The organism is Cryobacterium sp. TMT4-10, from assembly GCF_004403275.1.
In the GTDB taxonomy this organism is placed as follows: Bacteria; Actinomycetota; Actinomycetes; order Actinomycetales; family Microbacteriaceae; genus Cryobacterium; species Cryobacterium shii.
The window spans coordinates 1-56,361 of sequence record NZ_SOGU01000019.1 but is presented as its reverse complement, the minus strand read 5'-3'; the positions used below and the strand labels follow the sequence as shown (position 1 = coordinate 56,361).

Genomic DNA, 56,361 nt, shown 5'->3' with positions numbered 1-56,361 from the left:
CGTGCCGGTGAACAGCGTCGGGCTGCCACCCGGCCGGGCTTCGGCGTCCGCGTCCAGCGGCATGGCGGAGACGTTGCTCAGGTCGTCGTTGGCGAGACTCTTCCCGTAGACGACCTCGACGGTCACGTCCTCGGGGGTGAGCCCGTTCAGCTGCACATGGGCTCGCAGGTGCAGCTCGTCGCCGACCTGGGGCACCGTTGCGACGCCGCCGGATTCGACGTGCGTCACGGCGACTCCGGGCCAGGCCGACACGATCCGGCCCTTCCAGGCCGCGAGTTCCCGGGCCGCGCGGTAGTTGTTCGCGGCGAGGCGCGCCTCAGCGAGCCCGGCGGGCCGGTACAGCTCCTGCACGTACTGGCGCACCATCCGGCCGGCGTTCAGCTCGGGTGAGAGCTTCGCGAGGGTCTGCCGGATCGACCCCACCCAGCGTTCGGGCACTCCGTCGGCGTTGCGGTCGTAGAACTTCGGGGCGACCTGGTGCTCGATCAGCTCGTAGAGCGCGTCGGCCTCGAGTCGGTCGCGTTCGGCCGCGTCACCGGCGGCATCCGCGGTGGGGATCGCCCAGCCGTTGTTGCCGTCGTAGTATTCGGGCCACCAGCCGTCGAGGATCGAGAGGTTGAGGGCGCCGTTGAGGGCGGCCTTCATGCCCGAGGTGCCGCACGCTTCCAGCGGGCGGAGCGGGTTGTTCAGCCAGACGTCCGTGCCCGGGTACATCAGCTGGGCCATCCCGATGTTGTAATCGGGCAGGAACGCGATCTTGGTGCGCAGGGCGGGGTCGGCGGCGAACTGCACGATCCGCTGGATCAGGCGCTTGCCCTCCTCGTCGGCCGGGTGCGACTTGCCCGCGATCACGATCTGGATCGGGTGCTCCGCGTGCAGCAGGAGCGCACGCAGCCGTTCCGGGTCGTGCAGCATCAGGGTCAGGCGCTTGTACGTCGGCACGCGGCGGGCGAACCCGATCGTGAGCACGTTCGGGTCGAAGACCTTGCCGATCCAGGACGGCACGATGCTGCCCGGGTTCTGGTCCAGCCAGGCGGCGGCGATCCGGCGGCGGGCGTCCTCGACGAACTGCCGGCGCATCTGGCCCCGCACCTGCCAGAGGTCCTCGTCGGACACGGCGGGAGACGCCCAGTCGGCTTCGGAGGTGTCGCTGGTGCCCAGGCGGCTCTGCGCCAGTGCCATCAGGGCCGGGTCGGTCCAGGTCGGTGCGTGCACGCCGTTCGTGATCGAGGCGATCGGCACGTCGACGGCGTCGAAGCCCGGCCACAGTCCCTTGAACATCACCCGGCTGACCTCGCCGTGCAGCTTGGAGACGCCGTTGGCGCGCTGCCCGAGCCGCAGGCCCATCAGGGCCATGTTGAAGACGTCGGGGTTGCCGTCCTGGAAGTTCTCTGCACCAAGGGCGAGCAGGTCGTCGACGGCGACGCCCGGCAGCAGGTCGGTCTCGAAATAGCGCCGCACCAGGCTGCGCTCGAACCGGTCGATGCCGGCCGCGACGGGCGTGTGGGTCGTGAACACGGTACCGGCACGCGCCACCTGCAGCGCCTCGGCAAAGCTGAGGCCCTCGCCGATCAGGCTGGAGATGCGCTCCAGGCCGAGGAATCCGGCGTGGCCCTCATTGGTGTGGAACACCTCGGGGTCGGCCTGGCCGTTGAGGTTGCTCCAAATTTTGACCGCGCGGGCGCCGCCGATGCCGAGCAGCAGTTCCTGCAGCAGCCGGTGTTCGCCTCCGCCGCCGTACAGGCGGTCCGTGACCAGACGCAGGTCGTCGGCGTTCTCGGGGATGTCCGTGTCGAGCATCAGCAGACGGATGCGCCCGACCATTGCCTGCCAGACCCGCGCGTGCAGGGTGCGGTCATCGGGCAGTGCGAGGGAGACCTGCACGGCGGAGCCGTCCGCCCGGCGCAGAACCGAAAGGGGCAGGCCGTCGGGGTCGAGCAGCGGGTAGCTTTCCAGCTGCCAGCCGTCGGGCGAGATGGCCTGGCTGAAGTAGCCGGCCCGGTAGAACAGGCCGACACCGACCAGCGGCACGCCGAGGTCGGACGCGCTCTTCAGGTGATCTCCGGCGAGGATGCCGAGGCCACCCGAGTACTGCGGAAGGGCGGCGGCGATGCCGAACTCCGGCGAAAAGTAAGCGATGGAGGCGGGCTTCTCGCCCTCGAGGCCCTGGTACCAGCGCGGCTCCTGCAGGTAGGAACGCAGCTCGTCCCGGGTGGAGTTCGCCCAGGCGACGTAATCGCTGTCCGCGGCGAGCTGGGCGAGCCGCGCGGTGTCGACGGCGCCCAGAAGGGCGACGGGGTCGGTGCCGGTCTCGCGCCACAACTCCGGGGCGATGTGTTCGAACAGCTGACGGGTCGGCTCGTGCCAGGACCAGCGGAGGTTGCCGGCCAGCTCGTCAAGAGCGCCAAGGGACTCGGGCAGCACGGTACGGACGGTAAATTTGCGGATTGCTTTCACGCTATCCAGCCTAGAGCCGTGATGTGTCGGTTGCGTTAAGGAGGACAGCATTGGGCGGACAAATAGCGATACGGTCATTGGGTGGCTAAGACAGCAAAACGCGCAGGCGCGGCTCCTGAAACTCCTTCAAATCCCGCCCGGATCCCGGACGTCCCCGACGTCCCTTCGGCTCCGCCGACGTCGCGGACGACGGTACCGATGACGCCGAAGTTCGGGCGCATCCCGATCCTCGATCTCTCCCCGCAGGTGAACGACAATCTGTGGCCGGCGAAGGCCTTCGTCGGCGAAGCGGTGCCGTTCAAGGCCACCGCATTCCGTGAGGGCCACGACCTGATCGGCGTTATGCTCCTGCTGACCGCGCCCGACGGCACCCGGTCGCAGCATCCGATGTCCCTGACCGTGCCGGGAACCGACCGCTGGGAGACCACCGTGGGCCTCGGCAGCCAGGGCCGGTGGCAGTACCGGGTGCGGGCCTACGCCGACGACTGGGCCACCTGGCAGCACAACGCGTCCCTGAAGATCCCGGCCGGGGTCGACGTGGAGCTGATGTACCTGATCGGATCCGACCTCCTCCAGCGCGCGGCCGCCGACAAGACCCGGCCCCTGGCCGAGCGGCGTCTGTTCACGGCGGCGGCGAAGACACTCGTCGATCCGGCCAAGTCCCCGGATGCGCGCTTCGCGGTGATCTCCAACGAGAAGCTCAACGCCGCGGCAGCCGTGCGCCCACTCGCCGGGCTGGAAGCCTTCTCCGAGTCCCGCACCGTGCTCGTCGAACGCACCCGCGCGGGCGTCAGCTCCTGGTACGAGTTCTTCCCCCGTTCCGAGGGCGCGGTCAGGCGCGCGGACGGGACGTGGCAGAGCGGAACCTTCCGCACGGCCGCCGGCCGTCTCCCCGGAGTGGCGGCCATGGGCTTCAACGTCGTCTACCTGCCGCCGATCCACCCGATCGGCCGGTCGTTCCGCAAGGGCCCCAACAACACCCTCAACGCCGGGCCGAACGATCCCGGATCGCCCTGGGCGATCGGATCGGCCGCGGGCGGACACGACGCCATCCACCCGGATCTCGGCACCGTGGACGACTTCACCGCGTTCCTCGACGCCGCCCGGGGCAACGGCCTGGAGATCGCGATCGACCTGGCCCTGCAGGCCTCCCCCGACCACCCCTGGGTCACCGAGCACCCGGAATGGTTCACCACGCTTCCCGACGGGTCGATCGCCTACGCCGAGAACCCGCCGAAGAAGTACCAGGACATCTACCCGATCAACTTCGACAACGACCCGGCCGGGATCCGCGCGGAGGTGCTCCGGATCGTGCGGTACTGGATCGGCGTCGGCATCAACATCTTCCGGGTCGACAACCCGCACACCAAGCCGCTCGATTTCTGGGAATGGTTGATCCACGAGATCACGTCCGAGTTCCCGGACGTCGTCTTCCTCGCCGAGGCGTTTACCCGCCCGGCCCTGCTGCAGGGCCTGGGCAAGGTCGGTTTCCAGCAGTCGTACACCTACTTTACCTGGCGCAACTCGAAGCAGGAGTTGTCGGAATTCTTCGACGGCCTGGCCCATGAGACCGCCGACTTTCTGCGGCCGAACCTGTTCGTCAACACCCCGGACATCCTGTCGGAATACCTGCAGTTCGGTGGCCCGGCGGCGTTCAAGATCCGGGCCGCCCTCGCGGCCACGGCGGCGCCGACCTGGGGCGTGTACAGCGGTTTCGACCTCTTCGAGAGCGTGGCCCGTCCCGGCGCCGAGGAGAACATCGACAATGAAAAGTACGAGTACCGTCCGCGCGATTTCGCGGCGGCCGAGGCACGCGGCGCGTCCCTGGCTCCCTACCTCACCCTGCTCAACCGTATCCGGGCCGAGCACCCGGCCCTCGGGCAGTTGCGCAACCTCGACATCCACGGCAGCGAAGACGAGGCCATCCTCGTCTACAGCAAGTTCCTCGACGCCGAATTCACCGGCACCGGCCGGTCCGACGCGCTGATCATCGTGGCCAACGTGGACCCACACTCGGTGCGCCAGACCGTCGTACACCTGGACGTCACCCGCTTCGGCATTCCGCAGGGCGGATCGTTCGAGGTCGAAGACCTGGTCACCGGAGCCGTCTGGAACTGGTCTGCCGACAACTTCGTGCGCCTCGACGCATTCACCGAACCGGTGCACATCCTGCACGTGAAGGGACCGATTACATGAAGCACGCCCATCCCCGTCCCACCGACGGAGCCGACATGCCGGTGATCCCGGCGCACGTCCTGGAAGCCGTCGCGGCGGGCAGCTACTACAACCCACACGAGGTCCTGGGCCAGCACCTGCTCGCCACCGCCGGCGTCAGCGACCCGCTCACCGTCATCCGTGCCCTGCGGCCGCTGGCCACCGAGGTCATCGCGGTGCTGTCGACCGGTGCCCACGTGGAGCTGGCACACCTGAGCCACGGTATCTGGCAGGGTGTCAGCACCCTCGGCCTGCAGGACTACGTCCTGGAGACGCGCTACAGCGACGCCCCCACCTGGATCGTGGACGACCCGTACCGGTATCTGCCCACCCTGGGCGAGCTCGACCTGCACCTGATCGGCGAGGGGCGGCACGAGCGTCTCTGGGACGTGCTCGGCGCGCACTACCGGCCGCGCGTGGGACCGCTCGGCACCGGCTCCGGCACGTCCTTCGCTGTGTGGGCTCCGCACGCGCAGGCGGTCAGGGTGATCGGCGACTTCAACCAGTGGAGCGGCGTGCTGCACTCCATGCGCAACATGGGCAGCACCGGCGTCTGGGAGCTGTTCGTGCCCGGGCTGGCCGCCGGCTCCAACTACAAGTTCGAGCTGCTCGCTCAGTCGGGAGACTGGGTGCGCAAGGCCGACCCGATGGCCCGGTACACCGAGATCCCGCCGAAGACCGCGTCGGTCATCGGCGAGACCAGCTACGAGTGGGGGGATGCCGGCTGGCTGACCGAGCGCTCGGCCTCCGACCCGCACGACCGGGCGATGAGCATCTACGAGATGCACGTCGGCTCCTGGCGGCCGGGCCTCGGCTACCGGGACCTGGCCGACGAGCTGATCGCGTACCTGGACGAGCTGGCCTATACGCACGTCGAATTCATGCCGCTCAGCGAGCATCCGTACGGCGGTTCCTGGGGTTACCAGGTCACCGGTTACTACGCGCCGACGAGTCGTTTCGGCCCCCCGGACGACCTGCGCTACCTGATCGACCGGCTGCACCAGGCCGGCATCGGCGTGATCATGGACTGGGTCCCCGGTCACTTCCCGAAGGACGACTTCGCCCTGGCCCGGTTCGACGGCGAGGCGCTGTACGAGCACCCCGATCCGCGCCGCGGCGAGCAGATGGACTGGGGCACCTACGTCTTCGACTTCGGTCAGAAGCAGGTGCGCAACTTCCTGGTCGCGAACGCACTGTACTGGCTCGAGGAGTTCCACATCGACGGCCTGCGCGTGGACGCCGTCGCCTCGATGCTCTACCTGGACTACTCCCGCGAGGACGGTCAGTGGGAGCCGAACATCCACGGCGGCAACGAGAACCTCGAGGCGATCAGCCTGCTGCAGGAGATCAACGCCACCGCCTACAAGCGCAATCCCGGCGCGGTGATGATCGCCGAGGAGTCCACCAACTGGCCCGGCGTCACGGCCGCCACGTCGGGCGGCGGCCTCGGTTTCGGCATCAAATGGAACATGGGCTGGATGCACGACACGCTCGAGTACATGAGCGTGGACCCGATGTACCGGGCGCACCACCACAGCGAGCTGACCTTCTCGTTCGTCTACGCCTTCAGCGAGAACTTCCTGCTGCCGATCAGCCACGACGAGGTCGTGCACGGCAAGGGTTCCCTCGTCTCCAGGATGCCCGGCGACTCCTGGCAGCAGCTCGCGAACGTGCGCGCGTATCTGTCCTTCATGTGGGCGCACCCCGGCAAGCAGCTCCTGTTCATGGGCCAGGAATTCGGGCAGCGCTCCGAGTGGAGCGAGGCGCACGGCCTCGACTGGTGGACCCTCGACCAGCCGGCCCACCGGGGCCTGTTCAACCTGGTCGGCCAGTTGAACCGGGTCTACCGGGCCAACGCGAGCCTCTGGGCGCGCGACTACGACGCGAGCGGGTTCGAGCTGCTCGACGGAGGCGCGGCCGCGCAGAACGTCGTCTCGTTCCTGCGCTGGGACAACGACGGCAACCCCGTCGCCTGCCTGTTCAACTTCTCCGGTCAACCGCACATCGGTTACCAGGTCGGCCTGCCGTTCGCGGGCGTGTGGGAGGAGATCCTGAACACGGATGCCGAGGAGTTCGGCGGTTCCGGGGTCGGAAATCTGGGCGCCGTGGAAGCCTCGGCTACCCCGTGGGCGGGCCGCCCGGCATCCGTCGTTCTCAGCCTGCCGCCCCTCGCGGGCCTCTGGTTGCGACTGCGCCGCTAACGACGACGCGCTCAGTCCGCGAAAGCGCGAAAAGGCCCCCTCGACGATGCCGAGGGGCCTTTTCGCGGCCTCAGCTGCGTGCGCCCAAGCGTCGCCGCCCGAACGAATTCGACGGAGATTCTGCCGGAATCGGCCCCAAACCCTACCAAACGGCGATTTTAGAGCAGAATCTCCGTCGAATTGGGTCGACGGCGTCGCCTCTGGGTATGGGCTCGGGGCGTCGGTTAGTAGAGCAGCGCGGTGAGGCGCGAGCGGGTGGGCGGCACCCGCGGGTCGTCCTGGCCGACGACCTCGAACAGTTCGAGGATGCGCTCCCGGATCTTGTTCCTGCCGACCGGCTCCTGCGCGGGGAAGAGCTCGAGCAGCCGATCGAAGGCGTCCTCGATGTGGCCGCCCGACAGATCGAGGTCCGCCACCAGGAGTTGCGCATCGAGGTCCCCGGGAGCGGCAGCGGCGGCCGCACGGATTTCGGCCATCGTCTTGCCGTGCAGACGGGCCAGCAGGCTCACCTGCGCCAGGCCGGCCACGGCCATGGTGTCCCTTGGGTCGCGGGCCAGCGCGGTCTTGTAGAGGGCGATCGCTGCCTCGTAGTCCCCACGCTCGATCGCGTCGTAGGCCTCGCGGTGCAGGGGCGGCAGCTCCGGCTCGGCCGGGACCGGCGCCTCGGAGGCGTCTCCGGCGGCTCCCGCACCGACTGCGGGCGCGGCGGCGGTCCCGGTGACTCCGTGCTCCGACGCGAGCTCGAGCACACGCTCGAAGACCTCGCGCACCTGGGCCTCGGGCAGCGCCCCGTTGAACAACGCCACCGGCTGGCCGCCGATGACGGCGGCCACGGTCGGGATCGACTGCGCCTGGAACGCCTGCGTGAGCTGGGGGTTGGTGTCGACATCCACCTTGGCCAGCACGAACCTGCCGGCGTACTCGGCGACGAGCCTCTCGAGCACGGGCGAGAGCTGCTTGCACGGCTCGCACCACTCGGCCCAGAGGTCGACGATGACCGGCACCGTCATGGACAGTTCCAGCACCTCTCCGAAGTTCGCGTCGGTGCCGTCAAGAATCAGGCTCGGCACCGGCACGGGCGCCCCCGCAGGTGCGGCCGGCGCACCGGGGACCGGAGCGGCCGGGCGGTTCACCAGGGACGACAGGTCGACGGCGCCGCGCATGTTCATTCCGGACGGGGGGACAGTGGTCATGGAATCTCCGAGGATGAGATGAGGCCCTGGGCGATGCCAAGGAGGACGATTTTTTCTTTCGAACCGGCTGCCGGAACGTGGAAGAGGAGCTGGTCACCGTAGACGCTCTGGATGCCCTTGGCGGTTTTTTCCACTCCCGAAAGCGCCTTGCTGGCCCCTTCGGTCTGCACCGTGGCGCCGCCATCGAGGATCTTAGCCGTCTCCGTCTCGGTCAGACTCACCGCGACGATGCTGCCGGAGTCGTTGGTGGCCAGGGCCACCGTCGACCCCTTCCCGACGGCGGTCGCGAACTCGAGGGACGCCGTCTTGGAGAGCTTGCCGATCCGGTCGGCCCTGAGGGTGGCCACCTGGGTGCGGAAGGTGTCCCCCTCCGCCTCGAAGAGACCGAAGGAGGGGCTGGCCTCCCCCTGCATCAGGATGTCGGCGTAGGCCGCGGCGACCTCACCCGGCGGCAGGGCCAGGAGTTTGGAGTCGGGCGCGATGATGGGCGCGCCGATGCTCGCCGGCGCCACGTCGGGAACCTTCGCGGCCGGTTCCAGCTGCATCGCGTACTCGACCAGGTAGTCGGCCCGCGGGCTCTCCTGCCGGAGCACCAGCGCCAGCGGGGCCACGGTGGGCGCGGCCTTGTCCTGGATCACGGTCAGGACAACCCGCGGCCAGTTCGAGGACTGCTGCGGCAGCTTCAGCGTGAGCGGTGCGGCCGGAAGGGCCGGCACGGCCTTCAGCGCGGGGTCCACGGCGCGCACCTTGTAGTTGGCCAGCCGTTCCGCGAGGGCAGGACCGGTGAACCGGGTCGCGATGGCCTCCGCATCCAGCTTCGCGTCGGCGTCGGTGGAGAGTCTGGAAATGTCGGAAACAATTCGCTCCAGTTGTGGCACCGAGACGGCGGGCGGCGGCACGTCCTCGGCCGCGGGGAGGTCGGTGGCTCCGGGAGTCGCGGTGACCGACGCCTTCGGGGCGGACGGCGCGCTCGGCCAGAAGTCGGCCGAACACCCGCTCAGCAGGAGGCCGGACACCAGGACCACGGGGACAACCCTGACCATGGAGCGGGTGACCGACCGACGCGAGCCGGTGATCTCGCTGGCCTTGATCGCCTTGGGACGGGGCACCCGCGGGAGCCGGGGCATCCGCGGGCCGCGGGGCAGGTTGCGGCGCGGGCCATGCGAACGGCGCAGGTGCAGCAGGGCCAGCAGATACATGACCAAGCCGAGGAGGGCGACGATCCCGCCGCCCGCGATCAGCGGGCCGGCCCACGGGGTGGAGTTGTCGACGGGCCAGGACAGGGTGACCGTCGTCGGTGCGGGCGCGGTGCCGTCGGACGCGACGATCAGGGAGATGCCCTCCGGAACGTGGACAGTGGTGGTCAGGGTCTTCTTGGCGGTGAATTCCTGGAGCCACATGTCAGACCCCGCCGGGTTGGTGATCGTCTCGGCCACGGGCGCAGCAGTCTCCGATGATGCCGCGTCGGCCGCTTCGGCCGCGGGGGCCTCGACGATTTTGCTGCTGAGCCGGGGAGCGTTCCTGGCCTGGCGGATGTCCGCATACGGGGAGTCCCCGAGCCAGGCCTTCACGTCGCTGGAACGCCCGTAAGCCAGGAAGACGGTGTCGGCACCGGTGACGGTGACGGTCTGGCTGCCGTCGAACGCGGTCAGCGCACTGGACTCGATCACCGCGTACCGGGCCTCGTCCGCGATGGTCGCGCTGAGGCTGGTGGATGCCGGTTCGAGAAAGACCGTCCGCTGGGCGATGCCGAGAACGATCATCCCGGCCGCAAGGACGAATGCCACAATGGCAATAAGAAAACGCACGTAAACCCTCCTGTGTTGCCCGCCGCTCACCACACGCTTGGGGCGGGCACTGCCCGGTTTTGGGCCCGGGGAGCAGCAGACAGGACATTTCACGATACTGGTTGCCCCTGAGAGCTGCCTAATAGTCCTTCAACTGGGACCGGCCGCCCCCTCCCCAACATACTAAAATTGACGAGACTCCCCCCGATGCACCGTGGTCGGGGGTCCGAGTCCCATTTTGAGGAGATAGCGTGGCACTCGACGAAGCTGATTTCACCCAGGTTTTCCGTGGATACGACCGGGAAGAAGTTGACAAGGCCATCCAGGGTCTTCGTCGCGACCTTATTCAGGCCAACAGCCAGGGCACCGAAGCGAACAAGGAGATCAAACGCCTCACCGCCCACATCGAGGACCTGAACGCCGAAATCGAGGAAGTGGGCAGCCCCACCTTCTCCGGACTCGGCACCAAGCTGGAGAACACCCTCCGCGTCGCGGAGGAACAGTCGACCCGCGTCATCGCCCAGGCCGACATCGACGCCGAGCGGCTGCGCGCATCCGCTGCCAGCGAAGTGCAGACCCTGCGCCGTGAGGCGAAAGACCACGCCGACCGCGTTCTTTCGGATGCCGGCGTGAAGGCCGGCCGCATCATGGACGACGCCATCGCCGAGGCCGACGACCTCCTGGCCCGCGCCCACGACGACTCCACGACGCTGACCCAGGACGCCATGCACGACGCGGCCGCCATCCGCGGCGCCGTGGCCACCGAAGCGGCCGAGCTGCGGTCCACGGTGAAGCGGGAGGTCGCCGCGATCCGCTCCGAAGCCGAGCGTGAGGCCGCCGAGGTGCGCGTGGTCGCCCAGCGGGAAGCAACCGAGGCGCAGGAGATCGCGGCCGGCCTGACGACGGAGACGGAGCTGACCCGGGCCGAGGTCGCCCACGAACTCGACCAGCAGCGCGCCGACCTCGCCCGCGAAACCGAGCAGGCCAGAATCGACCTCGCGGCCGAGACCGAGCAGGCGCGCGTCGACCTTGCCCGGGAGACCGAGCAGGCCAGAATCGACCTCGCCCACGAGACCGAGGCCGCGCGCACCGACCTCGCGGCCGAGATCGAGCAGGCCCGCACCGACCTCGACAGGGAACTTGAGCAGGCCCACGCCGACCAGGCGATCGCGGCCGACCAGGCCCAGACCGACCTGGCCAGGGACCTCGATCGCAGGCGGGCGGACCTGGAGCACGAGACCCACAAGGCGCGCGCCGACCTGGCTGCCGAGACCGAGCAGGCCCGGGCAGATCTCGGGCGCGAACACGAACAGGCCAGGGCCGATTTTGCCGCGGACAGCGAGCAGCTGCGCATCGACCTCGAGAATCACCTGACGGCCGCTCGCAAGCGCGGCGAACACGAGGCCGCGAAACTGAAGCGGGAGATCGACCAGACCAGGGCCGACCTGGACATGGAGCTGAAGGCCCGCCGGGACGAAGCAGAGCAGGGGCACCTGACCCGTCACCAGGAGGCCGTCGCCCAGACGCAGAAGTTCATTTCCGACGCGACCCGGCAGCTCACCGAGACCACCCAGCGCACGGCCGAACTTCGCGCCCTGAACGACCAGCTGGACGCTGACGCCCGAGACGAGGCCCGAGCAGTGAAGAAGACCGCGGAGGAATCCGCGGAACGCACGGTGCGGGAGGCCGAGGCCCGCGCGAGCGCTCTGGTGACGGAGGCGGAATCGCGCACACGCGTTCTCGTTGAGGACGCGGAGGAGCGCCTGTCCCAGATTAGGATTGAGCGCGACGCGGTGGCCGGCTACTTCGAGAGCCTGCGCGGCCTGCTCACCCAGGCGGAGAGAGTCACCTCGGACGAGTAGTCCACCAGCAGCAGCAGCAGCACCGACGATGAGAACCGACGCCGAGTCGTCGCCAATGGGGGAGCACGTGAAGATTCAAAATGCATTCCGAGTCGGCCTGATCGGAACCCTCGGCGTCGGCGTCGGACTACTGATCATCTCCTCCGTTGTCACGCTGCAGACGATCATCACCTACATCGGGGCCGCGCTCTTCCTCTCGCTCGGACTCGACCCGGCCGTGTCCTGGCTGGAGAAGAAAAAGTTCCCGCGCCGGTGGGCGATCCTGACGGTTCTGGCCGTCGTACTCAGCGTCCTCACCGGCATGGTCTTCGCCGTCGCCCCGATCATCGTCGACCAGGTGTCCAAGCTCTCCAAAGCCATCCCCGACCTGGTGAAGTCGGTCAACTCCTCGACGTTCCTCACCGACCTGCAGAACCAGTTCCCCGGCCTGGAGGTCTCCAAGATCGTCACCTCGGTGACTGACTTCCTCGGCAAGAACCTGACCTCGATCACGTCCACGGTGATCCAGTCCGGCATCGCCGTGGTGAGCGGCCTGTTCGGCGCTTTGATCATCCTCATTCTCACGCTCTATTTCACGGCCTCCCTGAACGGCATGAAGCACGCGATGTACCAGCTGGTGCCGGCGTCCAAGCGGGAGCGGTTCGCCGACCTCAGCGAGCAGATCACGACCGCCGTCGGCCGTTTCGTGATCGGGCAGGGTGCCCTGGCCCTGTGCAACGGCGTGCTCAGTTTCATCTTCCTGTCCATCATCGGGGCCCCCTTCCCGGCCTTGCTGGCACTGATCGCCTTCCTGTTCTCGCTCGTTCCCCTGATCGGGACCATCACCGGTTCGATCATCATCGTGCTGACCTGCCTGATCCCCGGGATCGGCAGTTCGCCGTTCACGGCCCTGGTCGCAGCGATCTACTACCTCATCTACATGCAGGTCGAGGCGTACCTGCTCAGCCCGAACATCATGAACCGCGCCGTCGCCGTACCAGGGGCGCTCGTCGTCGTGGCCGCCCTCGCCGGCGGAAGCCTGCTCGGCATCCTCGGCGCCCTGATCGCCATCCCCGTCGCCGCGGCCGCCATCATGATCATCAAGCAGGTCGTCGTGCCGAGGCAGAACGAACTCTGACGAATCGGTTCGGCTAGGCGAGCGGGCCGGTCCACTCCGTCGGCAGGGGTGCGGCCGCCGGGTTGACCACGGCGACGATCTCGTCCAGGACCCGGCGCGTCTGGCTCTCCCCGACCCACAGGTGCTTCCCGCCGTCCACGGCGATGAACCGGGTGCCCGGCACGCTGCTGAAGCGCTGACGGGCCTCCTCCGGCCGCAGGTAGTCGTCGTGCTCCGGGATGATGGCGACGAGGGCCCGCTCATTCCCCGCCCACCTGGCCAGATCCGCATCCGACGCCCGGTGCAGGGGTGGCGACAGCAGGATGGCGCCCCGGATCGGGTGCTCGAGACCGTACTTGATCGCCAGTTCGGTGCCGAAGGACCAGCCGACCAGCCAGGGGTTCGGCAGGCCCCGTTGGGCGACGAAGGCCATGGCCGCCGCGAGGTCCTCGCGCTCGGCGTCCCCGCCGTCGAAACTGCCCCCGCTGGTGCCGCGCGGGGAGGTCGTACCGCGGGTGTTGAACCGCAGGACGGCCAGATCGGCGAGGGCCGGCAGCCGGCCGGCTGCCTTGCGGAGGAGGTGGGAGTCCATGAAGCCGCCGTGCGTGGGCAAGGGATGCAGGGTGACGAGAGTGGCCACCGGGGGGCGGCCCACCGGTGTCGCGAGCTCCCCCACCAGGGTCAGGCCATCGCCGGTGTGCAACTCGATCTGCTCGCGCACCGCCGGCAGTTCGACTCCCCCGCGAATCTCGACCACGCTCGAACTCACGGTTTCTCCTTCTCGGACGCCCGCTGCGGCATCCCTATCTGATCTTCCAGCAGTGCGTGTGCCAGTGCCGGCGGGCCGCCAGGTCGGCGGCCTCGCCCATCAGGCCGTCGTTTCGCCACGCGACGACATGGGCGAGTCCGGGCGCGATGTGCAGGCTGCAGCCCGGGCAGACATAGGCCTTGACGGCCTGCGCACCGGTCACCGGTTGAACGGTCCAGAGGCCGTCGCGCCCGGATTCCGTGCGGCGCCAGCCGGCCCGCAGACGGGACAGGCCGTCATCCGGCTCGCCCGACCCGGCCGGCTTGCGGCCACGAGGTCGGTTGCTGCGGGCCATGGGCACAGTCTACGTCGGGGCGGCCGGCTTGCGGCCACGGGGCCGGTGGGGGCGTGCGGCGCGTTAGTACCAGCCGACGTCGCCGGAGTGCGCCCAGGCACCGCACGGCGTTCCGTAGCGGCCGCTGATATAGCCGAGGCCCCAGTCGATCTGCGTCGCGGCGTTGGTCTGCCAGTCGTCGCCGGAGGTGGCCATCTTGGAGCCCGGCAGCGCCTGAGGGATGCCGTACGCGCCGCTCGAGGAGTTCTCGGCGTTGACGCGCCAGCCGGACTCCTTCTTCCACAGCGAGACGAGGCAGTTGAACTGGTCGTCGCCCCAGCCGCGGTCAGCCACCATCCCGGACGCGATGGCCTGGGCGGAGCCGGGATCGGGAACGGCGGCCGTCGGCGCCGTAGACGACGATGACTTCGACGCTACGGGGGCCGCGACGGGCACCGGAACGGGAATGGGCTTCTCGTTCACGGTGAAGCTGTCTCGGGTCACGGTGTTCGCGTAGCCGGCGGCGACCTGGATCTCCTGGGCGGGACCAGACGGCCGGCTCACGCCGACGACCTGGAAGTACGGTGACGCGGTGGCGCCGGAATACGGGTCCACGACGGTGACCAGCACGAAGGCCGCAGCAGCCGTGAAGGCGAAAAGGAAGAGCGACGCCTGACCTCTGGACCGGGGCCTTCTCATTGCGGGCCTGACGGGTATGGCGGCGTGCTCGGACTCGATGATGCTCATATGTCTACCCACGATGTCCTGAGCCTAACCCAGATCACGCATAACAGCGAGATAACGGCGTGCGTGTTAGCGAACCGCCAGCATCACGTCGATCACGCCGTCCAGGACGACGTCGACCTGGGCTTCGCGATAGCCGCCGCGCTGGGGCCGGAATACCGCGCACCGCACGTCCTCGATCGTGACCGGGAAGCCGTCTTCGAAGTACCGCACCAGCCGGGACGCGAACCGGTCGACGTCTACCCGGCTGTAGCCGACCGTAAGGATGCTGACGCGGGAGAAACGGTGGTGGTCGGCGCGACCGAGCCGGTTGACCAGGACCTGGGCCAGATCGTGTGCCTCTTCCAGCCAGGCCTCCTTGCCCTGTGCACGCGTGGCCCGGTCACGGTCGCGGGTGGCGAAGGCATCCTCGAGCCGTTCGAGGGCCGCGTCCACGTGGGCGGGAGAATAGCCGCCCTTGTGCAGGCTGAACGCGGTGTGACGGATGGTTTCGGCCGTGAGCGGAGCGCCCTCGCCTCCGTCATCGGTGGCGTCGTACGCCTTACGAGCCGCTGCGAGGAATGACTCGACCTGCGCCGTGTTGTAACCCAGCGTCTTTTTGGGGGTGCGCGGGAAGGTCGTGGTCACTGCGTCATGCTGCCTCACAGCATCTCCTCTGTTTCGAGCGTCAACTGTTAGGCGAAGATCAGGTACAGGGCGTACGCGGCTGCGGCCGACGGAAGGATCGAGTCCAGCCGGTCGAGGAATCCGCCGTGGCCCGGCAGCCAGGAGCTCATGTCCTTGATCCCGAGGTCCCGCTTGATCAGTGACTCCGCCAGGTCGCCGAAGGTCGCGCTGAGCAGGATGACGACCCCAAAGATGAGGCCGAACCACCAGGGCTCGTGGAGCATCAGGACGGACAGGAGCACGCCGATCCCCAGGCAGGCGGCACCGGCACCCGCGAAACCTTCCCAGGTCTTCTTGGGGCTGATACTGGGCACCATCTTGTGCTTGCCGAAGCTGAGCCCCGTGGCGTAGGCGGCGGTGTCCGCCGAGATGACGATCAGCAGGAACGCGAGCGTCCACCACTGCCCCTCGGGCAGCGCCACCAGAAGCACGGAGAAACTGCCCAGGAAGACGACGTAGGACTGGATCAGCAGGCCGCCACCGACATCCGCCAGCACGCTGCTCGCATCGGCGCGGTGGCTCTTCCAGGCGAGCAGAACGACCCGCCAGAGACCGATCAGCAGGATGCCGCCGAGCGTGGCCAGCCACTGGCCGGTCGCTCCGAAGTAGAACGCGGCCGGCACCACGGACACGGCAGCCAGTACGACCGGGATGCGGGGCACGTTCCGCCCGGAGTGGCGAAGCGCCTGGGCCAGCTCGAAGGCGGTGAGGCCGACGAACGCGGCCGCGCAGACCATGAACAGGTCCTTGACCACGATGAGGCTGAACAGCATGAACAGTCCCAGCGCCAGCCCGATCAGGGTGGCGAGGATCAGGTTGCGGCCCGTGCGAGCCTGGATACGCACCTGCGTCGCGTCCAGCTGCGCCCGGGTGGCCTGCATCTGACGTTCGATGTCAGCCCTGGTGGACTGGACCTGGGCCCGGAACTCGGCACGGCTGACGCCATGCGCGCGCTTGGGCGGCAGGTCTTTTTTCGAATCGTCCGTCATGGTGCTGAACTCCCTAGATCTCGAGGAGTTCGGCTTCTTTGCGCTTGAGGGCATCGTCGATGGCATCGACGTGGGCCTTGGTGATCTGTTCCAGTTCCTTCTCACCGCGGGCCACGTCGTCGTCACCGACCTCGGTCTTGAGGGCCTCGAGTTCGTCCTTGGCCTTGCGCCGGAGGTTGCGCACGGACACCTTCGCGTCCTCGGCCTTGGTGCGGACGATCTTGACGTACTCCTTGCGGCGGTCCGCCGTCAGCTCGGGCAGAGTGGCGCGGATGACGTTGCCGTCATTGCCCAGGTTCGCCCCGAGGTTCGGGGTGTCGCGAATGGCCTGCTCGATATCGCGCAGGGCGCCCTTGTCATACGGGCCGATCAACAGCGTGCGGGCTTCCTGGTTCTGGAGGGAGGCGATCTGCTCCAGCGGCGTCGCCGTGCCGTAGTAATTGACCAGGATCTTCGCGAACATCTGCGGGTTCGCGCGGCCGGTTCGCACGGTCGCGAAATCGTCCTTCGCGGCTTCGACAGCCTTGTGCATGCGTGCGGTGGCATCGGACAGAACATCCGTGATCACGGTGACTCCTTCTTCGGTGGCGTTGACAAGCTTAGTTGGAGACGAGGGTTCCCAGATCGGCCCCGAGAATGGCGGCCGTCACGTTGCCGTGCGGAGCCATCCCGAAGACCTGCATGGGCATGCCGTTGTCCATGCAGAGGCTGAACGCGGTCGAGTCGACGACCTTGAGCCCGCGCTGCAGGGCCTCCTGATAGGTGATGCGGTCGATCTTGTGCGCGTCCGGGTTGGTGCGCGGGTCATCGGAGTAGACGCCGTCCACGCCGTTCTTGGCGACGAGCACGATCTCGGCGTCGATCTCGAGGGCACGCTGCGCCGCGACGGTGTCGGTCGAGAAGTAGGGCAGTCCGGCACCGGCGCCGAAAATGACGACGCGGCCCTTTTCCAGGTGGCGCTCCGCGCGGCGGGGGATGTACGGCTCGGCCACCTGGGTCATCGCGATGGCGGACTGGACCCGAGTCTCAGCGCCCGCCTGCTCCAGGAAGTCCTGCAGCGCCAGCGCGTTCATGACGGTGCCGAGCATCCCCATGTAGTCGGCCCGGCCACGGTCCATGCCGCGCTGTGACAACTCGGCTCCACGGAAGAAGTTGCCGCCGCCGACGACGATCGCGATTTCGACCTGCTTGGCCGCTTCGGCGATCTCGCGGGCGAGGGCGCTGATGACGTCGGGGTTCACGCCGAGGCTTCCCGCCCCGAATGCTTCCCCAGAAAGCTTGAGGAGGACCCTGCGCTTTTTGACCGAATCTGACATGCTGTGCGCGTCCTTCCGTTGTACCTGTCTTAAAACTACTGGGTGAGCTACTGGGCGCGCACACAGAGAAGGAGACCGGATTGCGAATGCAACCCGGTCTCCATCGTTACTCAATTTCTCGTTACGCGCCGACCTTGAACCGGGCGAAGCCCGAGACGGTCAGTCCGGCGTCCGCGAGAACCTTGCTGACGGACAACTTGTTGTCCTTGGCGTAGTCCTGCTCGAGGAGTGCGACCTGCTTGAAGTAAGCCGTGACGCGACCCTCGACGATCTTGGGCAGAGCCGCTTCGGGCTTGCCCTCGTTCTTCGAGATCTCGGTCACAATGCGGCGCTCGGCCTCGACGGCGTCGACGGGAACGTCTTCGCGCGCGAGGTACTCGGGATTCGCGAAGGAGATGTGCTGGGCCACGCTGCGCGCGGTCTCTGCGTCGTCTCCGGAGTAGCCGAGAACAACACCGACCTGCGGGGGCAGGTCCTTGCTGGTCTTGTGCAGGTAGATCGCGAACTTCTCACCCGTGACGGATGCGACGCGGCGCAGTTCGAACTTCTCGCCGATGATCGCGGCTTCGCCGTCGATGAGCTGGCCGACGGTCTGGGCGTCGACCGGAGCGGCCAGGCCTTCCTCGACGGTGGTGGCGCCGGCAGCGGCGACCGCGTCCAGGACCTTCTCGGCCAGTGCGACGAACTTGACGCCCTTGGCGACGAAGTCGGTCTCGCAGGCGAGTTCGATCATGGTGGCGGTGTTGCCGATTTCCTTGGCCGCGACGAGTCCCTCCGAAGTGGAGCGGTCGGCGCGCTTGGCGTTGCCCTTGGCACCCTTCATCCGGAGGAGTTCGACGGCCTTTTCCATGTCGCCGTCGGCTTCAACGAGGGCGTTCTTGGTGTCGACCATGCCAGTGCCGAGGCGCTCGCGCAGAGCCTTGACGTCTGCGAGGCTGATGCTTGCCATACCGGGACCCCTTACTTGGTTTCTTCGGCGGGAGCGTCGACCGCGGCGGCTGCTACGGCTTCGTCAGCTGCGGCTTCTTCCGCGGGGGCGGCGGCAACCTCTTCGGTGGCAACCGGCTCGGCGACGACGGCCTCGGTGGCGACAGTCTCGTCAGCAACCGGGGTGGTCTCGGCCGGAGCGGCCAGCAGTTCGGCTTCCCACGCGGCGAGGGGCTCGATTTCGGCCTCCGGCTTGGCGTGGCGCTGAATGAGGCCCTCGGCTGCAGCGTCCGCGATGATGCGGGTCAGCAGGCCGACGGAACGGATGGCGTCGTCGTTGCCCGGGATCGGGTACTGGACGTCGTCCGGGTCGCAGTTCGTGTCGAGGATCGCGATGACGGGGATGCCGAGCTTGCGGGCTTCGTCAATGGCGAGGTGCTCCTTGTTGGTGTCCACAACCCACAGCGCCGACGGCGTCTTCGTGAGGTTGCGGATTCCGCCGAGGCTCTTGTGAAGCTTGACGAGCTCGCGCTTCTTGATGAGCATTTCCTTCTTCGTGAAACCGCTCTTGGCGGTGTCCTCGAAGTCGAGCTCTTCGAGCTCCTTCATGCGGGCCAGACGCTTGGAAACGGTCTGGAAGTTGGTGAGGAGGCCACCGAGCCAGCGCTGGTTGACGTAGGGCTGGCCCACGCGGATCGCCTGTTCGGCGATCGATTCCTGCGCCTGCTTCTTCGTTCCGACGAAGAGGATGGTGCCGCCGTGGGCAACCGTCTCCTTGACGAAGTCATAGGCCTTGTCAACGAACCCGAGCGACTGCTGCAGGTCGATGATGTAGATGCCGGAGCGCTCGGTGAAGATGAAACGCTTCATTTTCGGGTTCCAACGGCGGGTCTGGTGCCCGAAGTGCACGCCGCTGTCGAGCAGCTGGCGAATGGTTACGACGGCCATGAGCCGTTCTCCTTATCTGGCGCGCTGCGAGGCAGCAAAACGCCAATCGGTTTGTGTCGTGATCGGATGATCACTACTCCTGGTGCCCGGCACACATCCGCCCCGCTTCGAGAAGCAAGGACCGAGTGGACGTGGAGGCCGAATGGGCACGCGTAGTCAGCGCACGAAGCGCTGCTTGGACGAGTTTAGCACCCACCGGCACCGCGTCTGGTGCACCGCACCCCGCCCGCGCCCTTCCCCCGGCTCCTCCACAGCCAGACCCCCCGGGGTGCGCAGCACGGATGCCGCGGATACCGGCCGGCCGCATCGCCCCTGAGGCACGGTGGTCGCATGAACCTCTCCCGTTTACTCTCCGCGGCACTGCTGGTGCCGCTGGCCGGCGTGCTGCTGCCGGCGCCGCCCGGCACGCCATCGACTGCGACGAGTGTGGCGGGGACCTGGTCCTGGCCACTGGTGCCGCCGCATCCGGTGGTCGAGGGATTCAGAGCCCCTGCCAGCGAGTATGCGGACGGTCATCGCGGCCTGGACCTGCAGGCGATCCCCGGCACGGCCGTGTTCGCACCGTACGACGGTGTCGTCTCCTTCGCCGGCGTGGTGGTGGATCGCCCTGTGCTGTCGCTCGCTCACGCGGGCGACGTGGTGTCGACGGTGGAACCGGTGGCGGCCATCGTGGGCGCGGGCGAGCGCGTCGCTGCGGGGCAGCTCCTCGGGCACGTTGCCGCCGGGGGCCACTGCGCCGACCGCTGCCTCCACCTCGGGCTGAGGCAGCACGGCCGTTACGTCTCTCCCCTGCTCTACCTGGGCGGGGTCCCACGGGCGGTCCTGCTGCCGGCGCGGTAGCCGTGCCGAGTCAGGCGCGGGGGTGCGCGCTCCGGTAGCTCTGCTGGAGCCGTTCCGCGGAGACGTGCGTGTAGATCTGGGTGGTGCCCAGGCTGGCGTGGCCGAGGAGTTCCTGCACGGCGCGCAGGTCGGCGCCTCCGTCGAGCAGGTGGGTCGCTGCGGTGTGGCGCAGCGCGTGCGGGCCCGCCGGTTCGTTTCCCGGGATGCCGGCCAGCAGGGTGGCGACGAGCCGGTACACGGCCCGCACGCCCAGCCGCTGCCGCCGGGCTCCCAGGAACAGCGCGTTCTGCACCGCCGCTTTCTGCACCCCCGTTTCCTGCACCCCGCCCGCCGCCAGCACGGGCCTGGCCCGGCCGAGGTAGGCGAGGATCGCGGTCTGGGCGGGAACGCCGAACGGCACCACCCGCTCCTTCGCGCCCTTGCCCGTGACCCGAACCGTCAACCGGTGCAGGTCGACGTCGGCCACGTCGAGGCCGACGAGTTCGGAGACCCGCAGGCCCGACGCGTAGAGCAGTTCGACGATCGCGAGTTCGCGGAGCGCTGCCGGGTCATTCGTGCGGGCGCGGAGTTCGAGGTGAGTGAGCAGGTCCTGCATCTGCGCCCGGTTGATCACGCGCGGGAGCGGGCGGCCGGGCTTCGGTGAGCGCAGCCTTACCGCGGGGTCGGCGGAACTGCCGCCGGTGCGGGCCAGCCAGGCCGTGAAGCTGCGGGCGGATGCCGAACGCCTCGCGATCGTCGCCCGCGCGAGCCCCGCCTGGGTGGCGACCCAGAGCCAGTCGCGGAGCAGGTCGAGGCTCAACCCTTCCGTGTCGGTGACGCCGCGAGTCTCCGCATAGGCGACGAGCCCGGCCAGATCGGTGCGGTAGGCCCGGACGGTGTGCACGGAGAAGCCACGCTCGGCCGCAAGGTAGATGACGAAGTCGTCGACATGGGCAGCGAGGAGGCGTGCGGGCGCAGCCGTCACCCTGATTCGACCTGCCTGGAGAAGGCCTCGGTGCGCTGTTCGGGAGTGAGCGCCTCCATCCGGGCGAGGAAGGAGGCATCGAAGCCGGTTGCCGCCTCGAACTCCCCGAGGGCCACGTGGGAGTGCACGATCTGGTCGAAGTAGACGTGCACGAGGTTGATCGACTGGCCGCCCTGCAGGCCGCTGAGTTCGCCGCGCGGCGCGGTCGGATCGATGGTGTAGCAGGTCGCGGCGGCGACCGACACGGGGATTCCGGCGAAGAGTCCGGTCGTCGCGTAGTGCAGGTGCCCGCCCAGGATCGCCCGGATGTCGCTGCCGGCAACCACCTCGGCCAGTCTCGCCTGCCCCCGCAGCTCAAGGATGGCCATCAGGGGCAGCATCGTCGGCACGGGCGGATGGTGCAGCGTCAGAAGACTGCCGTGGGGAGCCGGCTCGCGCAGCACGTCCGTCAGCCAGGCCAGCTGCGCCTCGGACAGGTCGCCGTGGTGATAGCCCGGGACACTCGTGTCCAGGGCGATGATGCGCACTCCCCCAATGTCGTGCACCCGGTCGACGGGTGCCATCGACCCGGCCTCGCGCAGCAACTCGGTGCGGAAAGCCTCCCGCTTGTCGTGGTTGCCCATCACCCAGATGACGGGGGCGCCCATCCGTTCGGCCGCGGCCTCGACGATGTCGCGCACCCGGCGATACGCATCGGCCTCACCCCGGTCGGCGATGTCGCCGGTGAACACGAGCGCGTCCGGCCGGAGGCCGGACCGCTCCAGCTGCGCCATCGCCTGGTACACCGTGGTGTCGGTGTCGACCGCACCATAGAGTGCCCGGCTGCCGCCGAGGAAATGGGTGTCACTGATGTGCGCGATCAGGTGGGACGCGGGCGGGTACTGGCCCAGTTGCACGGCTGACATGACTCACCTTTCTCGGTGCCGCCCAGACTACGGCCTGCCTCCGATCATGGTGTCATTCGGAACAGGCGGCGCACCACCTGACCGTCGGCGAGCGCGTCCAGACCCTCGTTGAGTTCGGCGATCGGCCTGGTGTCCGTGTGCAGCAACTCGACCGGCAGCCGGCCATCGCGCCAGAGCTGCAGGTATGCGGCGATGTCCCGGGTCGGGACGGAGTCGCCCATGTAGGAGCCCAGCAGTCGAACGCCGGTGCCGGCGAACTGCAGGGCCTGCACGGAGAGCTGCTGCTCCGGGTTCGGCAAGCCGACCGAGACCAGGGCGCCTCCCCGTGTCAGCAGACCCAGGCAAGCCTCCATCACCCGGGCGCTACCGACCGCTTCGATGGCGACGTCCACGCCGTCCCCGGTGTGCTCGGCCACCAGGGCGGCAGCCTGCTCGGGGGACCCGGCGACATCCGCGCCGCATTTGAGGGCCAGCGCCTGCTTCTCCGGCAGCGGATCGATGGCGATCACGGTGGTTCCGGCGACCTGCGCGGCCGCCATGACGGACATCAGCCCCACCGCTCCCAACCCGAACACGATGATGGACTGGCCGGGTACCAGCCGGGCCGTGTTGAGCACGGCGCCGATCCCGGTCAGGGCGGCGCAGCCGAACATGGCGGCCACGTCGAACGGAACGTCGTCGTCGATGACGACGACGGACTCCCGGGCGACGAGCGCGAACTCCGAGAAGGCGGAGACACCCAGGTGGTGGTTGATGCGTTCACCGTCGGCCGAGGCGAGGACGGCGTCGCCGTGCAGGAGATCGCCGGTGCCGTTGGCCGCGGCGCCGCGGTGGCAGAGCGCCGGGCGCCCCGCCGTGCAGGCACGGCACCGGCCGCAACTGGGCACGAAGACGAGCACGACCCGGTCGCCGACCCGGACATCCGTGACGCCGGAGCCGAGCGCGGCCACAATGCCGGCCGCCTCGTGGCCGAGGGCCATGGGGAGCGGCCGCACCCTTGACCCGTTGATCACGGACAGGTCGGAGTAGCACAGGCTGGCCCGTTCGATCTTCACCAGGACCTCGCCGGCTCGCGGCCGGGGAACGGCCAGCTCTTCCTGCACCAGCGGCGCGCTGACCGAGTACGGGCGGGACGCCCCGGACTCACGGAGGATCGAACTGAGCATCGTGGCGGGCATCGTTGCGGGCTGCATGGCTCTCAACCTAGCCCGGGCGGGCGGCACCGCCCGCTAGCCCGCGCGCACCCACCCGGTTTCCCGCTCGCGCACCGCCCCCTCCAGATCGAGGGCCCCGAGGGAGCCCTGCACGGCCGCCGCCGACAGGCCCGCGCGGCGGGCGATGTCGTTCACGGTGCGCGGCGACCGGGAACTGAGGGCGTCGAACACCCGGATCTGCTCGCTGGTGCGGCCCCCGAACCCGGCCGTGCCACCCTCGTCCGCCGGAAGGTCGAGGGTGAGCTGCAGCATCCGTTCGCCCACGAGTTCGGCCATCTCGGCGGCGTTGGTCACGCAGACGGCGTCGTATTCGCGGATCAGCCGGTGACAGCCGGCGGACGTGGGCGAGGTGACCGGTCCGGGGACGGCGCCGAGCGGCCGGCCCAATGCCGAGGCGTGGCCGGCGGTGTTGAGCGAGCCGGACCGCCATCCGGCCTCCAGCACCACGGTGGCCGCGCTCGAGGCGGCGATCAACCGGTTGCGCTGGAGGAAACGCCATTTCGTCGGTGCCGAACCGCACGGGAGCTCGGAGATGACGGCTCCCTGGGTCGCGATCCGGCCGAGCAGTTCGTCGTGGCCGCTCGGGTAGTACCGGTCGGCTCCCCCGGCCAGGAAGGCCACCGTCACCCCCGAACTGGCCAGCGCGGCCCGGTGGGCCATGCCGTCGATGCCGTACGCGGCGCCGGAGACGATGGCGAAACCGCGGTCCACCAGGCCCGCCGACGCCTCCATGGCCACATGCTCGCCGTAACCGGATGCGGCCCGGGCGCCGACCAGGGCGATCGAGTTCGACAGGGCCAGCAGCGCTCCGGGGATGCCTCGCCACCACAGGGCCAGCGGGGCGTGAAGCCCCAGGTCGTCCACTCCGACCGGCCAGAGCACGTCACCGGGCAGGAGGAGCCGGGTGGATGCGCGCGCGGCCTGGTGCAGGGAGCGGATCACCTCGCCGGAAGACAACCGGGGCCGCCACCGTTGCAGACCCTGATCCAGCAGGGCTGCGAGGTCGTCGGCACCCTCTGCTCGGGCCTCGTCGACGGCCCCGGACTCCGCGACGACCGCCGCCAGACGGGCCGGGGTCCACAGGTCGAGCACGGCCGTGAGCGCGGGCGCGGCGCCGAGCGCCTGCACCAGCAGCCCCGCCGCTCCGTCGCCGGGCTCGGCGATGCCGGTCCAGGCGGCGCGGGCGAAGACGTCGGCGGCCTCGGTCGCATCCGCGACGGCGTGTGCTGCGGCCGCCTGCGCTGCGCCATCCTCCGGAACGTGCGCTGCGGCATCCGTTGGCGCATCCGTCGCGGCAGTCGGCCAGGACATCGGGGAGGAACGCACCGCGCCCGCCAGCTCGATGACCGTGGCCTCCGCCAGCCCGAAAATCGTCATGATGAGATTCCTTTCCGCAGGTAGAGCGCCTGCCCGACCTGTTCGATGCCCGGCCTGGAAACGCCCTCGAGATCCGAGATGGACCAGGCCACCCGAAGCACCCGGTCGTATCCGCGCATGGTGATTCCGCCGCGTTCGAGCGCACGGTCGAGGCCGGCCGTGGCGCTGCGGTCTAGCCGGGCCTGGGGGCCGCGCAGCCAGGGCCCGGGCACGTCGGAGTTCACCGACCACGGGGTGCCCGAGAGCCGGGCGGCTGCCGCGGAACGTGCCGCGACGACCCGCTCTCGGGCGACGGCGCTCACCAGGCGCGGCGTGTCCGCGGCCAGACGCAGCTGGGTGGCGGTGACGCGCTGCACCTTCAGCTGGATGTCGATGCGATCCAGCAGCGGCCCGGAGATGCGCGCCAGGTACCGGCGCCGGGCGTTCGGCGGGCAGGCGCAGTCCAGGTCGGGGGCTCCGTATTGGCCGCAGGCACACGGATTCGCGGCCATCACGAGCTGGAACCGGGCCGGAAAATGGGCGACCACATTGGCGCGGTGGATGATGATCACCCCCGATTCCAGCGGCTGCCGGAGCGCGTCGAGCACCGCCGACGCGAACTCGGGCGCCTCGTCGAGGAAGAGGACCCCGTGGGAGGCCCGGGCTGCCGCGCCCGGTCGGATCTGGCCGCTGCCCCCGCCCACCATCGCCGCGGCCGTGGCCGTGTGATGTGGCGCTTCGAGGGGCGGACGGGTGATCAGGGACCGCCCGACGCCGCGGCCGCTGAGCGAGCGCATGGAGCTGACCTCGAGCGAGGCTGCGGCATCGAGATCAGGCAGCAGCCCGGGCAGCCGGGCCGCGAGCATGGTCTTGCCGGCGCCGGGCGGCCCCACCATGAACACGTGGTGCCCGCCGGCCGCCGCGATCTGCAGCGCCAGGATCGCGTCGTCGTTGCCGATGACGTCCGCCAGGTCCGGCTCGGCGGCCTGCGGCCCGGCGTCGACGGGCAAGAGGATGGGGGTGACCGGGATCGGCTCGAGTTCGGCCCCATGCCAGATCGCGGCGTCCCGCAGGGAGGCCACGCCGATCACCCTCACCCCGGGCACGAGGGAGGCCTCGTCGACGTTGCCGGCGGGCACCATGACCGTGTCGTGGCCGAGCCGGGAGGCGGCGATCACCGCCGGCAGCATGCCGGGCGTCGGCCGCAGCCGGCCGTCGAGGGCGAGCTCGCCGATGTGCAACACCCGGCCGACCGAGTCGGCCGAAACCAGCCGGTCGGCGCCGAGGCACGCCAGGGCGATGGCCAGGTCGAACCCCGATCCGTGCTTGGGCAGCGATGCCGGGGAGAGGTTGATCGTGAGCTTGTTGCGGGTCAGGGGGCAGCCGGAGTTCTTGGCCGCCGCCCGCACCCGCTCGGTCGCCTCCGAGAGCGCAGCGTCGGGCAGCCCGATCAGGATGATGCCCGGCAGCTGGCCGGAGATGTCGGCCTCGACCTCCACGAGCGCCCCGGTCAGCCCGATCAGGGCCACCGCGTGGGTGCGGGCCAGCCCCATCAGAACACCCCCGGCAGATGCTCGATCACCGGGTCGGCGCCGGGACGGATGATCACGGCGATGGCGTCGATGCGGATGCACCGGGGCCGGAGCGTCGACTGGTCGCACCAGGCCGCGGCGAGACGGCGCAGGCGGGCGAGCTTGGCGACCGTGATGGCTTCGAACGGATGCCCGAACCGCGTGCCCGAACGCGTCTTCACCTCGACAAAGGCGACCTCTCCCCCGTTCTCGACGATCAGGTCGACCTCGCCCTGATCGCAGCGCCAGTTGCGGGCCACCAGCCGGTAGCCCGCCGCCGCCAGGAAGATCGCGGCGCAGTCCTCGCCCTGCCTGCCCAGTTCGTCTTTGCGTGCCACGAGCACCTCCGCCGCCAGCCTGCCGGGCAGGCGTGGCAGACGCCGGTGCGGCTCGGAAGCTGTGTGCTGCGCGGCGCGCCTGCCGTTGGGGAGGAACGGGCCGGCGAGCCGACGGCATCCGGCGGTTACAGGCCGAGGGTGGCCAGCGCGGCGTCCATCCGGTTGGCGATCGCCTGATAGCCCTCGTCGTTGGGGTGGAGGCCGTCGACGGCCATCCACTCCGGGTGCCCGTCGAGCCAGTGCGACGCGCCGGGGATGTAGTCGGCGCCGATCCCGGCCGCCGCAGCCTGGACCCAGCCGTTGATCCGGTCCACCGATTCCGGTCGCTCCTCGGTGTACCAGAACGGCTCCACGATGATGAAGAGGGCCTCCGGCAGGGCTGCCTTCAGCTTCGTGAAGTCGCGGGTGATCGCGGCCTTGATCTCGTCGGCGCGGGCGGGCATCGAGAAGTTGTCGTTGAGGCCCATGGTGCTGATCACGATGTCGGGGTGGTCGGCGATCACCTGGTCGACCAGGTCCGCCCCGCCCATCGCGCCCCGGTTGTTCACGAAGCCGAGGCCGTTCCGACTCGGGTTGAACTCGGTCCAGCCGCGCTCGGCCGAGATGATGCTCGACCACCGCTTGTCCGGCGCCGACGCCATGGTGCCGCGGGTGTACGAGTCCCCGTAGAAGGCGACGACGGTCTCGCCCGCGCGCGTTCCGTCCACCGGGCCGGAACCGGTGTCCCCGGCGCCGCGACTCATGAGCACCGCGACGACGGCGATGGCGCTGGTGATGGCGACCACAGAAAGAAGCCCGGACACAATCCGGAAGGTGGTTCGTCGTCGTGTGCTCATGACACCCGTTCGGAGCGGCACCCCGTGCGGCTTGGTCGCGTAGGTGCGGCCCGCGTCATCAACGCACGAGCCGGGGCACCGAGCCACCGGATGCCGCGTCCCCGGCCGCCGCGAACGCGGCATCCGTCTCGCGGAGCACCCGCAGCACGTTGGCCCCGGCCAGTGCGGCCAGGTCGGCGGCAGGCCAGCCGCGCCGGGCCAGCTCGGCCAGCAGCGCGGGGTAGCCGTCGACGCCCTCGAGGCCGACGGGGAACTCGTCGGTGCCGTCGTAGTCGCCGCCGAGGCCGATGTGACGGATGCCGGCGACGTCACGGGCGTGCTCGACGTGGTCGGCGACATCCGTCAGCGTCACCGTCGGGCCCGGCCCGGCCTGACCGCCCTCGAACCACGTGGAGTAGTCCGCGGACAGGAATTGCGGCACGAAGGTGAGCATCAGCACCCCGCCGTTGACCGCGAGGCGGCGCAGCACGTCGTCGGGCACGTTGCGCGGGTGGTCGCTGAGCGCGCGGCAGGAGCTGTGGCTGAAGATGACGGGCGAGTCGGACGCGTCCAGCGCCGCGTGCGCCGTGGCCGGGGAGACATGGGAGAGGTCGACCAGCATGCCAAGCCGGTTCAGCTCCCGGATGTACTCGACGCCGCGCGCGCTGAGGCCGCCGTGCACGGGATCGTCGGTGCCCGAATCGGCCCACTCGGTGTTGTGCACGTGGGTGAGGGTGAGGTAGCGAACGCCCAACCGGGCGAACATGCGCAGCACGGCCGGGGAATCGTTGAGGCAGTGGGCGCCCTCGGCGCCGAGGAGGGACGCGATGCGCCCGGCGGCGCGGGCGGCCTCCACGTCGGCCGCGCTGCGTGCGATGCCGAAGTCCGACGGATAACGGGCCGCGAGGCGGTAGACCCAGTCGATCTGCTCGAGTGTCCCCTGCACGGCGTCCGCGCCCAGGTGGTCGTCACTGACGTAGACCGACCAGAACTGTCCCCCGACCCGGCCTGCCCGCAGCCGCGCAATGTCGGTGTCGGTGGAGAGGCCGCGCTCGAGTCCTTCGACCGAGTAGTCCCGGTTCAACCGGCACTCCCAGGCCCAGTCGTTGTGACCGTCGATCAGCGGCGCCAACTGGATGGCCTGATCCACGACCGTGGCGACGTCGTCGGGCCGAAGGGACGGGTCACTGGTGGCGTGCGCGCTCATGCCTCCACGCTAGCCAGCGGGGATCGGAACTCGCCTACGATTGGAACGGCCCGGAGCCTCACCCACGCTCCCGCCGGCATCCGTCACCCGGCTCTGCGCCGGCTTGCGCGGCCCGGTCCGCCAGCACCAGTTAGGACGCACTCTCATGATGGGTGGACACCATGCCATGACCGGCGCCGCCGCCTGGATCGCCGTCACGGCGACCGCCGGGCACGGTCTCGGCCTCTTCCCGGTCACGCCGGTCGGCACGATCGCCGGTGCGCTGCTCTGCGCCGGGGCTGCCCTGCTGGCCGACGCGGACCACAATGCGGCCACGATCTCCCAGTCGGTGCCGGTGCTGGGCCGGCTCGTCACCACGGGGATCTCCCGCGCCTCCGGCGGTCACCGGCACGGCCTGCACAGCCTGCTGGCTCTGGTCTGCGCCTGGCTGCTCGCCAGCAGCATCGGCTTCGTGCTCTGGCAGCCGCCCGGCGCGGGCCAGCCCGTGAGCATCGGCCCGGCCCTGATGAGTGCCGCTGCGATCGCCTTCGCGGCGAAGGCCCTGGGCCTGGCCCGCGACTCGTGGTGGCTGGCCTGGTTGATCGGGTTCGCCGTGGCGGCGTTCATCGCCCTCTTCGCCCCGGAGCAGCAGTCCTGGTTCGTCGTGTGCTTCACCCTCGGTTACGGCGTGCACCTGCTCGGCGACCTGCTCACCACGGGCGGCATGCCGATTTTCTGGCCGTGGATCCCGAAACCGCCGAGATGGTGGCGCCGGGTGCCGCTGCTCGAGAGCCTCTGGTCGTCGGGCGGCTACCTGGCCCTGCCCCTGCTCGGCAATGCGGGGTCGCTGCGGGAGTGGCTCCTGCTCATCCCCGTCACCCTTTACGCCGGTTACGGCGTCGCGTTCGCCCTGCTCGAACTGGCCGGGGTCAACCTGCAATCGGTGCTGCTCGCGATCGCCGCCGCACTGCCCCTCTGACTCGCTGCTCCGCGCCCCGCTGCCCCGCCGACCCCGCCCTACCCACCCCGCCGCGAACGAATTCGACGGAAGTTTTGGCCGTATCGGGCCCAAACGGGCCCGAAACGGCCCGAAACCGGCCTCTTGCAAATTAATCTCCGTCGAATTGGTTCGACGCCGGGCGAGGCGCCGCCGCCTCCTAGGCTGGAGTTATGGGAATGCGCAACCGGCTGGTGGATCTGCAAATGAAGACGATGAGCGCGCTGCACCTGGCGGTGCTGCGGGCCACCGGCGGGCGGGTTCTCTCCTCGATCGGATCGATGCCCGCGGTCGAACTGCACACGATCGGCCGTTCGAGCGGCAAACGCCGCACGACCATGCTCACGGCCCCCGTGCACGGGCACCAGCGGTTCGTGCTGATCGCATCCAAGGGCGGCGACGACCGGCATCCGCAGTGGTACCTCAACCTCGTCGCGAACCCGGACGTGGAGTTGACGGTGCACGGCAGCACCCTGAAGTTGCGCGCGCGCACCGCCACGACCGAGGAGAAAGCGGAGCTGTGGCCGCAGATCGTCGCCGCCTACCGCGGTTACGACGGCTACCAGCAGAAGACGTCGCGGGACATCCCGGTCGTCATCTGCGAGCCCCGGTCGCGCTGACCGGGACTCGCGCACTCACAACGCGACTCAGAACGCGGCGACCGGTTCCGCGTTGCGCACCTTCGGGAAGACGGGCGGGTGGACCCCGGCCATCTCCTCCAACACCCGGATGACCTGGCAGCTGTAGCCGAACTCGTTGTCGTACCAGACGTAGAGCACGGCCTTGTTGTCCGTGCAGATGGTCGCGAGGCCGTCGACGATCCCGGCGCGCCGCGACCCGAGGAAGTCGCTGGACACGACCTCGGGCGAGTCGATGTAGTCGATCTGCTTGTGCAGTTCCGAGTGCAGCGACATGGTGCGCAGGTAGGTGTTGAGCTCGTCCCGGGTGGTGCCGTTCGCCAGGGTGAGGTTGAGGATCGCCATCGACACGTCCGGCGTGGGAACACGGATGGCGTTGCCGGTGAGCTTGCCGGCCAGCTCCGGCAGGGCCTTGGCGACAGCCTTCGCCGCACCGGTCTCGGTCAGCACCATGTTCAGGGCGGCGCTGCGCCCGCGGCGGTCCCCGGAGTGGAAGTTGTCGATCAGGTTCTGGTCGTTCGTGAACGAGTGCACCGTTTCGACGTGGCCGTCCACGATGCCGAAGCGGTCGTTCACGGCCTTGAGCACCGGCGTGATCGCGTTGGTGGTGCAGGATGCCGCGGTGACGATGGTGTCGCTCAGGTCGATGTCGGCGTGGTTGATGCCGTGCACGATGTTCTTCAGCGCACCCTTCCCCGGCGCGGTGAGCAGCACCCGGGACACGCCCGGGCAGGCCAGGTGCTGGGACAGCCCCTCGGCGTCGCGCCAGCGGCCCGTGTTGTCGACCACGATGGCGTCGTGGATGCCGAACTTCGTGTAGTCGACGGAGGCCGGGTCGGAGGAGTAGATCACCTGGATGAGCGTGCCGTTGGCCAGGATCGTGTTGTTGACCGTGTCGACGGTGATGGTGCCCTCGAAGGGACCGTGCACCGAGTCGCGGCGCAGCAGGCTGGCCCGCTTGATCAGGTCGTTCTCCGAGCCGCGACGCACCACGACGGCGCGCAGGCGCAGTCCCTGGCCGCCGCCGGCGTGCGAGATCAGGATGCGGGCGAGCAGGCGCCCGATCCGGCCGAAGCCGTAGAGCACGACATCCGTGCCGGTCTGCTCGTCGATGCCCTGACGCTCCACGACGTCCGCGAGCTGTTCGCGGAGGAAGCCGTCGAGGCTCTGCCCCGCGCCCTCCAGCTTGTAGGCCATGGCGAGGCGGGCCACGTCGATGGAGGCGGCCCCGAGCCGCAGGGTGCTCAGCGCCTGCAGCAGCGGCAGGGTCTCCCCGAGGGGCAGCTCGGCGTCGTCGATGTGGCGGGCGAAACGGTGCGCCTTCAGCAGCCCGACCACGGACTGGTTGACCAGCCCGCGCCCGTGCACGCTCGTCACGACGTTGTTTTCGCGGTACAGCCGGCCGATCAGCGGGATCATCGCCTCAGCGAGGGCCTCCCGGTCGATCCACGTGGCGCGTGCGAGGTCCGATTCCTGAAGCAAAAGAAATACCCTTCTCTCTCGACCGCATCGTTGCGCCGAGTTGTGCAGGCTGGTGCAGCCTGAGCCCCCATCCGGCCGACGGTGGCCTGACGGAGGAGAATCCCCCACGGTAGAACTCACGAACTCGGACCGCTCACGCGGTCCGGCTGAGCGGTGTCACTCGTCGAGCGCGAGCTCCTTGGGCAGCTCGAACTCCTTGGATGCGAGCTCTTCCACGTTGACGTCCTTGAACGTGAGCACCCGAACCGACTTCACGAACCGGTCAGACCGGTACACGTCCCACACCCAGACGTCTTTCATCGTCAGTTCGAAGTAGAAGTCGTGCTCCGTGTCCCGGCGAACCAACTCCACCTCGTTCGCGAGATAGAAGCGTCGCTCGGTCTCGACCACGTATTGGAACTGCCCAACGACGTCTCGATACTCTCGGTACAGGGCCAACTCGACCTCGCGGTCGTAGTCCTCGAACTCTTCTTCTTCCATGGTGACTCAATCTTACGCTGTGATTTTGAGCCAGGATCTGCGGTGCAGCACGGTCGGGCCGAGCAGCGCGATCGCGCCCATGTGGGCGGCACTGCCGTAACCCTTGTTCCCGGCCCACTCATAACCGGGGGTAACGGCATCCGCTTCGATCATGAGAGCGTCCCGGTGCACCTTGGCGATCACGGATGCCGCCGCCACCGACGCGCAGTCCTGGTCGGCCCGGATGCGCGTGACGACGTTGAGCGGGGTGACCATTGCCTTGTTCAGCCAGTCGTCGTTGCCGTCCAGGAGCACGACGCCGCCGGTGATGTCGACCCCGGCCGCGTGGAGCCGCGAGAGGGCCCTCTTGCCGGCGAGGCCGAGGGCGGCGATGATGCCCAGCTCGTCGACCTCCTGCGCCGAGGCGAGCCCGACGGCCGAGTGCAGGGCCCAGGCGACGGCCAGCGGGGCGAGGAGCTCGCGCCGCGGCTGGCTGAGCATCTTGGAGTCGCGTAAGCCGGCCGGGAACGGCGTGGCGGAGGCGTCGACGACGGCGACGCCGACGCCGACGGGGCCGGCCAGGGCGCCGCGGCCCACCTCGTCACAGCCGATCACGCAGGTCGCTCCGGCTGCCAGCAGGGCCAGCTCGACATCCAGGGTCGGATCCATGACAGCCACCTAGTCGGTCCCCGAGGGGATTCCTCGGAAAACCTCCGGGTAGTCGTCGAGCCAGGACCAACGGGCCAGCGGCCAGCTGATCACGAGGGCGCGGCCGACGACGTTGTCCTCGGGCACGTACCCCTTGCCCGGAGTGTCGCCGTTGTAGCGGGAGTCCTTGGAGTTGTACCGGTTGTCGCCCATCACCCAGAGCGAACCGTCCGGCACCACGATGTCAAAGTCGTCCTTGGACACCCGGGTCTCCCCGACCGGCAGCGTCACGTACGGTTCGTCGAGGGGGACGTCGTTGACGCTCATCTGTCCGAGGGCGTTGCAGCAGACGACGTGGTCGCCCGGCAGCCCGATGACGCGCTTGATCAGGTGGTCGTTGCTGTCCGGCGCGGACAGGCCCACGACGGAGAGGACCCACTCCGCCCCGGCGACGATGGGATTCTGCTCGATCGGCGCCTGCGGCAGGAGCCAGCCGCCCGGATCCCGGAAGACGACGACGTCGCCACGCTCGATCGGCATCAGTTTCGGCTCGAGCTGGTTGACGATGATGCGGTCGTTGACCAGCAACGTGGTCTCCATCGACCCGGAGGGGATGTAGAAGGACCGGATCAGGAACGTCTTGATCAGGAACGAGATGAGCAGGGCCACCACGAAGATGACCAGGAGGTCACGAAAAAAGAGTGCAACGCCGCGCTTCGTGCGCTTCGTTTCTGAATCCAGGCGATGAGACCGCGTGGGCAGAGAATTGTCCGTCATTAAACCACCTGAGCTCCTGACCCAGTGTACGGGTGAGGAGCTCAGGGTCAATCCAGCAGCAGCTGCGAGTCGGTCGTAACCGTTAGTCGCGCTTCTCTTTGATCTTGGCCTTCTTGCCACGCAGGTCGCGCAGGTAGTACAGCTTCGCGCGACGCACGTCACCACGGGTGACGACCTCGATGTGGTCGATCACCGGGGAGTGCACCGGGAAGGTACGCTCGACGCCGACCTGGAAGCTGACCTTGCGAACGCAGAACGTTTCGCGCACGCCTTCGCCGGAGCGGCCGATGACGACTCCCTGGAAGACCTGCACACGAGAGCGGGCGCCCTCAACGATGTTGACGTGGACCTTGACGGTATCGCCGGCGCGGAACGCCGGGATGTCCTTGCGGAGGGATGGTGCATCCACCTGGTCGAGAATATGCATATTGGTTCGCTCTCTGTATCCGCCACAGGACGACTACGGCTTATGCGGGCCCGCACGCGAACGTGTTCGGGTCAGCAAATGAATGAGTGTGTTTCGTGCCGATACGTTGCAGCTCCCCTGTGGCAGAGGCTTGCCACGGCACAAGCATTGAGTATGTCACGAAACCGCGGACTCCCACAAAGAAGAGGCCGAGCCGGCGGTCAGGATTCCGGCGGCTTCTCCCGCACGATGATCACGGGCGGCAACTCGGTGGGCGGCAGATCGCCGGGGACGAGGCCCCCACGCGCCGTCTCGTCGACGAGGATCATCATGGCCTGCACGCTCTTGCGGGCAGCGGCGACGAGCTCCCAGATGGCGAACCAGAAAACGCCGATTCCGACCAGGATGACCAGCGCGGCCAGCCCCGGAGCCCAGGTGTAGGAGAACCCCATGGCCACGATCAGGCCGTGCCAGAGGGTGAGGAATCCGACATCCGCCCAGGACACGGCGCGGGTCGTGCGCACCTCTTTGCGGGCGTAGAAGAGCAGGCTCACGGCCAGCAGGCCGAGCCCGATGAAGAGGCCGCTGAAGAAGCTGCCGACGACGTCCCAGCCGCCGGTCCCGTAGATCGAAGCACCGATCATCAGCCACGCCGGTAGCGCGAGCACGGCGATGAACTGCCAGTAGAAGAAGACCCTGCGTACGAACACGCAATCAGACTACCCGGGCGGTTCGGGCGTGTGCCCTCAGTTCGCTGGAGGCAGAAGGTCAGGGCGCACTCGGGCCGTACGTTCCAGCTGCTGCTCGCGTCGCCACGCGGCGATGGCGCCGTGGTTGCCGCTGAGCAGCACGGGCGGCACCTCGAGTTCCCGCCAGGCGGCCGGCTTGGTGTAGCTCGGGTACTCGAGCAGGCCGTCCTCGTGGGACTCTTCGACGAGGCTCTCCGGGTTGCCGACCACCCCGGGGATGAGACGCCCGACCGCCTCGATCATGGCCATGACGGCCACCTCTCCCCCGTTGAGCACGTAGTCGCCGAGGCTGACCAGCCGCACCCGGCCCGTGCGGGCGAAGTGGTCGAAGACTCGCTGGTCGATGCCCTCGTAACGGCCGCAGCCGAAGATCAGGTTGCGCTCCTGGGCCAATTCCCGGGCCATCGCCTGGGTGAAGAGCTCACCGGCCGGTGACGGGAAAATCAGCACCGGCCCGTCGTCGGCCACGTCGCCGAGGATCTCGTCGATGGCCTCGCCCCACGGCTCCGGCTTCATCACCATTCCGGCACCACCGCCGTACGGAGTGTCGTCGACGGTTCGGTGCCGGTCGTGGGTGTGGTCCCGCAGGTTGTGCACGCGCAGGTCGATCAGGCCGGACTGCCGGGCCTTGCCGACCAGGGAGACGTCGAGGACGGAGAAGAACTCCGGGAAGATCGTGATGATGTCGATGCGCACGGGAGAAGTCTACGAGCGAACGAGTACGGGTGAAGCGGATGCGGCGTCCAGGGTCACGGCCCGGTTCCCCCGTGTGCGATGGGAGAAGTAGACCGGCAGCGCGGTGAAGGCGATGGCGCCGAGGAGGTTGCCGAGGAGCACGGGGGCCTGGTTCCAGAGCCACCACTCGCCCATGCTGATGTCGGCGCCGAGCATCATTCCGGCGGGGATCACGAACATGTTGACGATCGCGTGCTCGAGGCCGAGGCTGAAGAAGATCGTGACCGGGAGCCACATCGCCAGGATCTTCCCGCCGGTCGACTTCGAGGTGTAGAACATGATCGTTCCAATGGCCACCATCCAGTTACAGAGCATCGCCTTGACGATGGCGACGAGGATGCCGCCGGCACCGGCGGCCTGGTAGGGCAGCACCTTGTGCTCGGCCAGGTGGATGATCGCCTGCACCATGGGGTCGCTCGAGTCGGTGCCGGCGTAGGTGATCGCGAACGTGTACAGGGCTGCGTACAGTCCGGCCCCGAGGAGGTGCGCGAGGATGACGACTACGAAGTTCTTGACGCACTTCCGGATGGTCGTCCGGCCTTCCAGGACGGCGAGCGGAATAAGGGCGAAGCTTCCCGTGACGAGTTCCAGGCCGAGCAGCAGAATAATGGCGAAGCCGACGGGGAAGAGGACCGCCCCCACGATCGGGAGCCCGGTCTGGGCCGCCGCGGTGAGGGCCACGGTCGTCGCCGCACCGAGGATGGCACCCGAAAGGGTGCCACGCACGAACATCTGCTTAGTGGTCAGGTTCGATTTATGTTCACCCGAGTGGATGATGTCATCGATGAGTTGGTCGGGTTTGACGTACGACATGCGCGGTTACTCCTAGAACGGATCTGCCGCGTCGTAACGAGCCGGGAAGTCGGACGGGCGCGGCGCGCCTCTCCCCTGGGGGTGGACGGGTCGCGTCTATGCGCCGTCGGTGTCGGTGGGTGCGGGCACGTCGGAGGGCTTCTCGGCCGCTTCCTCGTCCGCTGCGGGGGCCTCGTCGGCCGCGAGGGCCTCGTCGGATTCCTCGGGTTCCTCGGGGAGTTCCTCGAGAAGGCCGGGGGGCGGGGTGATCGTGACGATGCCCCGCTTGATGTCCACGGAGGGCACGATGGCCTTCACGAACGGGATCATCACGTCGCCGGCCGGGGTCTTCACGATCAGGAGGTCCTGGGCGGGAAGGTGCTCGAGCCGGGAGATGGTGCCGATCTGCACGTCGTCGCGCACGACGGCCAGGCCGATCAGCTGGTGGTCGTACCAGGCGTCTTCTTCGTCGGACTGCTCCGCGTCATCCTGGTCGATCCAGAGGATGGCCTTCGCCAGGGCCTCGGCCGCTTCGCGGTCGGGCACGTCCTTGAAGAAACCGACGGCGTGCTGGTTGTACCAGCGCAGTTCGACGAGTTCGATCTTTTTGCCGTGCCAGGGCGAACCCGTGGGCACCTGCAGGGTGAACACGGCGCCCGGGACGAAACGACGTCCCGGGTCATCCGTGAACAGCTCGAGCTTGATCGCGCCTTTGAGGCCGTGCGCCTTGGTCAGGCGCCCCACCCTCAACTGGCTGCGCGGAGTCGTGCTGTCGTTCACCGAACTCATATCCAACTACTCATTTACCAGTTCAGAAATCGGTGTCGACGACGTCAACGCGTACGCGCTTGCCGTCGGCCAGCGCGGCCACGAGGGTGCGCAGTGCCTTGGCGGTGCGCCCGGAGCGACCGATCACGCGACCGAGGTCTTCGGGGTTCACACGAACCTCGATAACCTCGCCGCGAGGGGAAGTCTGGGCTGCAACGTGCACGTCGTCCGGGTGATCAACGATTCCCTTGACGAGGTGCTCAAGCGCGGGAGCAAGCAAAATTACGCCTTGTCCTCTTCGGTTGCCTCGGCGGCAGCTTCGGATTCCTTGGGCGCTTCTTCCTTGACGACGGGCTTGTCAGCCTTCGGCTTCAGAACCGGCTTCTTCTTCTCGTCGGCGACGAAGGGAACCTTCGGCTCCTTGAACTTCACGGTGCTGACGGCGTTCTTGTCGCCCTTGAAGATGCCCCAGTCGCCGGTCAGCTTGAGGAGAGCCTCAACCTGCTCGGTCGGCTGTGCGCCAACGCTCAGCCAGTACTGCGCACGCTCGGACTTGACCTCGATGACGGAGGGCTCCTGCGTGGGGTGATAGATGCCGATCTCTTCGATGACGCGACCGTCGCGCTTGGTGCGCGAGTCGGCGACAACGATGCGGTAGTACGGTGCACGGATCTTGCCCATGCGCTTCAAACGAATTTTGACAGCCACAATTCTCCTGTGTATTTGATTTTTGGCGAACTGACGGCCGTGAGCGTGGGGGCACACTCGGCACAAGCTCAAATAAGGTTTCTTCCTGCGCCTGAGTAGAGGGTCGGACGCAAGAGAACTCGACTAACCATTCTGTCAGACATCACCCTCTTTGTGATAATCGGATGCCGATGCCACCGGCCCCGAGCCCCGCCCGTGGCACCGACGCGCGAATAGCTGTCAGGATTGGGTCTGAACACACCCGTTCGGGTGCGCCAGACCGGGAGGACCGGACGTGGGAATCGAATTTGCCCGCTCATCGCGGTCGACCATCGGCATCGAGTGGGAGCTCGCGCTCGTCGACCGGGAGTCGGGAGACCTGGTCTGCCTGGCCGACGAGGTGCTCGCCGCGCTGCGTGGGACCGACGGCGCGCCGCACCTGCACATCACCGGCGAGTTGCTGCTCAACACGGTCGAGCTGGTGTCCGGGGTGCACCACACGGTGGGCGGCGCGGTCGCGGACGTGGCGGCGCAGGTCGAGGAGGTGCGGGCGATCACGGATCCACGGGGCGTCGACCTGATCTGCAGCGGATCGCATCCGTTCGGCCAGTGGTTCGACCAGGAGGTCACCGACAAGGCCCGCTACCACCGCCTGATCGAGCGCACCCAGTGGTGGGGCCGCAACATGATGATCTGGGGCATCCACGTGCACGTAGGGATCGAGGACAAGGCCAAGGTCATCCCCATCCTGAACGGCCTCCTCGGCTACCTGCCGCACCTGCAGGCCCTGTCCGCGTCGAGCCCGTACTGGGCCGGGGTGAACACCGGCTACGCCTCCAACCGGGCGCTGATGTTCCAGCAGCTGCCCACCGCCGGCCTGCCCTGGATCCTGGAGGACTGGGAGGCCTGGGAACACTATGTGGAGGACATGACCGCCACCGGCGTGATCGAGGACGTGACCGAGGTGCGCTGGGACATCCGCCCGTCGCCGCGCTGGGGAACGATCGAGGTGCGCGCCTGCGACGGCGTGTCCACGACCGAGGAGCTCGGGGCCATAGCCGCGTTCATCCAGTGCCTGGTCGAGTGGATGTCCACCCGGCTCGACGACGGCGAGGAGGTGCCGTCGATGCAGCCCTGGTTCGTGCGCGAGAACAAGTGGCGGGCAGCCCGCTACGGACTGGACGCCCAGATCATCATGGATGCCGCCGGGCAGGAATGCCCGGTCGTCGACGACGTGCACCGGCTGATCGGCGCCCTCTCCCCCGTCGCCGAGCGCCTGGGCTGCCTGGACGAGCTGCTGGGGCTGGGCCGGATCATCTCCGGGGGCGCGAGTTACCAGCGCCAGCTCCGGATCGCCGACGACAACGACGGCGACCTGCCAGCCGTCGTCAAGGCGCTCAGCCGGGAACTGCGCACCGGCCTGTCCGGCGATCGCTGACCCGTCTCGCGGTACCCCGCCAGCGCAGACCCGCTGCTTCACCGTGCGCACAGGCATCGCGGCCGCGATCCGGCCCGGACCTCGCCGAGACCTCGCCGAACCGTGAGTTGCGACCCTTTCCGGGCGAGAAAGAGGGGCGGAACTCACGGCTCGGCGGATGTCTGAAGCGCGTTTTTGCATTCGCGCCAGGCTAGCCAGTCGGTTACGGGTCGCGGCCCCGGGCCTGGGCCTGGCCGTCTGACCGCCTTTGGCACGACTATTCCGCTGAACCCGTGACTCGCGGATGCCCGCGGGCTGCGGTTCGGGTTTTCGTGGCGCGGGCGCGGCCGGCACCGCTGGCCCGCTGTGCGAGGTGGTCCTGACCCGGCACCCAACCCCGGGCCGCGTCATGGCAGACCGGTGCCATCACCTCGGGTTTGCCCCGCACCATGCGGATCAGCCACCCCGACGTCTCGATGCTGTGGTCGTTGCTCGTGGCACTCAATGGCTGGCGACGCGTCGAATGCGCGGGCCCGGAACGGCGCCGAGCCGTGAGTTGCGACCCTCCGCAGACGAAAAAGAGGGTCTAAACTCACGGCTCGGCGGAAGGGCTGTTACGCGTTTTTGCTGTCGCGCCAGGCCAGCCAGTCGGTGAGCGGGGCCAGGTCGTAGCGGGGGCCGGAGAGCCCGAGGGTGAACAGGCGCGCGCCGAGGTCGTAGAGCTGGTCGGCCTCCTCGACCGTGCGGGCGCGCAGCTCGGTGGAGATCTCGATCTCGGCCAGGTCGCGGCCGACCGTGTCGCACCAGCCCGCCAGCACCCCGAGCTTGTGCTCGAGCACCGCGGGGGTGGAGAACGAGTGCCAGATGTCGGCGTGCCTGGCCACGATCCGCAGGGTCTTCTTTTCCCCGCCGCCGCCGATCAGCACCGGGATGTCGCGCACGGGCGGCGGGTTGAGTTTCGCCCAACGGGCCTCGATCCGCGGCAGGTCCGCTTCGAGGGCGTCCAGGCGGCCGCCGACGGTGCCGAACTCGAAGCCGTACTCGTCATAGTCGCGCTCGAACCAGCCGGAGCCGGTGCCGAAGATGAACCGGCCGCCGCTGATGTGGTCGATGGTGCGCGCCATGTCGGCCTGGAGGTCGGGGTTGCGGTAGCTGTTGCAATTGACCAGGGCGCCCAGTTCGATCGTGCTGGTCTGCTCGGCCCAGGCCGCGAGGATGGTCCAGGATTCGAAGTGCAGGCCGTCTTTGTCGCCGGAGAGCGGGAAGAAGTGGTCCCAGTTGAAGGCCACGTCCGTGCCCAGGGCCTCGACCTCGGCCACCGTCTCCCGGATCTTCGCGTAGGTGGCGTGCTGGGGCGCGATTTGCGCGCCGATGCGCACCCGGCCGGCCGTGGACGAGGGCAGGGGGGACGGCGTGGAGGAGGTCATGGGCTCATCCTAAACCGGCCACCGGGGCGCCCGGCGGCGCTGCCGAAGGTGTCACCGGCGGCGCTGCCGTGGGCGCTACCGGCCGAGCATCTTCTGCAAAGCGGCCATCTCGTCTTCGGTGGGGCCGCCGGCCTTCTTCGAGCCCCCGCTCGCGCCGGCACCGAGGCCGAAGCCCGTGCCGCCGCTCACGCCGGCGCCGAGGGCCGGCTTCTCGCCGGACGCGATCGCCAGGTTCTCCGCCGCGCGTTTGGCCGGGTTGCCCGACTTGGACCCCTTCTTCTTGGGCTGCGGTTTGCCGCGCCCGCCGCCGCCGCCCATTCCACCGGGGACCGGCCCCATGCCGGGGATGTTGGGCATGCCGCCCTTGGCGACCGTCTTCATCATCTTCGAGGCCTGCTCGAATCGCTGCACGAGCTGGTTCACCTCGGTCACGGTCGAGCCGGCACCGCGGGCGATGCGCAGCCGGCGGGAGCCGTTGAGCAGTTTCGGGGTGGTGCGCTCGGCCTTGGTCATCGACTGGATGATGGCCTCGGTGCGCACGATCTCGCGCTCGTCGAAGTTGTCGAGCTGCGCCTTCATGGCGCCGGCGCCGGGGAGCATGCTCATCATCTTCTTGATCGAGCCCATGTTGCGCAGCTGCTGCATCTGGCCGAGGAAGTCGTCCAGCGTGAAGCTGTCGGTGGAGAACTTCTCCGCCATCTTGCGCGCTTCGTCTTCGTCGAACGCGCCCTGCGCCTGCTCGATCAGGGTGAGGATGTCACCGAGGTCCAGGATGCGGGACGCCATCCGGTCGGGGTGGAACGGCTCGAAGTCGTCGAGGCTCTCACCGGTCGACGCGAACATGATCGGCCGGCCCGTGATCGAGGCCACGGACAGGGCCGCACCACCGCGCGCGTCGCCGTCGAGCTTGGAGAGTACGACGCCGGTGAAGTCGACGCCGTCCTGGAAGGCCCTGGCGGTGGCCACGGCGTCCTGGCCGATCATGGCGTCGATGACGAAGAGGACCTCGTCCGGGTCGATGGCCTTACGGATGTCCGCGGCCTGCTTCATCATCTCGGCGTCGACGCCGAGGCGTCCGGCGGTGTCGACGATGACCACGTCGTGCATCTTCTGCTGGGCGTACTTCACGCCGTCGCGGGCGACCGTGACCGGGTTCCCGACGCCGTTGCCCGGCTGCGGCGCGTACACGGGCACGCCGGCCTGGGCCCCGACGACCTCGAGCTGCGTGACGGCGTTGGGGCGCTGCAGGTCGGCGGCGACGAGGATCGGGGTGTGGCCGTCTTTGGCGAGCCACTTCGCGAGCTTGCCGGCGAGCGTGGTCTTGCCGGCACCCTGGAGACCCGCGAGCATGATGATGGTCGGCGGCTTCTTGGCGAACTCGAGCCGGCGCTGCTGCCCGCCGAGGATCTCGACGAGTTCCTCGTTGACGATCTTCACGACCTGCTGGGCCGGGTTCAGCGCCTTGCTGACCTCGTCCCCGAGGGCGCGCTCACGCACCTTGCCGGTGAAGTCCTTGACGACCTCGAGGGCGACGTCGGCGTCGAGGAGGGCGCGCCGGATCTCGCGGACGGTGCCGTCGACATCCGCCGCACTGAGCTTGCCCTTGGTGCGGAGATTCTTGAACGTCTCGGCCAGGCGATCTGAGAGGTTTCCAAAAGTAGCCATTATGCGTTTAGTTTAACCGGTCCGCAGGCCTGTCGCGTGCCGAGGTCGCGTTTGCCCTACTGCTCGACCGCGATGAGCACGGGGTCGCCGTGCACGTCGATCGTGACCACGAGCAGCGCGTCGGTCTCATCCGGGCTGATCGAATACTCGAGCACGGCGAAGTGCTCCTCGCTGCGGTGGTGGTGGGGGTGGAAGCCCACCCGCTGCAGCTGGATGGAGCGCAGGAAGTCGATCTGCTTGTCACCGGAATCCCAGATCAGGGCGTCCTCGAGGGCCTCGGGATCCATCTCCTCCAGTTCGGATTCGATGTAGGCGCTGGTCACCGAGGCCTCCTTGCTGAGGTCGGCCACGAGCGACTCGCGGGCCTCGGAGTCGAGGTCCTCGAGCGCGTTCACCATGGCCGCGGCGATGTCGAGCGCCTCCGCCGAGACCGAGGCCTCGTCCGGCGAGCTGAGGTCGATCTGCACGTCCTCGTCGCCCAATTCGGCGAAGTCCGACCAGTACACCTCACCCTCGTCGTCGCTGCCGAGAATGCCGAAGAAATCGTGTTCGATGGTCATGACTGTCCTATCCGACGAGCTTTTGCGCGAATACGTGAGGCGTGAAACCGGTGAGGTCGTTGATGCCCTCGCCCTGACCCACGAGTTTGATGGGGATGCCGGTCTTCTCCTGAACGGCCAGGACGAATCCGCCCTTCGCGGAGCCGTCGAGCTTGGTGAGCACGAGGCCGGTCACGCCGGCGTGCTCGATGAAGGCCTCGGCCTGAGTGAGCCCGTTCTGGCCCGTCGTCGCGTCGAGCACGAGCAGGACCTCCGCGATGGGAGTCTGCTTCTCGACCACCTTGCGAATCTTGGTCAGTTCGTCCATCAGGCCGCCCTTGGTCTGCAACCGGCCGGCGGTGTCGATGATCACGATCTCGGTGCCCGTTTCGAGGGCCCGCTGCACGGTCTGGAATGCGACGGATGCCGGGTCCTGGCCGTGCGCCTGCGGCCGCACGATCTCGGCGCCGGCCCGCTCGGCCCAGGTGGCCAGCTGCTCAACGGCCGCGGCGCGGAACGTGTCCGCCGCACCGATCAGCACGCTGCGGTCGTAGGTGCGGAGGAACTTCGCGAACTTGCCGATCGTGGTGGTCTTGCCGACGCCGTTCACCCCGACGACGAGCACGACGGCCGGCCGGGCGCTGAGGTTGAGGGTGGAATCGAGCTTGGAGAGTCGTTCCTCGAGGCCTTCGCGCAGCATCCGATGCAGGTCGGTCGGGTCGGTCGTGTTGTACCGGGCGACCTTGGCCCGCAGGTCGGCCACGATCTCCTCCGTGATGCTCGGACCGAAATCGGCCTGGATGAGCGCGTCTTCGAGGTCGTCCCACGTTTCATCGTCGATGAGCTTCTTCGCGAACATGCCGCGCAGTGCGCCGGAGAGAGACCAGGGGGTGCGTTCAGCCATACGCCTAGCCTACGGCGCGCCCGATGCCCCAGGGGTTGGTCTCCGGCGTGCCTCGGTCGATAATCGGTGGGCACGCACCGAGCCGCAGTCGGTTTCTTACGGAGAAAGGAACGCCAGTGCCACACACCAACGAGTTGGATCCCCACCTTCGCACCCTCGCCGCGGCACTGGACGGGCGGCTGGTCCTTCCGGGCGACGCCGACTAGGACCAGGCGAGGTCACCCTGGAACCGGGCCGTCGAACAACGTCCCGCCGCGGTCGCCATTCCCGCAGGCGCCGACGATGTGCGACTCATTATCGACGCCGCCCGTGCCGGTGGCTACGAAATCGCGGTGCAGCCGAACGGACACGGGGCGAACAGTGACCTGCGCAACTGCATCCTGGTGCGTACTTCCGCCTTTGACGAGGTGACCATCAAGGTCGAAGAGCGCTTCACCCGGATCGGCTCCGGCGCCAAATGGGGCGCCGTGCTCCCCCGCCTCGAGGGAACCGGCCTCATCGCCCTGGCCGGTACCAACCCGGACGTGACCTGCGCCGGGTACCTGCTCTCGGGCGGGCACTCCTGGTTCAGCCGGTGTAAGGGGCTCGCCGCCCACTCCATCCGCGCGGTCGAGCTTGTCGACGCGCACGGTCGGCAGCGACGCGTGGTCGCGGACAGCACTGCCGAGGGCGACGCCGAGCTGCTCTGGGGGCTGCGCGGCGCGGCCGGTCTGCTCGGCATCGTGACGGCCATCGAGATCGACCTCTACCCCGCCCCCGCGCTCTTCGGAGGCAAGATCGTGTTCCCGCTCGAGTCAGCGGGAGTCGTGTTCGAGCGGTTCGCCGCGATCATGGCGACGGCACCCGACGAGCTGACCATCTTCGCCGGGCTGATCAACATGCCCGATCTGGAGGTGGTGCCGGAGCTCATGCGCGGCCACGGTTTCGCGACCATGGATGTCGTCTTCGTCGGCGACGCCGACGCCGCCCGCACGCTGATCGCCCCGCTGCTGGCCACGGCGCCCGTCATCGCCGACATGACCGCACCGTTCGAAATCGGGCACCTCGGCGAGGTTTCGGCCGAACCAGGCGACCCTCTCCCGTTCCTCGACTGGACCGCGGCCATCAGCGAACTCGGCGACGACGGGTTCGGCCCGCTGATCGAGGCGTTCACCGCAACGACCCCCGCCGGCATCAGCATGCTCGAGCTGCGGCCGCTCGGGGGCGCGATTTCCGATCCGGCCCCGGATGCCACGGGCATCGTCGGGCATCTCGAATCGCAGTACCTCGTCTACGCGGGAGCGGTCCTGCTGGACCCGAGTCGCCGAATCGATCGGGGCAGTGTCTTCGGGCCCTTCGAGAACGCGGTCCGGGAGATCGCGGTCCGGGAGATCGCGGACCCCGCATTGTGCCGACGTTCCTCGTCCCCGGGCAGGACCTGTCCGCGGCGTTGCCGCCGGAGAGCCTCGCCCGGCTGGGGCGGATCAAGCTCGCCGTCGACCCGGACGGCCTGTTCCGCAGCAACCGGCAGCTCCCGAGCTGAAACCAGTAGGCCCTGTCCGGCTGGGGAAGGACCGCGGCTAGGGAAGGACCGGGCCCACCGAGACCATCAGGCACAGCGCCAGGATGATCACCAGCGAGAAACGGAACATGCGGCGTGCCCACGGCGCGGGGTCGCCGGTGCGCAGGCCCACGATGCCGAGCCAGATCCAGTAGGCGCCGAGCACGCCCATCACGGTCGTGTACACGTACCCCACGTAGCCGAACACCGGCAGCAGCAGCGTCGACACGACGAAGGCGACCGTGTACACGAAGATCTGGATCGTGGTGTTGCGGATGCCCCGCACCACCGAGATGACCGGCACGCCGGCGCTGGCGTACTCGTCGTGGCGGTAGATGGCGATCGAGTAGAACTCCGGCATCTGCCAGAGGAAGACCGCCAGGAAGGCGAGGACCGCACCGATGTCGATGGCCCCGGAGACGGCGACGTAGCCGGCCAGGATCGGTGCGGCACCGGACACGCTGCCGACCAGGGTGCCGTGGATCGACAGGCGCTTGGACAGCATCCCGTAGAGCACGACGTAGACGAGGAAGCCGGCCAGGCCGACGACGACGACGAGCCAGTTCGTCCAGGCGGCGAGCATGCCCATGCCGAAGACGAAGAGCAGGATCGAGAAGATGACCGCGTTCCGCACCCCCACGCGCCCCGTGACGGTGGCCCGCTTCTTCGTGCGTTCCATCACCATGTCGATGTCGCGGTCGAGCACGTTGTTGAGCACGGTCGCGGAGGCGATCACGAGCGTGGTGCCGACGCAGAGCACCACGAACAGGAACAGGTCGACCTGGCCCCGGGCGGCGAGGAGGAAGCCGGCGGCGGCGGTGAGCGCATTGCCGTAGAGCACGCCGGGCTTGGTCAGCGAGTAGTAGCTGGTGAGCGTGTCGCGGAAGGACGTTCCGCTTCCGCGGGCGGCGAGGGCCCCATCGGTGCCGTCGACCCGGTCACGTGCTGAAAACGGGGCTCGCGCGGTCATACGGAAGGTGTTCCCATCGGGTAGGCGGTATACCTCAATCATAAGCGCCGGGGTCACAGGAGAAGGACGAACCGGCAGAATGGTGGGGTGACGATCCAACGCTCCCCCGCCCTCGTCGGCATCGCCCACGGCACCTCGTCCCCCGCGGGCCAGGCCGCGGTCGCCGGGTTGATGCGCGCGGTCGCCAAGGCGCATCCCGACCTGACCGTCACCCTCGGCTTCGTCGACGTGCAGCATCCGGACACGCCGGAAACCCTGGCCGCGCTGCCGGCCGGCCTGCCCGCCGTCGTGGTCCCGCTGCTGCTGTCGGCCGGGTACCACGTGCACGTGGACCTCACGGAGGCCGTCGACGCCGGTCCGAGCGTCAGGTGACGCTCGGACCGGCGCTCGGCCCCGACGACCGGCTGATCGCCCTGCTCCGGCACCGGCTCGAGGAAGCGGGCCTGGCGGAGGAGGACGTGGCGGAGGAGGACGTGGCGGTGCTCGCGGTCGCCGGCTCCAGCGACCCCCGCGCGGTCTCGGCCTGCCGGGTCGTCGCCGCGGGGCTCACCGCGGCATCCGGTCGGGAGGTCACCCTCGGTTTCCTCTCCGCCGCCACCCCGCGGCTGGCCTGCGCGGTCACGACGGCGCGGATCGAGAACCCGGGTCGCCGCATCGTCGTGAGCAGCTACCTGCTCGCGCCGGGATACTTCCAGGGGCTGGTCGAGCGGGCGGGGGCGGATGTCGTGACGCGCCCGCTCCTGGTGCCGAACGAGCCGGCCCCCGGGCTGCTCGTCGAGCTCGTGACCGGCCGCTACCGCAGCGCGCTCTGAGGCCGATCCGCCCCGGAAGGCGCCGGGCACCGTAGCCCCCGGCGACCTCGTCCGCGACTGTGTGACGCACCGCTACGGCGCGTGACCGGCCGTTACGGCTCCGGTGTCGCCCACCCCCCATCCTCGGTACGTTTTCTCCCACGCACCCGGCGCATCCGTTTTCGCCGCACGTCGCGTCCCAGAGGAGGAAACCATCGTGTCACCGAGCCAGACCGAGACGGCACAACCCGTGCGTCGCCCCCGCCCCTCCTCCCGGCCGAACGGCCAATGGAAGGTCGACGGCACGCCCCGTTACTTTCTTCGTAGCCCTTGATCGTGTAGTTATGTGAGGGTGTTAGCCTGTCAGGCCCGGCATGGTTCTTGCCCCCAGTCGCCCCTGATCCGGGGGGTGTTGTCACCGGGCCTGACTGGCATCAGGTGATCGCTGATAGGGGCTGGACCGGGACTCGTCCCAGGCCGTTCGTAACGTGGATGCCGAGACTTGATGCCGCGGTTCAGGCCGACTTTTGGAACCTGAGACGGAGGATTCATGATCGAGAACTACGACAGCGTCGACGTCTTCATCGGCGTGGACGTCGGCAAAGGAGAACACCACGCGGTCGCCCTCGACCGGACCGGCAAACAACTCTTCGACAAGGCACTGCCCAATGACGAAGCGAAGCTCCGCGAGCTGATCGGGCAGCTGAAACGACACGGCCAGGTCTTGTTCGTCGTCGATCAGCCCGCGACCATCGGCGCCCTGCCGATCGCCGTCGCCCAGGCCGAAGACGTGCTCGTGGGCTACCTGCCGGGGCTGGCAATGAGGCGCATCGCGGACCTGCACGCGGGCGAAGCCAAGACCGACGCCCGCGATGCCGCGATCATCGCCCAAGCCGCGAGGAGCCTCCCGCACGCGCTGCGGTCACTGCAACTGGCCGATGAGCAGGTCGCTGAGCTCTCGATGCTTTGCGGTTTCGACGACGATGTCGTCGGCCAGATCACGGCCACGAGCAACCGTATCCGGGGCCTGCTCACCCAGATCCACCCTGCGTTGGAGCGGGTCCTGGGCCCGCACCTGGACCATCCGGCGGTGCTGGATCTGCTGCAGCGCTACCCAACGCCAGCGACGATGAAGGCCGCTGGCCCAACCCGACTCGGTAACCGGCTGCTGAAGTTGGCACCGCGAATGGGCCGGCGCCTCGCGGACGAGATTACCCAGGCGCTGGCCGAGCAGACCGTCGTGGTCACCGGCACGAACGCGACCAGCATCGTGCTCCCCAAGCTTGCCGAACAGCTCGCCGCGCTCCGCCGGCAACGGGACGAGATCGCCGTCGAAGTCGAGCGGCTCGTGGAGGCTCACCCTCTTCACCCCGTCCTGATCAGCATGCCCGGAGTCGGGATCAGGACCGCAGCCAGACTCCTCACCGAAGTCTCCGGCAAGGACTTCGCCTCCGCCGGCCACCTCGCCGCCTACGCTGGCCTGGCCCCCGTGACCAGGCGCTCCGGCAGCTCCATCCGCGGTGAACATCCCTCCCGGCGAGGCAACAAGATCCTCAAACGGGCGCTATTCCTCTCGGCCTTCGCCGCCCTCGCGACCCGGTCTCACGGGCCTACTACGACCGCAAGATCGCCCAAGGCAAGCGCCACAACCAAGCCCTCATCGCCCTCGCCCGACNCGCTGCGACGTCCTCTACGCCATGCTCCGCGACGGCACCCTCTATCAAACCGACCATCAACTCGCCGCTTGACAAAAACATAGGGGCACCCCCCCCCCGACAAGCGCGGGGCCCGGGTCTACTGTGTTGGCATGGTGACGAGCACATGGCCGGAGGAGTCCGTGCGCACCGGGATCAACCGGTGCGTCGAGGCCTGTGTCGCGCTCGTGCAGGTGAGCGAGGACTGCGCCGCCGCCTGCCTCGCCCTCGAGGGCAACGGTGAGATCACCCACTGCTTCCTGGCCGACCTTGACTGCATCGAGGTGTGCTCCGCGACCAGCCGGCTGCTGTCCTGGCATGTGCACAGCGACGGAGCGACCGCGATCGCCATGCTGGAGACGTGCCGCGAGTCCTGCTCGGCCTCGGTCGAGGCCTGCGAGCGGATGGCGGAGCTGTACCCGTCGTGGCTCACCTGCACCATGGCCTGCCGGCGCGTCATGGACGCCTGCGGCACGCTGCTCGCCGCGCTCTAGCCCGGGAGGCGGTGTGACCCTGGCCGCGGTGTAGTCCGCGCCGCGGTGTAGCCCGCGCCGCGCCGCGGCCGTCGCCGGTCAGACGAGCTGCGCCTCGTCCTTCACCACGCGCTGACCGACGACGGCCGAGACCCCGTCCTGCCGCATCGAAACGCCGTAGAGGGCATCCGCGATCTCCATCGTGCGCTTCTGGTGGGTGATGATGATGAGCTGGCTGGCGGCGCGCAGGTCCTCGAAGATGGTCAGGAGACGGCCGAGGTTGGCGTCGTCGAGCGCGGCCTCGACCTCGTCCATGATGTAGAACGGGCTCGGGCGGGCCTTGAAGATCGCGATCAGCAGGGCCACGGCCGCCAGCGAGCGCTCGCCGCCGGACAACAGCGACAGGCGTTCGATCTTTTTGCCGGCCGGTTTGACGGAGACCTCGATGCCGGTCGTGAGCAGGTTATCGGGGTCGGTCAGACGGATGCTGCCGCTTCCGCCCGGAAACAGCACCGGGAAGACCTCGGCGAACGCCGCCTGGGTGTCCTCGAAGGCGGCGCCGAAGATGGCGCCCATCTTCTCGTCGATCTCCTCGATGATCGTGAGCAGGTCCCGCCGGGTGTTGGTGAGGTCGGTGAGTTGCTCGGTCAGGAACCGGTGCCGCTGTTCCAGCGCCGCGAACTCCTCCAGAGCGAGCGGGTTGATGCGGCCGAGCTGGGCGAACCTGCGTTCGGCCACGGCGAGGCGCCGCTGTTGTTCCTCACGGTCGAAGCTCGAGGCCTCTCCGTTGGGGTCGTCCGCCGGGACTGGCTGGTCGGGGCCGTACTCGGCGACGAGCACCTCTTCCACCAGGCCGAGCTCGCTGCCGGCGCGTTCCAGCAGTCCGGAGAGGTGCAGTTTCTTCTCGTAGATCGCCAGTTCGAGCCCGTGCACCGTCTCGGTGACCGACTGCAGGCGGGTGCGCAGCGCGTTGTCGTCCCGGCGCAGCGCCGCCAGCTCCTCGTTCTGGCTGCTGCGCTCGTGCTCGGCGCCCGCCAGACGCACCCGGGCCTCGGCCACCGAGGCATCAACGGCGGCGAGCACCCGGGGCAGCGCCTGGGCGACATCCGTGGCCGCGGCCACCTGCCGGCGACGGATGACGGCGCGGCGAGCTGCCTCCTCGGCCGCGGCCCGCTCGGTCTCGCGCCGGCGGGCGAGGGCGTCCGCCCGGGCCTGGGCGGCCCGCACCCGTTCGCGGGCCGTCTCCACCTGCAGCCGGGACTCGACCTCGGTCTCGCGGGCGGCCTCGAGCGCGGCGTAGAGCAGGTCGCGGGAACCCGAGTCGAGGACCGGGCGCGGCCGGGCCCGCATCGAATCGAGTTCGGTCCGGGCCGCCTCGCTCGCCGCCTCGGCTCCGGCCACGGCCTCGCCGGCTAGGCGGAGGGCGGCGGAGAGCCGGTTGCGTTCGGCGGTGGCCGCCTCGACCTGCACGGTGGCACGGTTGGTCTTGTCGGCCTGGGCGGCCAGGCGGGAATCGTAGGCGCGGAGCCGGGCGAGGGCGCCCTGGGCCTGTTCCTTGCCGGTGCGGAGCAGGGCTCGCGCGTCGCCGAGGTCCTGGCCGACCACCTCAATGCGGGACGTCACCTCGCCGAGGGCTGCGGCTGCGGCATCGCGGTCGGCGACCAGCTCGAGCTTGCTGCGTTTGGCGCCGGAGCCGCCGCGCAGCACGTACTCGCTGAGCACGTCTCCCGTTCGGGTGATGATGGTGAGCGGTGGGCCCGCGGCCTCGCGGTTTAGGCCGCCGATGGTCCCGGCGGCGGCTGTGGCTGTGGCTGTTGCTCGGGCCGCGGCTCGTGCGGCGTCGAGGTCGTCCGCGATCACGGTGTGTTCGAGCAGGCCACGCACGCCGGCGGGCGCATCAATCACCGAGCAGGCCCAGACCAGGCCGTCAGGGAGGTCCTGTGGCTCCGCGCCACGCCCGGCGACCGGACCGGCACCCGCCTCGGCAATCGTCTCGGCAGCCGGCCCGGCGCCCGGCTCGGTACCCGCGTCGGCCACGACGAGCTCCACCCGGCCGAGGTCGTCGGCCCGGGCGCGCAGCACGGCATCGAAGGCCGCATCGAGGGTCTCGGCGAGCACGGCGTCGGCGAGCGACCCGAGGGCGGCGGCGATCGCGGCCTCGTAGCCCGGGTGCACCCGCACGTGATCGGCCACCAGCCCACGGATGCCCGTCAGCGCCGCGGCGACCAACGCCGACGAGCCGTCCTTCTGGTCCAGGGCGAGGGACAACGCCCCCGCGCGGGCCGCGAGCGCGTCCCGTTCCCGCTCGAGCAGGTGCAGCTCGTCGCGGCCGCGTTCGACCTCGCCCTCCGCGTCGACGACGGCGGCCCGGCATTGCTCGAGGGTGTCGGCCGGCGCGCCCTCGCCGAGGTCGGCGTCGGCTTCTTCAGCAGCCCCCTGCAGCGCGGCGAGCTGCGCCTCGGCGGCGGTGACCCGGCCGGTGGCTGCGTCGAGGGAGTTCTGCTGGCGCAGCACCTCACCGCGCACGGAAGCCAGCCGGGACGCCGCCGTCTCCGCCTGGCCGGTCAGCTCGGAGATCCGGAGGTCGTGCCTTGAGACCAGCACCGCCTGGGCGGAGATCTCCTCGTCGAGGGCGTCGAGCTCGCTGCGGGCCGCGGCGGTCGACGCACGCGCCGCCGCCCAGGCGGCCTCTGCCTCTGTGATGCGGTCGCCGAGGGCCGCAACCTCGGCGGCGGCATCCGTCAGCATGGTCGCGGACACGCTCGGGCCGGCGTCAGCGGGTTCGGCCTGGGCGCCCAGCAGGGCGAGGCGCTGGTTGGCCAGGGTGTACAGCCCCCGCAGGCGCTCCTGCACGGATTCGAGGCCGAAGCCGGTGCGCCGGGCCTGGTCGACGGCGTCGCCGATCTGCGCCTGTTCGAGCCGTTCCAGACGCAGTTGTTTCTGCTCGAGCTGCTCGGTCAGCACCAGTCGTTCGGCGTGCCGTTCGCTCTCGGTGCGCCCGTGGGCGTCCAGGGCCGTGCGGAGGGCGACGACGTCGTCGGCGAGTAGCCGGGCCCGCGCATCGCGGGCGACGGACGCGATCGTCTGCGCCTCCCGGGCGATCTCGGCCTGCCGGCCGAGGGGTTTGAGCTGACGGCGGATCTCCCCGGCCAGGTCGCTCAGCCGGGTGAGGTTGGCCTGCATGGCGTCGAGCTTGCGGAGGGTTTTCTCCTTGCGCCGACGGTGTTTGAGGATGCCGGCGGCCTCCTCGATGAACCCGCGCCGGTCCTCCGGGCTGGCGCGCAGCACGGCGTCCAGCTGGCCCTGCCCGACGATCACGTGCATCTCGCGGCCGAGGCCGGAGTCGCTGAGCAGTTCCTGCACGTCGAGCAGCCGGCAGGTCTGCCCGTTGATCGCGTACTCGCTGGCCCCGTTGCGGAACAGGGTGCGGGAGATGGTGACCTCGGTGTAATCGATCGGCAGCGCACCATCCGTGTTGTCGATGGTCAGCGTCACGGCCGCCCGCCCGAGCGGACCCTTGGTGGACGTGCCGGCGAAGATCACGTCTTCCATCTTGCCGCCGCGGAGCGTTTTCGCGCCCTGCTCGCCCATCACCCAGGCGAGCGCGTCGACGACGTTGGACTTGCCGGAGCCGTTGGGGCCGACCACGCAGGTCACGCCCGGTTCGAACGCGAACGTGGTCGGGTGGGCGAAGGACTTGAACCCCTTGAGGGTGAGGCTCTTCAGATACACGGCCCACCCTTTCCGTTTCGCTCGAGGCTCCGTTGCGCGTGCTGCCGGCCGCGGCCTTCTCGGCCAACTGCAGCGAGCTCTGCCAGCCACAGGCTCCGCCCGCTTTGCCAACCGCGACCGCCGCCCTGTCCCACGGTACCGGACTCACCCCGCCCGCCCCGTTAGGCGCGGTCCCTAACGAATTCGACGGAGATTTTGCCCGATCTGGGCTGAAACGGATGTTTTGGGCCCCGTTGGAGCAAAATCTCCGTCGAATTGGTTCAGAGGGCCGGGGAGAGCCGGCACTTGCTCACGGTCAACGAGGCGATCGGCTTCGTGCCAGTGGTCGCTGGGGAGACTGGCGCCGGGACGCCCGGTCACGCGCGGCCCCGCCCCTAACGAATTCGACGGAGATTCTGCCCGATCTGGGCTGAAACGGGCGTTTTGGGCATGTGGGGAGCAAAATCTCCGTCGAATTGGTTCTAGGGCAGCGGGGTCTAGGGCGGAGAGTTCTAGGGCGGAGAGTTCTAGGGCGGCGGGCTTTAGCGCAGGCGCTGGCAGCGGGGGCAGAGGTGCGACGAGCGGTTCATGAACTGCTCGCGCACGAGCGGGGTGCCACAGACCGGGCAGGGTTTTCCCTGCCGGCCGTAGACGGACAGGCTGTGCGAGAAGTACCCGGACTGGCCGTTCACGTTCACGTACTGAGCGTCGAAGCTGGTGCCGCCCTCGGCGAGGGCGCGGTTCAGGATGCTGCGCACGGCGGCCAGCAAAACGCGGGCCTTCGCCGGCGAGAGCGACGCGGCCGGCTGCTCGTAGTGGAGGCGGGCGGCGAAGAGGGCCTCGTCAGCGTAGATGTTGCCGATCCCGCTGATCAGGGTCTGGTCGAGCAGCGCTCGCTTGATGCCCGTCTTCTTACGGGCCAGGGCCGCCAGGAACGACGAAGCGGAGAAGGAGACGTCGAGCGGGTCGCGGGCGATGTGCGCGACCTGCGAGGGGATCAGCCCCGACCACGCTCCGCCGGCCCGGCCGGAGAAGCCGGCGGGCAGTCCGTCCCTGGTGGGCGCCATGGTGTCGACGGCCATGCTCCCGAAGATGCGCTGGTCGACGAAGTTGAGCCAGATCTCGCCGTGGTCCGGGTGATCGAGGGCGAGACGGATGCGAAGCTGCGCGTCGGCATCCGTGCCCGGGCTGCGCAGCAGCACCTGGCCGCTCATGCCCAGGTGCACGACCAGTGCCCGCCCGGTATCCAGCGGCAGCCAGAGGAACTTGCCCCGGCGCACGGCGGCGAGGACACGGTGGCCCTGCAGCAGCTCGCCGAAGGGGCCCAGGGCGCGGTCGTGACGGCGCAGCGAGCGGTCCTCGAAGACCTCGACGCCGGCGATCACCGCTCCGGTGACGGCCGGTTCGACGCCGGCGCGGACGACCTCGACCTCGGGCAGTTCGGGCATGCGCGCGGTTCAGCCGGCCGGCGTCAGGGGGTGCTGAGCCGGGTCCAGGCGTCGAGCGCGGCAGCCATCTCGGCGTGCTTCTTGCTCGTGCCTTCGCCGGTGGCGGTGACGATGCCCACGGTGACCGTGGCGATGAAGACCTTGGAGTGGTCCGGGCCGCTCTCGGAGATGAGGTAGACCGGAGCCCCGGAGCCCAGCCGCGCCGCGGCCTCCTGCAGGCTCGTTTTCGGGTCCATGGAGACGCCGAAGTGTCCCGGGTCGTTCAGGAGCGGCTCGATCAGGCGCAGCACGAACGCGGTCGCGACCTCACCGCCGGAATCGAGGTAGACCGCCCCGATCAGCGCCTCGACGGTGTCGGCGAGGATCGACGACTTGTCGCGGCCGCCGGTGAGGATCTCGCCGCGGCCGAGCCGCACGTAGCCGCCCAGCCCGATCCCGCGCGCGATGCCCGCGAGGGCGACGCTCGACACTAGGCTGGCCCGGCGCTTGGCGAGGTCACCCTCGTCGAGCCGCGGGTACGCCCGGTAGAGCATGACCGTCACGGCCTGCCCCAGGATCGAGTCGCCGAGGAATTCCAGGCGCTCGTTCGTGGGCACGCCGCCGTGCTCGTACGCGTACGAGCGGTGGGTCAGGGCCAGCTCCAGCAGTTCCGGATCGATCTGCACGCCGAGCGTCGCCAGCAGGGCCGACATCTCGGGAGCGACGCTCACGAGTGACCGCCGAGAACACTGATGCCGCGACTCCACGGGCCGGAACCCGCAATGGGGTCCCCCGGCATCCGTCGGCGCGGCATCAGAGAATCGAGCACAACCGACTTAAACGTCGGCGACTTTGCGGCCCTTGTATTCCATGAACAGCGCCGTGCCGGCGGCGTCGGTGACGACCTTGGCGCGGTGCGGCAGGCTGTAGACGACTTTGCCGTTTTCCATGGTCTTGACCAGGGTGGGAGCCTCGGCCTTCCAGCAGGAACGACGTGAGCGGGTGTTGGAGCGTGATTGCTTGCGCTTCGGGACTGCCATGACTACTTCTCTTCTCTATCCGTTTCAGCCTGGATGTCTTCATCCGTGCCGCTGCTTTCGGAAGCTTGGAATTCCATCAGCGCGGCCCACCGGGGATCGCGCTTTTCTTCGGGTACGAATTCAGGGGCCTCGGCAAGCCGTTCACCGGTCTCGGGGTCGAGACCTGGGCAATCCGGCCGGCAAACCGGCTGGAACGGCAGTGACAAAACCACCGCATCCCTGATCAGAGGTTCAAGATCCACGTGGTCATCTTGAACTTCACTTTCATAAGCTTCGTCTAGAGAGTACGCGAAAAGCTCGTGAAACTCGACTTGGACCGGCAACTCGACGTCGATCAGGCATCGGCCGCACTCTCCGGCGGCGATTCCGGACACCTGGGCGGAGACGAGAATGCCTTCGTGCAGGGTCTCGAGACGCAGATTGGCGACGAGGGTCGAGCCGGCTTTCACGGCCACGAGGCTTTCGCCGAGGTCTTCCGGGACGGCGATTTCGAGGTGGCGCTCGTGCATGGTTCCCGGGCGGTTGATCAGGTCTCGCACATCGACCTTGTACGGGGTCTTCTTGAACTTAGTCACGGGGAATCATTCTACGCGTTCGCGGCTGGGTGTTCGCGTTGTCGCCCGGCTGCGGGCCGCCACAGCGACGCGGGCAGCAGCCGCGACCTCAGACGGATGCCCCGGGCCGACCCTTCGTGGACGGCGCGCCCGACCAGGTCGAGGTCCCCGACCAGCGCCGATGCCTGCGTGGCTGCCCGTTCCGCGGCCTGGTCATCGCCCGCACCGGTGCCGGTGCGAAGTTCAGGGCGAGGTTCAGTGCGAGGGGCAGTGCCCGCCCGCGAGAACCGGTCCCGTTCCGTGGCGAGGAGAAGCCGGTCGAGGGCCGCGGCGGCCCCGGGGCCGGGCGCGCCGGGCGGCGCGCGCTGCGGCTCCCCCGACGGCTCCCCCGGTCGCTCCC

General features: G+C 68.8%; 55 protein-coding genes and 2 pseudogenes (1 of these 57 only partly in view). 14 read left to right on the top strand and 43 right to left on the bottom strand.

Annotation, left to right across the window (positions count from 1 at the left end):
- Nucleotides 1-2,457: the 5' portion of an alpha-glucan family phosphorylase gene (gene glgP / locus E3T42_RS02520; protein ID WP_134368242.1), read on the bottom strand. The gene continues 108 nt to the left of window position 1, outside the view; 2,457 of the gene's 2,565 nt are visible here — the first part of the coding sequence; the start codon lies at nt 2,455-2,457; the stop codon falls past the left edge of the window.
- 198 nt (nt 2,458-2,655) lie between these two features.
- On the opposite strand from glgP, the gene E3T42_RS02515 reads away from it, so the two are divergent.
- Nucleotides 2,656-4,653, top strand: a complete 1,998-nt coding sequence (locus E3T42_RS02515) for a maltotransferase domain-containing protein (protein ID WP_134368243.1) — start codon at nt 2,656-2,658, stop codon at nt 4,651-4,653.
- 35 nt (nt 4,654-4,688) lie between these two features.
- Complete coding sequence (gene glgB, locus E3T42_RS02510; RefSeq protein WP_370261519.1) at nt 4,689-6,872, top strand: 1,4-alpha-glucan branching protein GlgB; 2,184 nt, start codon at nt 4,689-4,691, stop codon at nt 6,870-6,872.
- A 224-nt stretch (nt 6,873-7,096) separates the two neighbouring features.
- On the opposite strand, the gene E3T42_RS02505 is transcribed toward glgB, so the two are convergent.
- Both E3T42_RS02505 and E3T42_RS02500 read right to left on the bottom strand, forming a co-directional pair.
- Nucleotides 7,097-8,065: a tetratricopeptide repeat protein gene (locus tag E3T42_RS02505; protein ID WP_134368245.1), complete on the bottom strand. Its 969-nt coding sequence runs from the start codon at nt 8,063-8,065 to the stop codon at nt 7,097-7,099.
- A complete protein-coding gene (locus E3T42_RS02500) occupies nt 8,062-9,852 on the bottom strand; it encodes a hypothetical protein (RefSeq protein WP_134368246.1) in 1,791 nt (596 codons plus the stop codon). The genes E3T42_RS02505 and E3T42_RS02500 overlap by 4 nt, the downstream gene beginning before the upstream one ends.
- A gap of 251 nt (nt 9,853-10,103) precedes the next feature.
- Between E3T42_RS02500 and E3T42_RS02495 the strand changes: the two genes are divergently transcribed.
- Nucleotides 10,104-11,714, top strand: a complete 1,611-nt coding sequence (locus tag E3T42_RS02495) for a hypothetical protein (RefSeq protein ID WP_134368247.1) — start codon at nt 10,104-10,106, stop codon at nt 11,712-11,714.
- Between the two features lie 67 nt (nt 11,715-11,781).
- Nucleotides 11,782-12,831, top strand: a complete 1,050-nt coding sequence (locus E3T42_RS02490; protein WP_134368248.1) for an AI-2E family transporter — start codon at nt 11,782-11,784, stop codon at nt 12,829-12,831.
- A 13-nt stretch (nt 12,832-12,844) separates the two neighbouring features.
- Here E3T42_RS02490 and E3T42_RS02485 read toward each other — a convergent pair whose 3' ends face one another.
- The 9 genes from E3T42_RS02485 to rpsB form a co-directional block, all read right to left on the bottom strand.
- Complete coding sequence (locus E3T42_RS02485; protein ID WP_134368249.1) at nt 12,845-13,579, bottom strand: alpha/beta hydrolase; 735 nt, start codon at nt 13,577-13,579, stop codon at nt 12,845-12,847.
- 34 nt (nt 13,580-13,613) lie between these two features.
- Nucleotides 13,614-13,913: a hypothetical protein gene (locus E3T42_RS02480; RefSeq protein ID WP_134368250.1), complete on the bottom strand. Its 300-nt coding sequence runs from the start codon at nt 13,911-13,913 to the stop codon at nt 13,614-13,616.
- 63 nt (nt 13,914-13,976) lie between these two features.
- Complete coding sequence (locus E3T42_RS02475; RefSeq protein WP_134368251.1) at nt 13,977-14,639, bottom strand: lytic transglycosylase domain-containing protein; 663 nt, start codon at nt 14,637-14,639, stop codon at nt 13,977-13,979.
- 66 nt (nt 14,640-14,705) lie between these two features.
- The gene (locus tag E3T42_RS02470) at nt 14,706-15,263 is read right to left on the bottom strand and encodes a DivIVA domain-containing protein (protein WP_134402395.1); all 558 of its coding nucleotides are present in this window, start codon (nt 15,261-15,263) and stop codon (nt 14,706-14,708) included.
- Between the two features lie 47 nt (nt 15,264-15,310).
- Complete coding sequence (locus tag E3T42_RS02465; RefSeq protein WP_174235663.1) at nt 15,311-16,291, bottom strand: phosphatidate cytidylyltransferase; 981 nt, start codon at nt 16,289-16,291, stop codon at nt 15,311-15,313.
- A gap of 13 nt (nt 16,292-16,304) precedes the next feature.
- Nucleotides 16,305-16,859, bottom strand: coding sequence for a ribosome recycling factor (gene frr, locus E3T42_RS02460; RefSeq protein WP_134368253.1), 555 nt, complete (start codon nt 16,857-16,859; stop codon nt 16,305-16,307).
- A 31-nt stretch (nt 16,860-16,890) separates the two neighbouring features.
- The gene (gene pyrH, locus E3T42_RS02455; RefSeq protein WP_134402394.1) at nt 16,891-17,607 is read right to left on the bottom strand and encodes a UMP kinase; all 717 of its coding nucleotides are present in this window, start codon (nt 17,605-17,607) and stop codon (nt 16,891-16,893) included.
- A 121-nt stretch (nt 17,608-17,728) separates the two neighbouring features.
- Nucleotides 17,729-18,556 (bottom strand): translation elongation factor Ts, encoded by an 828-nt coding sequence (tsf, locus tag E3T42_RS02450; RefSeq protein ID WP_134402393.1) that lies wholly within the window; start codon nt 18,554-18,556, stop codon nt 17,729-17,731.
- 11 nt (nt 18,557-18,567) lie between these two features.
- Nucleotides 18,568-19,482, bottom strand: a complete 915-nt coding sequence (gene rpsB, locus E3T42_RS02445; RefSeq protein WP_134368256.1) for a 30S ribosomal protein S2 — start codon at nt 19,480-19,482, stop codon at nt 18,568-18,570.
- 330 nt (nt 19,483-19,812) lie between these two features.
- Here rpsB and E3T42_RS02440 point away from each other — a divergent pair, with 330 nt between their 5' ends.
- Nucleotides 19,813-20,322: a murein hydrolase activator EnvC gene (locus E3T42_RS02440; RefSeq protein WP_134368257.1), complete on the top strand. Its 510-nt coding sequence runs from the start codon at nt 19,813-19,815 to the stop codon at nt 20,320-20,322.
- Nucleotides 20,323-20,332: 10 nt separating this feature from the next.
- Here E3T42_RS02440 and E3T42_RS02435 read toward each other — a convergent pair whose 3' ends face one another.
- From E3T42_RS02435 to E3T42_RS02400, 8 genes are all read right to left on the bottom strand, one after another.
- On the bottom strand, nt 20,333-21,292 hold the full coding sequence (locus tag E3T42_RS02435; protein WP_134402392.1) for a tyrosine recombinase XerC: 960 nt from the start codon (nt 21,290-21,292) through the stop codon (nt 20,333-20,335).
- Nucleotides 21,283-22,191, bottom strand: coding sequence for a phosphodiesterase (locus E3T42_RS02430; RefSeq protein ID WP_134368258.1), 909 nt, complete (start codon nt 22,189-22,191; stop codon nt 21,283-21,285). The genes E3T42_RS02435 and E3T42_RS02430 overlap by 10 nt, the downstream gene beginning before the upstream one ends.
- 44 nt (nt 22,192-22,235) lie before the next feature.
- On the bottom strand, nt 22,236-23,384 hold the full coding sequence (locus E3T42_RS02425) for an alcohol dehydrogenase catalytic domain-containing protein (protein WP_370261508.1): 1,149 nt from the start codon (nt 23,382-23,384) through the stop codon (nt 22,236-22,238).
- Between the two features lie 36 nt (nt 23,385-23,420).
- The gene (locus E3T42_RS02420; RefSeq protein WP_241975784.1) at nt 23,421-24,782 is read right to left on the bottom strand and encodes a DNA-processing protein DprA; all 1,362 of its coding nucleotides are present in this window, start codon (nt 24,780-24,782) and stop codon (nt 23,421-23,423) included.
- Complete coding sequence (locus E3T42_RS02415; RefSeq protein WP_134368259.1) at nt 24,779-26,314, bottom strand: YifB family Mg chelatase-like AAA ATPase; 1,536 nt, start codon at nt 26,312-26,314, stop codon at nt 24,779-24,781. Before E3T42_RS02415 ends, E3T42_RS02420 begins: the two co-directional genes overlap by 4 nt.
- Entirely contained in the window at nt 26,314-26,670 is a 357-nt protein-coding gene (locus tag E3T42_RS02410; RefSeq protein WP_134368260.1) for a YraN family protein, read from the bottom strand. The genes E3T42_RS02415 and E3T42_RS02410 overlap by 1 nt, the downstream gene beginning before the upstream one ends.
- Nucleotides 26,671-26,795: 125 nt before the next feature.
- On the bottom strand, nt 26,796-27,506 hold the full coding sequence (locus E3T42_RS02405) for an SGNH/GDSL hydrolase family protein (protein WP_241975783.1): 711 nt from the start codon (nt 27,504-27,506) through the stop codon (nt 26,796-26,798).
- A gap of 58 nt (nt 27,507-27,564) precedes the next feature.
- The gene (locus tag E3T42_RS02400; RefSeq protein ID WP_134402391.1) at nt 27,565-28,692 is read right to left on the bottom strand and encodes a dipeptidase; all 1,128 of its coding nucleotides are present in this window, start codon (nt 28,690-28,692) and stop codon (nt 27,565-27,567) included.
- A 145-nt stretch (nt 28,693-28,837) separates the two neighbouring features.
- Between E3T42_RS02400 and E3T42_RS02395 the strand changes: the two genes are divergently transcribed.
- On the top strand, nt 28,838-29,650 hold the full coding sequence (locus tag E3T42_RS02395; protein WP_134368261.1) for a metal-dependent hydrolase: 813 nt from the start codon (nt 28,838-28,840) through the stop codon (nt 29,648-29,650).
- Between the two features lie 191 nt (nt 29,651-29,841).
- Nucleotides 29,842-30,288 carry a nitroreductase family deazaflavin-dependent oxidoreductase gene (locus tag E3T42_RS02390; RefSeq protein ID WP_134368262.1) on the top strand — a complete coding sequence of 149 codons (447 nt, stop codon included), beginning with the start codon at nt 29,842-29,844 and terminating at the stop codon, nt 30,286-30,288.
- A 27-nt stretch (nt 30,289-30,315) separates the two neighbouring features.
- On the opposite strand, the gene E3T42_RS02385 is transcribed toward E3T42_RS02390, so the two are convergent.
- From E3T42_RS02385 to rpsP, 11 genes are all read right to left on the bottom strand, one after another.
- Complete coding sequence (locus E3T42_RS02385; protein ID WP_134368263.1) at nt 30,316-31,788, bottom strand: glyceraldehyde-3-phosphate dehydrogenase; 1,473 nt, start codon at nt 31,786-31,788, stop codon at nt 30,316-30,318.
- Between the two features lie 156 nt (nt 31,789-31,944).
- Nucleotides 31,945-32,268: a DUF2469 family protein gene (locus E3T42_RS02380; RefSeq protein ID WP_130176401.1), complete on the bottom strand. Its 324-nt coding sequence runs from the start codon at nt 32,266-32,268 to the stop codon at nt 31,945-31,947.
- 12 nt (nt 32,269-32,280) lie between these two features.
- On the bottom strand, nt 32,281-32,916 hold the full coding sequence (locus tag E3T42_RS02375; RefSeq protein ID WP_370261503.1) for a ribonuclease HII: 636 nt from the start codon (nt 32,914-32,916) through the stop codon (nt 32,281-32,283).
- 9 nt (nt 32,917-32,925) lie between these two features.
- On the bottom strand, nt 32,926-33,672 hold the full coding sequence (lepB, locus tag E3T42_RS02370) for a signal peptidase I (RefSeq protein ID WP_134368265.1): 747 nt from the start codon (nt 33,670-33,672) through the stop codon (nt 32,926-32,928).
- Between the two features lie 82 nt (nt 33,673-33,754).
- Entirely contained in the window at nt 33,755-34,099 is a 345-nt protein-coding gene (gene rplS / locus E3T42_RS02365; RefSeq protein ID WP_134368266.1) for a 50S ribosomal protein L19, read from the bottom strand.
- Between the two features lie 200 nt (nt 34,100-34,299).
- The gene (locus tag E3T42_RS02360; protein WP_134368267.1) at nt 34,300-34,788 is read right to left on the bottom strand and encodes an MFS transporter; all 489 of its coding nucleotides are present in this window, start codon (nt 34,786-34,788) and stop codon (nt 34,300-34,302) included.
- A 36-nt stretch (nt 34,789-34,824) separates the two neighbouring features.
- Complete coding sequence (gene trmD, locus E3T42_RS02355; protein ID WP_134368268.1) at nt 34,825-35,523, bottom strand: tRNA (guanosine(37)-N1)-methyltransferase TrmD; 699 nt, start codon at nt 35,521-35,523, stop codon at nt 34,825-34,827.
- Nucleotides 35,524-35,532: 9 nt separating this feature from the next.
- A complete protein-coding gene (locus E3T42_RS02350) occupies nt 35,533-36,375 on the bottom strand; it encodes a formate/nitrite transporter family protein (protein WP_134368269.1) in 843 nt (280 codons plus the stop codon).
- Between the two features lie 96 nt (nt 36,376-36,471).
- Nucleotides 36,472-37,143, bottom strand: coding sequence for a ribosome maturation factor RimM (rimM, locus tag E3T42_RS02345; RefSeq protein WP_134368270.1), 672 nt, complete (start codon nt 37,141-37,143; stop codon nt 36,472-36,474).
- A 22-nt stretch (nt 37,144-37,165) separates the two neighbouring features.
- Complete coding sequence (locus E3T42_RS02340; RefSeq protein ID WP_134402389.1) at nt 37,166-37,402, bottom strand: RNA-binding protein; 237 nt, start codon at nt 37,400-37,402, stop codon at nt 37,166-37,168.
- A 2-nt stretch (nt 37,403-37,404) separates the two neighbouring features.
- The gene (gene rpsP, locus E3T42_RS02335) at nt 37,405-37,830 is read right to left on the bottom strand and encodes a 30S ribosomal protein S16 (protein WP_134368272.1); all 426 of its coding nucleotides are present in this window, start codon (nt 37,828-37,830) and stop codon (nt 37,405-37,407) included.
- A gap of 274 nt (nt 37,831-38,104) precedes the next feature.
- Between rpsP and E3T42_RS02330 the strand changes: the two genes are divergently transcribed.
- Complete coding sequence (locus E3T42_RS02330; protein WP_134368273.1) at nt 38,105-39,247, top strand: glutamate--cysteine ligase; 1,143 nt, start codon at nt 38,105-38,107, stop codon at nt 39,245-39,247.
- A 593-nt stretch (nt 39,248-39,840) separates the two neighbouring features.
- Here E3T42_RS02330 and E3T42_RS02325 read toward each other — a convergent pair.
- The 4 genes from E3T42_RS02325 to ftsY all read right to left on the bottom strand — a co-directional run bounded on the left by E3T42_RS02325 (nt 39,841) and on the right by ftsY (nt 43,761).
- Nucleotides 39,841-40,653, bottom strand: a complete 813-nt coding sequence (locus E3T42_RS02325) for an LLM class F420-dependent oxidoreductase (RefSeq protein WP_134368274.1) — start codon at nt 40,651-40,653, stop codon at nt 39,841-39,843.
- A 75-nt stretch (nt 40,654-40,728) separates the two neighbouring features.
- A complete protein-coding gene (gene ffh / locus E3T42_RS02320) occupies nt 40,729-42,318 on the bottom strand; it encodes a signal recognition particle protein (RefSeq protein ID WP_134368275.1) in 1,590 nt (529 codons plus the stop codon).
- A gap of 56 nt (nt 42,319-42,374) precedes the next feature.
- Nucleotides 42,375-42,878, bottom strand: coding sequence for a DUF2004 domain-containing protein (locus tag E3T42_RS02315; RefSeq protein ID WP_134368276.1), 504 nt, complete (start codon nt 42,876-42,878; stop codon nt 42,375-42,377).
- Between the two features lie 7 nt (nt 42,879-42,885).
- Nucleotides 42,886-43,761, bottom strand: coding sequence for a signal recognition particle-docking protein FtsY (gene ftsY, locus E3T42_RS02310; RefSeq protein ID WP_134368277.1), 876 nt, complete (start codon nt 43,759-43,761; stop codon nt 42,886-42,888).
- Between the two features lie 260 nt (nt 43,762-44,021).
- Between ftsY and E3T42_RS17540 the strand changes: the two are divergent.
- Nucleotides 44,022-44,393 (top strand): annotated as a pseudogene (locus E3T42_RS17540) (FAD-binding protein); the annotation flags it as partial.
- 162 nt (nt 44,394-44,555) lie between these two features.
- Here the strand turns inward: E3T42_RS17540 and E3T42_RS02300 are convergent.
- Nucleotides 44,556-45,011: a hypothetical protein gene (locus E3T42_RS02300; protein WP_134402388.1), complete on the bottom strand. Its 456-nt coding sequence runs from the start codon at nt 45,009-45,011 to the stop codon at nt 44,556-44,558.
- A 137-nt stretch (nt 45,012-45,148) separates the two neighbouring features.
- Here E3T42_RS02300 and E3T42_RS02295 point away from each other — a divergent pair, with 137 nt between their 5' ends.
- The gene (locus E3T42_RS02295) at nt 45,149-45,283 is read left to right on the top strand and encodes an FAD-binding oxidoreductase (protein WP_134368278.1); all 135 of its coding nucleotides are present in this window, start codon (nt 45,149-45,151) and stop codon (nt 45,281-45,283) included.
- 37 nt (nt 45,284-45,320) lie between these two features.
- Here E3T42_RS02295 and cyoE read toward each other — a convergent pair whose 3' ends face one another.
- Nucleotides 45,321-46,271, bottom strand: coding sequence for a heme o synthase (gene cyoE, locus E3T42_RS02290; RefSeq protein ID WP_160140999.1), 951 nt, complete (start codon nt 46,269-46,271; stop codon nt 45,321-45,323).
- 87 nt (nt 46,272-46,358) lie between these two features.
- On the opposite strand from cyoE, the gene E3T42_RS17195 reads away from it, so the two are divergent.
- The 4 genes and pseudogenes from E3T42_RS17195 (at nt 46,359) to E3T42_RS02270 (ending at nt 49,250) form a co-directional block, all read left to right on the top strand.
- Complete coding sequence (locus tag E3T42_RS17195) at nt 46,359-46,643, top strand: sirohydrochlorin chelatase (RefSeq protein WP_241975781.1); 285 nt, start codon at nt 46,359-46,361, stop codon at nt 46,641-46,643.
- Complete coding sequence (locus E3T42_RS02285; RefSeq protein ID WP_241975780.1) at nt 46,640-47,083, top strand: sirohydrochlorin chelatase; 444 nt, start codon at nt 46,640-46,642, stop codon at nt 47,081-47,083. The genes E3T42_RS17195 and E3T42_RS02285 overlap by 4 nt, the downstream gene beginning before the upstream one ends.
- A 529-nt stretch (nt 47,084-47,612) precedes the next feature.
- A pseudogene (locus tag E3T42_RS02275) lies at nt 47,613-48,810 on the top strand (IS110 family transposase).
- Between the two features lie 59 nt (nt 48,811-48,869).
- Nucleotides 48,870-49,250: a four-helix bundle copper-binding protein gene (locus tag E3T42_RS02270; protein ID WP_134368280.1), complete on the top strand. Its 381-nt coding sequence runs from the start codon at nt 48,870-48,872 to the stop codon at nt 49,248-49,250.
- 78 nt (nt 49,251-49,328) lie between these two features.
- On the opposite strand, the gene smc is transcribed toward E3T42_RS02270, so the two are convergent.
- The 6 genes from smc to E3T42_RS16605 form a co-directional block, all read right to left on the bottom strand.
- Nucleotides 49,329-52,961: a chromosome segregation protein SMC gene (gene smc / locus E3T42_RS02265; RefSeq protein ID WP_134402387.1), complete on the bottom strand. Its 3,633-nt coding sequence runs from the start codon at nt 52,959-52,961 to the stop codon at nt 49,329-49,331.
- Nucleotides 52,962-53,482: 521 nt separating this feature from the next.
- The gene (gene mutM / locus E3T42_RS02260) at nt 53,483-54,388 is read right to left on the bottom strand and encodes a bifunctional DNA-formamidopyrimidine glycosylase/DNA-(apurinic or apyrimidinic site) lyase (RefSeq protein WP_134365140.1); all 906 of its coding nucleotides are present in this window, start codon (nt 54,386-54,388) and stop codon (nt 53,483-53,485) included.
- A 23-nt stretch (nt 54,389-54,411) separates the two neighbouring features.
- The gene (gene rnc / locus E3T42_RS02255) at nt 54,412-55,080 is read right to left on the bottom strand and encodes a ribonuclease III (RefSeq protein ID WP_134365142.1); all 669 of its coding nucleotides are present in this window, start codon (nt 55,078-55,080) and stop codon (nt 54,412-54,414) included.
- A gap of 123 nt (nt 55,081-55,203) precedes the next feature.
- Nucleotides 55,204-55,407 carry a 50S ribosomal protein L32 gene (gene rpmF / locus E3T42_RS02250; protein ID WP_066596228.1) on the bottom strand — a complete coding sequence of 68 codons (204 nt, stop codon included), beginning with the start codon at nt 55,405-55,407 and terminating at the stop codon, nt 55,204-55,206.
- A gap of 2 nt (nt 55,408-55,409) precedes the next feature.
- Nucleotides 55,410-55,982, bottom strand: coding sequence for a DUF177 domain-containing protein (locus tag E3T42_RS02245; RefSeq protein WP_134365141.1), 573 nt, complete (start codon nt 55,980-55,982; stop codon nt 55,410-55,412).
- An 11-nt stretch (nt 55,983-55,993) separates the two neighbouring features.
- A partial coding sequence (locus E3T42_RS16605; protein WP_198418086.1) for a hypothetical protein occupies nt 55,994-56,361 on the bottom strand: 368 nt, incomplete at its 5' end.

Excerpts from the sequence above, each read along its gene's own strand:
- E3T42_RS02515 (WP_134368243.1), top strand. The coding sequence starts at position 2,656 with ATGACGCCGAAGTTCGGGCGCATCCCGATCCTCGATCTCTCCCCGCAG.
- glgB (WP_370261519.1), top strand. The coding sequence starts at position 4,689 with ATGCCGGTGATCCCGGCGCACGTCCTGGAAGCCGTCGCGGCGGGCAGC.
- E3T42_RS02505 (WP_134368245.1), bottom strand. The coding sequence starts at position 8,065 with ATGACCACTGTCCCCCCGTCCGGAATGAACATGCGCGGCGCCGTCGAC.
- E3T42_RS02480 (WP_134368250.1), bottom strand. The coding sequence starts at position 13,913 with ATGGCCCGCAGCAACCGACCTCGTGGCCGCAAGCCGGCCGGGTCGGGC.
- E3T42_RS02475 (WP_134368251.1), bottom strand. The coding sequence starts at position 14,639 with ATGAGCATCATCGAGTCCGAGCACGCCGCCATACCCGTCAGGCCCGCA.
- E3T42_RS02465 (WP_174235663.1), bottom strand. The coding sequence starts at position 16,291 with ATGACGGACGATTCGAAAAAAGACCTGCCGCCCAAGCGCGCGCATGGC.
- pyrH (WP_134402394.1), bottom strand. The coding sequence starts at position 17,607 with ATGTCAGATTCGGTCAAAAAGCGCAGGGTCCTCCTCAAGCTTTCTGGG.
- tsf (WP_134402393.1), bottom strand. The coding sequence starts at position 18,556 with ATGGCAAGCATCAGCCTCGCAGACGTCAAGGCTCTGCGCGAGCGCCTC.
- rpsB (WP_134368256.1), bottom strand. The coding sequence starts at position 19,482 with ATGGCCGTCGTAACCATTCGCCAGCTGCTCGACAGCGGCGTGCACTTC.
- E3T42_RS02440 (WP_134368257.1), top strand. The coding sequence starts at position 19,813 with ATGAACCTCTCCCGTTTACTCTCCGCGGCACTGCTGGTGCCGCTGGCC.
- E3T42_RS02430 (WP_134368258.1), bottom strand. The coding sequence starts at position 22,191 with ATGTCAGCCGTGCAACTGGGCCAGTACCCGCCCGCGTCCCACCTGATC.
- E3T42_RS02425 (WP_370261508.1), bottom strand. The coding sequence starts at position 23,384 with ATGCAGCCCGCAACGATGCCCGCCACGATGCTCAGTTCGATCCTCCGT.
- E3T42_RS02420 (WP_241975784.1), bottom strand. The coding sequence starts at position 24,782 with ATGACGATTTTCGGGCTGGCGGAGGCCACGGTCATCGAGCTGGCGGGC.
- E3T42_RS02415 (WP_134368259.1), bottom strand. The coding sequence starts at position 26,314 with ATGGGGCTGGCCCGCACCCACGCGGTGGCCCTGATCGGGCTGACCGGG.
- E3T42_RS02405 (WP_241975783.1), bottom strand. The coding sequence starts at position 27,506 with ATGAGCACACGACGACGAACCACCTTCCGGATTGTGTCCGGGCTTCTT.
- E3T42_RS02400 (WP_134402391.1), bottom strand. The coding sequence starts at position 28,692 with ATGAGCGCGCACGCCACCAGTGACCCGTCCCTTCGGCCCGACGACGTC.
- E3T42_RS02395 (WP_134368261.1), top strand. The coding sequence starts at position 28,838 with ATGATGGGTGGACACCATGCCATGACCGGCGCCGCCGCCTGGATCGCC.
- E3T42_RS02390 (WP_134368262.1), top strand. The coding sequence starts at position 29,842 with ATGGGAATGCGCAACCGGCTGGTGGATCTGCAAATGAAGACGATGAGC.
- E3T42_RS02380 (WP_130176401.1), bottom strand. The coding sequence starts at position 32,268 with ATGGAAGAAGAAGAGTTCGAGGACTACGACCGCGAGGTCGAGTTGGCC.
- E3T42_RS02375 (WP_370261503.1), bottom strand. The coding sequence starts at position 32,916 with ATGGATCCGACCCTGGATGTCGAGCTGGCCCTGCTGGCAGCCGGAGCG.
- lepB (WP_134368265.1), bottom strand. The coding sequence starts at position 33,672 with ATGACGGACAATTCTCTGCCCACGCGGTCTCATCGCCTGGATTCAGAA.
- rplS (WP_134368266.1), bottom strand. The coding sequence starts at position 34,099 with ATGCATATTCTCGACCAGGTGGATGCACCATCCCTCCGCAAGGACATC.
- E3T42_RS02350 (WP_134368269.1), bottom strand. The coding sequence starts at position 36,375 with ATGTCGTACGTCAAACCCGACCAACTCATCGATGACATCATCCACTCG.
- rimM (WP_134368270.1), bottom strand. The coding sequence starts at position 37,143 with ATGAGTTCGGTGAACGACAGCACGACTCCGCGCAGCCAGTTGAGGGTG.
- E3T42_RS02325 (WP_134368274.1), bottom strand. The coding sequence starts at position 40,653 with ATGACCTCCTCCACGCCGTCCCCCCTGCCCTCGTCCACGGCCGGCCGG.
- ffh (WP_134368275.1), bottom strand. The coding sequence starts at position 42,318 with ATGGCTACTTTTGGAAACCTCTCAGATCGCCTGGCCGAGACGTTCAAG.
- E3T42_RS02315 (WP_134368276.1), bottom strand. The coding sequence starts at position 42,878 with ATGACCATCGAACACGATTTCTTCGGCATTCTCGGCAGCGACGACGAG.
- ftsY (WP_134368277.1), bottom strand. The coding sequence starts at position 43,761 with ATGGCTGAACGCACCCCCTGGTCTCTCTCCGGCGCACTGCGCGGCATG.
- E3T42_RS02300 (WP_134402388.1), bottom strand. The coding sequence starts at position 45,011 with ATGCCCGACGATGCCCGTGGCATCCGGGGCCGGATCGGAAATCGCGCC.
- cyoE (WP_160140999.1), bottom strand. The coding sequence starts at position 46,271 with ATGACCGCGCGAGCCCCGTTTTCAGCACGTGACCGGGTCGACGGCACC.
- E3T42_RS02270 (WP_134368280.1), top strand. The coding sequence starts at position 48,870 with ATGGTGACGAGCACATGGCCGGAGGAGTCCGTGCGCACCGGGATCAAC.
- mutM (WP_134365140.1), bottom strand. The coding sequence starts at position 54,388 with ATGCCCGAACTGCCCGAGGTCGAGGTCGTCCGCGCCGGCGTCGAACCG.
- rnc (WP_134365142.1), bottom strand. The coding sequence starts at position 55,080 with ATGTCGGCCCTGCTGGCGACGCTCGGCGTGCAGATCGATCCGGAACTG.
- rpmF (WP_066596228.1), bottom strand. The coding sequence starts at position 55,407 with ATGGCAGTCCCGAAGCGCAAGCAATCACGCTCCAACACCCGCTCACGT.